Annotated in this window: 53 protein-coding genes and 1 tRNA gene (2 of these 54 cut by a window edge); 28 read left to right on the top strand and 26 right to left on the bottom strand. The window is 52.3% G+C overall.

Annotation, left to right across the window (positions count from 1 at the left end):
* The 9 genes from deoA to AYK82_RS04345 form a co-directional block, all read right to left on the bottom strand.
* Positions 1-724 carry the 5' portion of a thymidine phosphorylase gene (gene deoA, locus AYK82_RS04385; protein ID WP_068311732.1) on the bottom strand. Its footprint begins 599 nt before the window's first position, so the window shows 724 of its 1323 coding nt (coding positions 1-724); it begins with the start codon at positions 722-724; its stop codon lies beyond the left edge, outside the window.
* 1 nt (position 725) lies between these two features.
* Positions 726-1505 carry a deoxyribose-phosphate aldolase gene (gene deoC / locus AYK82_RS04380; protein WP_068311730.1) on the bottom strand — a complete coding sequence of 260 codons (780 nt, stop codon included), beginning with the start codon at positions 1503-1505 and terminating at the stop codon, positions 726-728.
* Between the two features lie 7 nt (positions 1506-1512).
* A complete protein-coding gene (locus tag AYK82_RS04375) occupies positions 1513-2322 on the bottom strand; it encodes a purine-nucleoside phosphorylase (RefSeq protein WP_068311728.1) in 810 nt (269 codons plus the stop codon).
* A gap of 8 nt (positions 2323-2330) precedes the next feature.
* Positions 2331-2726 carry a cytidine deaminase gene (gene cdd, locus AYK82_RS04370; RefSeq protein ID WP_068311726.1) on the bottom strand — a complete coding sequence of 132 codons (396 nt, stop codon included), beginning with the start codon at positions 2724-2726 and terminating at the stop codon, positions 2331-2333.
* A gap of 1 nt (position 2727) precedes the next feature.
* Positions 2728-3696, bottom strand: a complete 969-nt coding sequence (locus tag AYK82_RS04365) for an ABC transporter permease (RefSeq protein ID WP_068311724.1) — start codon at positions 3694-3696, stop codon at positions 2728-2730.
* Positions 3696-4811, bottom strand: coding sequence for an ABC transporter permease (locus tag AYK82_RS04360; RefSeq protein WP_068311722.1), 1116 nt, complete (start codon positions 4809-4811; stop codon positions 3696-3698). Before AYK82_RS04360 ends, AYK82_RS04365 begins: the two co-directional genes overlap by 1 nt.
* A 108-nt stretch (positions 4812-4919) precedes the next feature.
* Positions 4920-6464 carry an ABC transporter ATP-binding protein gene (locus tag AYK82_RS04355; protein ID WP_068311720.1) on the bottom strand — a complete coding sequence of 515 codons (1545 nt, stop codon included), beginning with the start codon at positions 6462-6464 and terminating at the stop codon, positions 4920-4922.
* Positions 6465-6676: 212 nt separating this feature from the next.
* The gene (locus tag AYK82_RS04350) at positions 6677-7630 is read right to left on the bottom strand and encodes a BMP family lipoprotein (protein ID WP_068312039.1); all 954 of its coding nucleotides are present in this window, start codon (positions 7628-7630) and stop codon (positions 6677-6679) included.
* A gap of 109 nt (positions 7631-7739) precedes the next feature.
* Positions 7740-8756: a sugar-binding transcriptional regulator gene (locus AYK82_RS04345; RefSeq protein WP_208976376.1), complete on the bottom strand. Its 1017-nt coding sequence runs from the start codon at positions 8754-8756 to the stop codon at positions 7740-7742.
* Positions 8757-9290: 534 nt separating this feature from the next.
* On the opposite strand from AYK82_RS04345, the gene AYK82_RS04340 reads away from it, so the two are divergent.
* The 4 genes from AYK82_RS04340 to hrpB all read left to right on the top strand — a co-directional run bounded on the left by AYK82_RS04340 (position 9291) and on the right by hrpB (position 14417).
* Positions 9291-10106, top strand: a complete 816-nt coding sequence (locus AYK82_RS04340) for a DUF1194 domain-containing protein (protein ID WP_082733725.1) — start codon at positions 9291-9293, stop codon at positions 10104-10106.
* A gap of 230 nt (positions 10107-10336) precedes the next feature.
* On the top strand, positions 10337-10756 hold the full coding sequence (locus AYK82_RS04335; RefSeq protein ID WP_068311718.1) for a methylglyoxal synthase: 420 nt from the start codon (positions 10337-10339) through the stop codon (positions 10754-10756).
* A 6-nt stretch (positions 10757-10762) separates the two neighbouring features.
* Positions 10763-11800 carry a glucokinase gene (gene glk / locus AYK82_RS04330; protein ID WP_068311716.1) on the top strand — a complete coding sequence of 346 codons (1038 nt, stop codon included), beginning with the start codon at positions 10763-10765 and terminating at the stop codon, positions 11798-11800.
* Between the two features lie 157 nt (positions 11801-11957).
* Positions 11958-14417, top strand: coding sequence for an ATP-dependent helicase HrpB (hrpB, locus tag AYK82_RS04325; protein ID WP_068311714.1), 2460 nt, complete (start codon positions 11958-11960; stop codon positions 14415-14417).
* 78 nt (positions 14418-14495) lie between these two features.
* On the opposite strand, the gene bfr is transcribed toward hrpB, so the two are convergent.
* On the bottom strand, positions 14496-14981 hold the full coding sequence (gene bfr / locus AYK82_RS04320; protein WP_068311712.1) for a bacterioferritin: 486 nt from the start codon (positions 14979-14981) through the stop codon (positions 14496-14498).
* 368 nt (positions 14982-15349) lie between these two features.
* Between bfr and AYK82_RS04310 the strand changes: the two genes are divergently transcribed.
* Together AYK82_RS04310 and AYK82_RS04305 are read left to right on the top strand one after the other, a co-directional pair.
* On the top strand, positions 15350-16111 hold the full coding sequence (locus tag AYK82_RS04310; protein WP_068311708.1) for an SDR family oxidoreductase: 762 nt from the start codon (positions 15350-15352) through the stop codon (positions 16109-16111).
* Between the two features lie 255 nt (positions 16112-16366).
* The gene (locus AYK82_RS04305; RefSeq protein ID WP_068311706.1) at positions 16367-18409 is read left to right on the top strand and encodes a methyl-accepting chemotaxis protein; all 2043 of its coding nucleotides are present in this window, start codon (positions 16367-16369) and stop codon (positions 18407-18409) included.
* Between the two features lie 59 nt (positions 18410-18468).
* Here the strand turns inward: AYK82_RS04305 and AYK82_RS04300 are convergent, their stop codons facing one another.
* The 4 genes from AYK82_RS04300 to AYK82_RS04285 all read right to left on the bottom strand — a co-directional run bounded on the left by AYK82_RS04300 (position 18469) and on the right by AYK82_RS04285 (position 23192).
* Positions 18469-19266: an FAD binding domain-containing protein gene (locus AYK82_RS04300; RefSeq protein WP_068311704.1), complete on the bottom strand. Its 798-nt coding sequence runs from the start codon at positions 19264-19266 to the stop codon at positions 18469-18471.
* A 64-nt stretch (positions 19267-19330) separates the two neighbouring features.
* Entirely contained in the window at positions 19331-21694 is a 2364-nt protein-coding gene (locus AYK82_RS04295; RefSeq protein WP_068311702.1) for a xanthine dehydrogenase family protein molybdopterin-binding subunit, read from the bottom strand.
* A gap of 76 nt (positions 21695-21770) precedes the next feature.
* Complete coding sequence (locus AYK82_RS04290) at positions 21771-22259, bottom strand: (2Fe-2S)-binding protein (RefSeq protein WP_068311695.1); 489 nt, start codon at positions 22257-22259, stop codon at positions 21771-21773.
* 210 nt (positions 22260-22469) lie between these two features.
* Positions 22470-23192 (bottom strand): SRPBCC family protein, encoded by a 723-nt coding sequence (locus AYK82_RS04285; protein WP_068311693.1) that lies wholly within the window; start codon positions 23190-23192, stop codon positions 22470-22472.
* Positions 23193-23574: 382 nt separating this feature from the next.
* Here AYK82_RS04285 and AYK82_RS04280 point away from each other — a divergent pair, with 382 nt between their 5' ends.
* The 4 genes from AYK82_RS04280 (at position 23575) to AYK82_RS04265 (ending at position 26946) form a co-directional block, all read left to right on the top strand.
* The gene (locus AYK82_RS04280) at positions 23575-24450 is read left to right on the top strand and encodes a class I SAM-dependent methyltransferase (protein ID WP_082733753.1); all 876 of its coding nucleotides are present in this window, start codon (positions 23575-23577) and stop codon (positions 24448-24450) included.
* Positions 24447-25289: a TrmH family RNA methyltransferase gene (locus tag AYK82_RS04275; protein WP_068311691.1), complete on the top strand. Its 843-nt coding sequence runs from the start codon at positions 24447-24449 to the stop codon at positions 25287-25289. Before AYK82_RS04280 ends, AYK82_RS04275 begins: the two co-directional genes overlap by 4 nt.
* A gap of 76 nt (positions 25290-25365) precedes the next feature.
* Entirely contained in the window at positions 25366-26226 is an 861-nt protein-coding gene (locus AYK82_RS04270) for an SDR family oxidoreductase (RefSeq protein WP_068311689.1), read from the top strand.
* A gap of 93 nt (positions 26227-26319) precedes the next feature.
* On the top strand, positions 26320-26946 hold the full coding sequence (locus AYK82_RS04265) for a DUF2799 domain-containing protein (protein WP_068311687.1): 627 nt from the start codon (positions 26320-26322) through the stop codon (positions 26944-26946).
* On the opposite strand, the gene AYK82_RS04260 is transcribed toward AYK82_RS04265, so the two are convergent.
* From AYK82_RS04260 to AYK82_RS04240, 5 genes are all read right to left on the bottom strand, one after another.
* Positions 26943-28355, bottom strand: a complete 1413-nt coding sequence (locus AYK82_RS04260; protein WP_068311685.1) for a methyl-accepting chemotaxis protein — start codon at positions 28353-28355, stop codon at positions 26943-26945. The genes AYK82_RS04265 and AYK82_RS04260 overlap by 4 nt on opposite strands.
* Before the next feature lie 172 nt (positions 28356-28527).
* Entirely contained in the window at positions 28528-28884 is a 357-nt protein-coding gene (gene rplT, locus AYK82_RS04255) for a 50S ribosomal protein L20 (RefSeq protein ID WP_068311683.1), read from the bottom strand.
* Between the two features lie 28 nt (positions 28885-28912).
* Positions 28913-29110, bottom strand: coding sequence for a 50S ribosomal protein L35 (rpmI, locus tag AYK82_RS04250; protein ID WP_068083497.1), 198 nt, complete (start codon positions 29108-29110; stop codon positions 28913-28915).
* Positions 29111-29375: 265 nt separating this feature from the next.
* Positions 29376-29918: a translation initiation factor IF-3 gene (gene infC, locus AYK82_RS04245; protein WP_082733722.1), complete on the bottom strand. Its 543-nt coding sequence runs from the start codon at positions 29916-29918 to the stop codon at positions 29376-29378.
* Between the two features lie 191 nt (positions 29919-30109).
* Positions 30110-31336, bottom strand: coding sequence for a glycosyltransferase family 4 protein (locus tag AYK82_RS04240; RefSeq protein ID WP_244265711.1), 1227 nt, complete (start codon positions 31334-31336; stop codon positions 30110-30112).
* Positions 31337-31386: 50 nt separating this feature from the next.
* Here AYK82_RS04240 and AYK82_RS04235 point away from each other — a divergent pair, with 50 nt between their 5' ends.
* From AYK82_RS04235 to AYK82_RS04215, 5 genes are all read left to right on the top strand, one after another.
* Positions 31387-32184: an alpha/beta hydrolase gene (locus AYK82_RS04235; RefSeq protein ID WP_068311679.1), complete on the top strand. Its 798-nt coding sequence runs from the start codon at positions 31387-31389 to the stop codon at positions 32182-32184.
* 13 nt (positions 32185-32197) lie between these two features.
* On the top strand, positions 32198-33220 hold the full coding sequence (gene mepA, locus AYK82_RS04230; protein ID WP_068311677.1) for a penicillin-insensitive murein endopeptidase: 1023 nt from the start codon (positions 32198-32200) through the stop codon (positions 33218-33220).
* A 385-nt stretch (positions 33221-33605) separates the two neighbouring features.
* Complete coding sequence (locus AYK82_RS04225) at positions 33606-34634, top strand: zinc-binding alcohol dehydrogenase family protein (protein WP_068311675.1); 1029 nt, start codon at positions 33606-33608, stop codon at positions 34632-34634.
* Between the two features lie 157 nt (positions 34635-34791).
* Positions 34792-35976: a hypothetical protein gene (locus AYK82_RS04220; protein ID WP_068311673.1), complete on the top strand. Its 1185-nt coding sequence runs from the start codon at positions 34792-34794 to the stop codon at positions 35974-35976.
* A gap of 63 nt (positions 35977-36039) precedes the next feature.
* Positions 36040-36561 (top strand): hypothetical protein, encoded by a 522-nt coding sequence (locus AYK82_RS04215; RefSeq protein ID WP_068311671.1) that lies wholly within the window; start codon positions 36040-36042, stop codon positions 36559-36561.
* 72 nt (positions 36562-36633) lie between these two features.
* On the opposite strand, the gene pheT is transcribed toward AYK82_RS04215, so the two are convergent.
* The gene (gene pheT / locus AYK82_RS04210) at positions 36634-39054 is read right to left on the bottom strand and encodes a phenylalanine--tRNA ligase subunit beta (protein WP_068311669.1); all 2421 of its coding nucleotides are present in this window, start codon (positions 39052-39054) and stop codon (positions 36634-36636) included.
* 38 nt (positions 39055-39092) lie between these two features.
* Positions 39093-40175 carry a phenylalanine--tRNA ligase subunit alpha gene (gene pheS / locus AYK82_RS04205; RefSeq protein WP_068311667.1) on the bottom strand — a complete coding sequence of 361 codons (1083 nt, stop codon included), beginning with the start codon at positions 40173-40175 and terminating at the stop codon, positions 39093-39095.
* A 470-nt stretch (positions 40176-40645) separates the two neighbouring features.
* On the opposite strand from pheS, the gene msrA reads away from it, so the two are divergent.
* Together msrA and AYK82_RS04195 are read left to right on the top strand one after the other, a co-directional pair.
* Positions 40646-41155 (top strand): peptide-methionine (S)-S-oxide reductase MsrA, encoded by a 510-nt coding sequence (msrA, locus tag AYK82_RS04200; RefSeq protein WP_208976375.1) that lies wholly within the window; start codon positions 40646-40648, stop codon positions 41153-41155.
* Between the two features lie 139 nt (positions 41156-41294).
* On the top strand, positions 41295-41672 hold the full coding sequence (locus tag AYK82_RS04195; protein ID WP_068311665.1) for a hypothetical protein: 378 nt from the start codon (positions 41295-41297) through the stop codon (positions 41670-41672).
* A 92-nt stretch (positions 41673-41764) separates the two neighbouring features.
* Here AYK82_RS04195 and AYK82_RS04190 read toward each other — a convergent pair.
* Positions 41765-41854: transfer RNA gene (locus tag AYK82_RS04190), tRNA-Ser, on the bottom strand.
* Positions 41855-42109: 255 nt separating this feature from the next.
* Between AYK82_RS04190 and AYK82_RS04185 the strand changes: the two genes are divergently transcribed.
* From AYK82_RS04185 to pabB, 3 genes are all read left to right on the top strand, one after another.
* On the top strand, positions 42110-42427 hold the full coding sequence (locus tag AYK82_RS04185; RefSeq protein ID WP_068311663.1) for a hypothetical protein: 318 nt from the start codon (positions 42110-42112) through the stop codon (positions 42425-42427).
* 436 nt (positions 42428-42863) lie between these two features.
* Positions 42864-43340, top strand: coding sequence for a MarR family winged helix-turn-helix transcriptional regulator (locus AYK82_RS04180; RefSeq protein WP_156453249.1), 477 nt, complete (start codon positions 42864-42866; stop codon positions 43338-43340).
* A gap of 145 nt (positions 43341-43485) precedes the next feature.
* Complete coding sequence (pabB, locus tag AYK82_RS04175; protein ID WP_068311659.1) at positions 43486-45300, top strand: aminodeoxychorismate synthase component I; 1815 nt, start codon at positions 43486-43488, stop codon at positions 45298-45300.
* Positions 45301-45331: 31 nt separating this feature from the next.
* Here pabB and AYK82_RS04170 read toward each other — a convergent pair whose 3' ends face one another.
* Entirely contained in the window at positions 45332-45850 is a 519-nt protein-coding gene (locus AYK82_RS04170) for a GNAT family N-acetyltransferase (protein ID WP_068311656.1), read from the bottom strand.
* A gap of 251 nt (positions 45851-46101) precedes the next feature.
* Between AYK82_RS04170 and AYK82_RS04165 the strand changes: the two genes are divergently transcribed.
* From AYK82_RS04165 to AYK82_RS18280, 3 genes are all read left to right on the top strand, one after another.
* Positions 46102-46764 carry an outer membrane protein gene (locus tag AYK82_RS04165; RefSeq protein ID WP_068311654.1) on the top strand — a complete coding sequence of 221 codons (663 nt, stop codon included), beginning with the start codon at positions 46102-46104 and terminating at the stop codon, positions 46762-46764.
* Between the two features lie 105 nt (positions 46765-46869).
* Entirely contained in the window at positions 46870-48675 is a 1806-nt protein-coding gene (gene lepA, locus AYK82_RS04160; protein ID WP_068311653.1) for a translation elongation factor 4, read from the top strand.
* An 87-nt stretch (positions 48676-48762) separates the two neighbouring features.
* Positions 48763-49344: a PhnA domain-containing protein gene (locus AYK82_RS18280; protein WP_068311651.1), complete on the top strand. Its 582-nt coding sequence runs from the start codon at positions 48763-48765 to the stop codon at positions 49342-49344.
* A gap of 44 nt (positions 49345-49388) precedes the next feature.
* Here the strand turns inward: AYK82_RS18280 and arsB are convergent, their stop codons facing one another.
* Together arsB and AYK82_RS04145 are read right to left on the bottom strand one after the other, a co-directional pair.
* Positions 49389-50441: an ACR3 family arsenite efflux transporter gene (gene arsB, locus AYK82_RS04150; protein ID WP_068311649.1), complete on the bottom strand. Its 1053-nt coding sequence runs from the start codon at positions 50439-50441 to the stop codon at positions 49389-49391.
* 2 nt (positions 50442-50443) lie between these two features.
* Complete coding sequence (locus AYK82_RS04145) at positions 50444-50821, bottom strand: ArsR/SmtB family transcription factor (RefSeq protein WP_082733721.1); 378 nt, start codon at positions 50819-50821, stop codon at positions 50444-50446.
* Between the two features lie 240 nt (positions 50822-51061).
* Between AYK82_RS04145 and pyrC the strand changes: the two genes are divergently transcribed.
* The 5 genes from pyrC (at position 51062) to AYK82_RS04120 (ending at position 55512) form a co-directional block, all read left to right on the top strand.
* Positions 51062-52126: a dihydroorotase gene (gene pyrC, locus AYK82_RS04140; protein ID WP_068311647.1), complete on the top strand. Its 1065-nt coding sequence runs from the start codon at positions 51062-51064 to the stop codon at positions 52124-52126.
* 15 nt (positions 52127-52141) lie between these two features.
* Entirely contained in the window at positions 52142-52837 is a 696-nt protein-coding gene (locus tag AYK82_RS04135) for an orotate phosphoribosyltransferase (RefSeq protein ID WP_068311645.1), read from the top strand.
* Positions 52838-53037: 200 nt separating this feature from the next.
* Positions 53038-53505 carry a hypothetical protein gene (locus AYK82_RS04130; protein WP_068311643.1) on the top strand — a complete coding sequence of 156 codons (468 nt, stop codon included), beginning with the start codon at positions 53038-53040 and terminating at the stop codon, positions 53503-53505.
* 58 nt (positions 53506-53563) lie between these two features.
* The gene (locus AYK82_RS04125) at positions 53564-54382 is read left to right on the top strand and encodes a methyltransferase (RefSeq protein ID WP_068311641.1); all 819 of its coding nucleotides are present in this window, start codon (positions 53564-53566) and stop codon (positions 54380-54382) included.
* Positions 54383-54537: 155 nt separating this feature from the next.
* Positions 54538-55512 carry a ferredoxin reductase domain-containing protein gene (locus AYK82_RS04120; protein ID WP_068311639.1) on the top strand — a complete coding sequence of 325 codons (975 nt, stop codon included), beginning with the start codon at positions 54538-54540 and terminating at the stop codon, positions 55510-55512.
* Here the strand turns inward: AYK82_RS04120 and AYK82_RS04115 are convergent, their stop codons facing one another.
* On the bottom strand, positions 55513-57022 hold the 3' portion of the coding sequence (locus AYK82_RS04115) for a bifunctional diguanylate cyclase/phosphodiesterase (protein WP_068311637.1). 1364 nt of this gene lie beyond the right edge of the window; 1510 of the gene's 2874 nt are visible here — the last part of the coding sequence; its start codon lies off the right edge, out of view — the gene reads right to left on this strand; its stop codon occupies positions 55513-55515.

The following is a 57022-nucleotide window of genomic DNA, read 5'->3' as shown; positions in this document are numbered from 1 at the left end:
ACTCGTTCATATCGGTGATAAGCGCGCTGGTTTTCACACCGGCGCCATTGGCAACTTTCACAAGGCTTTCGGCTAAGGCTCTCGCATCTTCAAAGGATGCCATGAAAGCGCCTGTGCCCCACTTTACATCCAGCACCAAAGTTTCCAGCCCTGCAGCCAGTTTCTTGGAGAGAATGGAGGCTGTGATCAGGTCGATACTTTCAACCGTGGCGGTTACATCGCGGATGCCATAGAAGCGCTTGTCTGCCGGAGCGAGATTGCCTGTCTGGCCAATGATGGCACAGCCCACTTCTTTCACGACCTTCAAGAAGGTCTCGTTGCTTGGCTTTGCCGAATAGCCGGGAATGGATTCCATTTTGTCCAGCGTGCCGCCTGTATGGCCAAGGCCACGGCCGGAGATCATTGGCACTGCTGCGCCGCAAGCCGCCAAGGCTGGAGCCAGCATCAGGGAGACGTTATCGCCAACTCCGCCCGTAGAGTGCTTGTCAACGATAGGCGCATCGATCGTATCCCAGCGCATGATGTCGCCGGAATTGCGCATTGCCAGTGTCAGGTTGATACGCTCTTCCAATGTCAGTTTTTGGAAGAAGATCGCCATGGCAAGGGATGAGACCTGCGCATCGGTAACACCATTGTTGGTGATGCCATCAACGAAGAATTGAATTTCGTCCTTGTTTAGGGCACCGCCCTCTCGCTTTTTACGAATAATCTCTTGAGGGAGCATCCTAGTAGGTCTCCTTGCTTTCTTCTGTCCGGCCTTCAATACCGGCCAATACCGCATCAAGCAGGCCACTCGCGCCGAAGCGGAAGGTTGCGGCGGAGACCCAGTTTTGGCCCATCAGCTCATCAGCGAGCGCCAGGTATTCGCGTGCATCTTCAACAGTGCGGATGCCGCCGGCAGGTTTAAAGCCAATCTGACGATGGTTTTCCTTTGCGGTTTCCCGAAGGACATTCAGCATGATTTCCGCAGATTTGAGCGTTGCGTTTTCCGCGACTTTACCAGTGGAGGTTTTGATGAAGTCAGCGCCTTCAGCAATGGCAATTTCGGAAGCCAGATGGATCAAGCGCGCGTCTTTTAGTTCACCAGTTTCCAAGATCACCTTTAGCTGCGCCGGGGCCGGGATAGCAGCGCGGACTGCACGAATTTGCTCGGCAGCAACATCGTGGCGCCCTTCAGCAAACGCCCGGTATGGCATGACAAGATCGATCTCGTCGGCGCCATCGGCTACCGCTTGCCGGGTTTCTTCCAGAACTGGCGCTGTGTCTTCACCGCCACCTGGAAAGTTCACCACAGTGGCGATGCGCACCGGGCTATCTTTCAAAAGCTCTGCGGCCTGTTTGATAAAACGCGAGTAGATGCAAATGGCAGCTACATGGCCATGTTCGTTTTGCGAGCGACTTACCAGCGTTTCGATGTCTGCGGGGGTGCAGTCGTCATTCAGGTTGGTAAGATCAATCAGGCCAAGCGTGCGTTTGGCGACGTCTTGCATGGATGTGGTCATCATTCGTCCCTTACTTGTCCAGATTGCGCAGGAAGGTTTTCAAGATCGCTTTGATCTTGGCGGCGCCTTTTGGTGCCATTTCCTTGGTTTCATCGTGCGAGAGATCGTGTGCTTGCAAGCCAGCACCCATGTTGGTGATGGTAGAGAAGGCTGCGACGCGCATACCGAGGAACCGAGCAAGAATAACCTCTGGTACAGTGGACATGCCTACCGCATCCGCGCCCAGCACTTGCGACATACGAATTTCTGCCGGAGTTTCAAATGATGGGCCAGAGAACCACATGTAGACGCCTTCAGGCAGCTCGATGCCTTCTTGCTTTGCCGCTGCCTTGATCTGTTCTCGCAGGGCTGGATCATAAGCTTTGGACATATCCAAGAAGCGGGATTCATCTTCTTCGCCGATGAGCGGGTTTAGGCCAGACCAGTTGATATGGTCGTTGATGAGCATGGCAGAACCCGGAGCAATCTGCTCACGCAGGGAGCCTGCAGCGTTGGTTGCGACAATGATCTCGCAGCCCAACTCTTTCAGAGTTTCCATAGGGGTGCGCATGATAGACGGGTTGCCGCTTTCATAATAGTGCGCACGACCGGAAAGAATCACCACCGGCACACCTTCCAGCATGCCTGCCACCAGTTCACTGGCATGCGCGGTAACAGAGGAAACAGGGAACCCTGCTAGCTGCGCATATGGAATGCGGACAGCATCGTCAATTTCAGTTGCCAGAGAACCGAGGCCCGAGCCAAGAATGATCCCGACCTTATAATCTCCAGCGCGAGCGGCGCGTACAATTCCGGCGCTGTCTTTTGCATAGTTTGCCATGATCGACCTCAGTTCTGTTCTTCGAGTTGAAAACCTGCTGGCAGCAATTCGCCAACAGTAAATGTTTGCTTTAAACCATCGAGATTTGCCACGTGGACCTTCACATCCTCATCGGCGAATTCCCGAAGTTTTTGGCGACATCCGCCACAAGGGGTACAAAGCGCGGCATCGGCAAGCACAACCACTTCTTTGATGGAAGAACTGCCACCACGGATCATGGCAGCAATAGCGCCAGCCTCGGCACAAGTACCTTCAGGATAAGCGGCGTTCTCTACGTTGCAGCCAGAGACAACTTTGTCGTCATTGGTCAGCAGAGCTGCACCTACTTTGAAGCGGGAGTATGGCACATAGGCTGTTTCTCTTGCTGCTTTTGCCTCGGCAAAGAGCTGATCAAAAACACTCATGCTAGGTGCGCTCCTTCACATACGGGATACCAGAGGCTTTTGGCGGAATAGCGCGACCGACAAAACCTGCCAGCAGGACAACGGTGAGGATGTATGGCAGTGCCTGGAAGATCTGTACCGGTACTTCGCCAATGCCCGGAATTTCCTGACCCTGCATACGGATCGCCACAGCATCAAGGAAGCCGAAGAGCAAGCAAGCGTACATGGCGTTTACCGGTTTCCACTTAGCGAAGATTAGCGCTGCCAATGCGATGAAGCCTTTACCTGCGCTCATGTCCTTGATGAAGCCCGCAGATTGGCCGATCGCAAGGTAAGTGCCAGAGAACCCGCAAAGGATGCCACAGATCAGCACAGCGCGATAGCGGAGCCAACCAACCGAGATACCTGCGGTGTCCACCGCAGCTGGGCTTTCACCAACAGCGCGCAGACGCAAGCCAAAGCGGGTGCGGAAGATAATCCACCATGTCAGAGGCACTGCGAGGAACGAAATGTAAACCAGTGCATTGTGACCGGAAATCAACTCGGAATAGAGCAGGCCAATGTAGGGGACGTCCTGAATGCTATCGGCAAACGGCAAGGTGACTTCGCTAAAGCGAGAGGCTTTGTCGAGCTGCGGGGTGCGGCCGCCCTGCCCGAACCATGCTTGACCGAGCAAAATGGTGAGGCCCGCTGCGAGGAAGTTGATTGCCACACCGGCGACAACCTGGTTGCCGCGCTGAGTGATGGAGGCGTAGCCGTGAATGAGCGCCAGCAGGCAAGATACAAGGATGGCCGCTGCAAGGCCGATCCACGGGCTGCCGGAAACATAGGCGGCGGCACCTGCAGCAAAAGCACCGCCAAGCATCTTGCCTTCAAGGCCGATGTCTACAACGCCAGAGCGCTCAGAATAAAGACCCGCCAAACAGGCAAAAAGCAACGGCGTTGAAAGACGAACGGTACTATCGAGAACGAGGATCAGGGTCTCATACATTAGGCTGCCCCCTCTGCTTGCTTGGTCTGTGAGATTTTTGCAAAGAAACTTTCAACTGCCGGGCGGAACATGTGCTCTAAAGCACCCGCAAACAGGATGACCAGTGCTTGAATGACGACAATCATTTCACGGGAGATGGTCGGGATTTCGAAGGCAAGCTCCGCGCCGCCCTGATAAAGCAGACCGAACAACATGGAGGCCAGAATGATACCGATTGGATGGCCACGCCCCATCAACGCAACTGCGATGCCTACGAAGCCATAGCCAGCGGTGAAATCAAGCAGCAACTTGCTTTGGGAACCCATCACCTCGTTCATGCCCATGAGGCCAGCCAGTGCGCCCGAGATCAGCATGGTGACAACAATAATGCGCACAGGCGAGATGCCAGCGTATTGTGCTGCTGTTGGGTTTGCACCGAAGGAGCGGATTTCGAAACCAAGTTTGGTGCGCCAAATCAACAGCCAAACGACGACACATGCAACCAGTGCAATAAAGAATGCGAGGTTAACAGGAGATTGTCCAAGATCCAGAGTCGGCCACATATTGCGAAGCAGTGGCAGTTGGCCGCCGACATCAAAGTTGCGGGTAGATGGCTGCATAGAGCCCTGCGGGATAAGCAGGTTTGCCAATAGGTAGACCATCAAGGAGGAGGCGATGAAGTTGAACATAATCGTTGTGATTACGATATGTGAGCCACGTTTGGCCTGCAACCAAGCGGGAATAAACGCCCATGCTGCACCAAACAGCGCGCCGCCCAATACCGCAAAGATCATGGTTACATACCACGGCATGTAAGCATCCAGCGCCAGACAGGCCAGCGCGATGCCCAAGCCGCCTACATAGGCCTGCCCTTCACCGCCGATGTTAAACAGCCCTGCATGGAATGCGACGGCAACAGCCAGACCTGTAAAAATAAAGTTGGTTGCGTAAAACAGAGTAAAGCCGACGCCTTCGCCATACCCCAGTGCCCCATAGACAATCCACTTTACAGCCTCGAACGGATCTTCGCCGATTACTACGACGACGAGGCCCGAGACAATAAACGCGGCGATCAGATTAAGTGCCGGAAGCAAACCATAGTCCACCCAGCGTGGCAGTTGCCCTTGCTTTGTCATTTCGTGTCCCCTTCACAGTCTGCTTTGCATCGTTGCAAAAGCGCCTGTGCCAGAATTACTTAAACCCATAGTCGCACGCTGTTTTCGGGCGTGCGCTGCTTTATCGCGTTAAGCTGCCTCGGTGTTCTTCACACCGGCCATAAGCAGGCCGAGTTCCTGCTCACTTGCTTCAGGCCCGCGCTCACCCATGATTTCTCCGTCAAACATCACCATGATGCGATCTGAGAGGGAGCGGATCTCGTCCAGCTCTACGGAAACAAGCAATACGGCCTTACCGGCATCTCGCATTTCAATGATGCGCTTGTGGATGTATTCGATTGCGCCGATATCAACGCCGCGGGTGGGTTGACCGATAATCAAAACATCCGGATCACGTTCGATTTCGCGTGCCAGCACAATCTTCTGCTGGTTGCCGCCAGAAAATTTTGCTGCTTTCAGCTCTGTGCTAGGCGGGCGGATATCGTATTTCTCGATGCGTTCCATCGCCTCTTTGCGAATGAACTCTTTATCCAGCAAAAGGCCCTTGGAGTATTTTGGCTCGCGGTGATATCCGAGGATGGAGTTTTCTGCTTCGGAGAACGCGTTAACAAGGCCCATCTTGTGGCGATCTTCCGGCACGTGGCTCATACCGTAGTCGCGCATTGCCGCCGCGTCGCACTCACCTGTGAGGTCGATAACATGGGTACCGATTGTCACTTTGCCTGTTTGCGCTTTTTCAATGCCGGAGATGGCCTTAAGCAACTCCGACTGGCCATTGCCGGACACGCCTGCAATGCCTAGGATTTCGCCTGCGCGCACTTCCAGAGACGCATTTTTTACGCGCATCACGCCGCGCTCGTCCTTGACGTTAAGGTTTTCAACTTTGAGCAGCGGGGCGCCGGGTTTGGCTGGCTGTTTTTCAACTTCAAGCAAGACAGAACGGCCAACCATTAGCTCGGCCAATTCGCTCATGCTGGTTTCAGCAGTTTTGCGGGTGGCCACCATCTCACCGCGGCGCATAACCGATACAGTGTCGGTAATATGCATGATCTCGCGCAGCTTGTGAGTGATCAAAAGAACGGTTTTGCCTTCATTGCGCAACACATCAAGAATGCGGAACAGGTGGTCAGCTTCTGCCGGAGTTAGAACGCCGGTTGGTTCATCGAGAATGAGGATATCTGCACCGCGGTACAACGCTTTCAAGATCTCAACACGCTGTTGCAGCCCCACAGGCAGTTCGCCCACAATCGCATCAGGATCGACATGCATGTCGTATTCTTCGGCGAGGCGCTTGAGCTCCTTGCGTGCATCATCGATACCCTTATCAAGCATGGCACCACCTTCAGCGCCCAACATGATGTTCTCGACGACTGAGAAAGTGTCAACCAGCATGAAGTGCTGGTGCACCATGCCAATGCCGGATTCAATTGCGGCTTTTGAATCTGGAATATGCGCTTTTTTACCAGATATCAGAATTTCGCCAGTATCAGCAGTGTAGAAGCCATAGAGGATCGACATAAGGGTCGATTTCCCGGCGCCGTTCTCTCCGATGATCCCGTGAACCGAGCCCTTGCCGACAACAAGGTCAATATCCTTGTTGGCGACAACCGGACCGAAGCTTTTGCCGATTCCCTTCAGCTCAATTGCTGGTCCTTGATGTGCTTGAGCGTTCATATGCCCTTACGTCCCCTAGTTAATACTCAACTGCCATTTCTTGCGAAACGGTGACCGCCCTGCAGCTCCCTGATTTGCAGGAATTGTCAAATTGCGGAGGTCGATCTCGCCGAGAAGAAAACACTACCCCTAGTGTGCTCGTCTCCAATTAAACCGACCATTCCCAACCGCAGTTGGAGAGTGGCCGAGGTGCCCCGGCCACCTAATCTTGCTTAAAGCGGACAGGAATTGTCCGTCATGTAGTCATGCACCTTGATTTTTCCGCTGATGATATCAGCGCGCGCCTGATCGACTGCCGCTTTCATTTCCGGTGTGATCAAGTCCTTATTGAATTCGTCAAGTGCCCAGTAAACACCATCGCCTTCCAAGCCCAACACCAATACGCCTGGTGTCCATGCGCCGTTCATGGCATCGGTCATTGTTTTGTCGACTGCGGCGTCAACGCCTTTCACCATAGAGGTTAGGATATGACCCGGATGCAAGTGGTTTTGGTTTGAATCTACGCCAATGCCGAGTTTGCCTTGGTCAGCTGCAGCTTGCAAAACGCCGATGCCGGTGCCGCCTGCCGCGTGATAAACAACGTCCGCGCCGCGGGCAAATTGTGAAAGCGCCAACTCACCGCCCTTAACCGGGTCTGTCCATGCGGCTCCGGTGGTGCCGGTCATGTTCATAAACACTTCTGCATCAGGATTTGCGGCTTTGACACCTTGTTTGTAACCGCAAGCGAATTTGCGGATGAGCGGAACATCCATACCGCCAACAAAACCGACTTTGCCGGTTTTAGATGCCATTTCTGCAAGCATGCCGACGAGGTAAGAGCCGTCTTGCTCTTTGAAGACCACAGAGCGCACATTTGGCAGATCAACGACAGTGTCGATGATTGTGAATTGTGTATCCGGAAACTCTTTGGCTACTTTTTCAAGTGCGCCAGCCTGCGCAAAACCGACAGTGATGATCGGATTTAGGCCGCGGCGTGCAAAATTGCGCAAGGCTTGCTCGCGCTGAGACGGGTTTTGGATTTCAAAATCACGAAACTTAACGCCGGTGCGAGCTTTAAATTGCTCGGCACCGCGGTAAGCGGCTTCATTGAACGAGCGGTCATTACGGCCACCGAAATCATAGACGATGCCGGGCTTGATGCTGTCTGCCAAGGCAGCCCCAGCCATAACCGTGGAAAGCACAGCGGTGCAGATGATTGCTTTTGTTTTTTTCACTTTTTCATCCTCGTTATTCCAAAACCCGATTGGGACCGGGCCAATCCCACTTCCCCACGCATTAATCTTGGGAAAGAGAAATCTTTTGTCGCTCTAGGAGCGAAAGCATGTCGCGGGCCAGCGGCTCATCAATCACCAGATCAGTTATTACGCCGGTGCGTAGGGCGGCCAGTGTCGCTTCAGCCTTTTCGGTACCACCGGCAACAGCCACAACGCGCGCGCCACGCACGTCTTCATAGTGTAGGCCGACTGCCTTATCGTTTAGTGACACGCTTGAGATACTGCCGTTTGGATTGACGAAACGCGAAAGCAAATCACAACAGGCACCGGAAGACAGCAGTTCGCTGTGCTCCTGCTCGGTGATCAAACGTCGCTGAACCAAGTGGCTGTCACGGCTGACGGAGCCAATGCCAAGCACAAATAGATCCGATGCACGGGCACGAGCCAGCAATTCCTGAACAGATCTCTGAGAGAGGAACATGTCGCGCTCCTCTTTAGTCTCCGCCATGTACGGGACAGGAAGATAGAAGCCCTCTGCGCCCGTATCCATTTGCAGGCGCTGAACAACATCAAACGGGTTGGCGGACAAACGACGTGTCAACGAACCGGATATCGAAACCACATCAAGCTCTGGCTTGTGCAAATGCGGCATGGCAACAACACTAGCAAGCAGCGTGCGGCCCATACCCATGCCTACACGACGCACTTCAGGCACCGAAATCAAGCGATGAATAAACTGACCCGCAGCAGAGGCGACACCCGAAAACGGATCTTCACTGCCCCCCAGATCCGGGGCAATGATGCAATTGTTAAGATCGAATTCGCTGACGAGGCTTTCTTCCAGCTCCATACACTCGGCAGGACGCGCCTCCACCTGAAACTTGATCAGACCCTCTTTTTGCGCATGGGCGATAAGGCGGTGAACTTTTGCGGCAGAAACCCCAAGGCGCTTGGCAATCTCGCCCTGTGTCGAGCGGCCGATAAAGGACATCCATGCTGCGCGTACTGCTAGAGAATTTGTGCTGTCGCCGGTCTTCAATGTGTTGGTCTCCCAAAGTTGCCTTGCTATTATCGCCATAGACAAACTGCCAGTTCGACAGGAAGGTCATCTTTCAGCGGCTTCCTTAGGGGCGTTTGACCCTCCGCAAAATTCCGAAGAAAAATTCATCGCCTGACAAATATTTCACAAAGACCGTGCCTCAGCTTGGCATTCAGGTCAAGGGCTTTCCGGCTTTCATTCAGCTAATATTTTAGAGTTTGGTATTACTACCTAGCGATAGAAAGCCAGCGATGCATTTTCCCACTGGCATATTGCGGGGAGTGACGTTTGATCTCTTGGCGGATTTCCTTGTGTTCTTAGGCGTCTCAATAAAGAGTGCGGCATACAGAGTCAAACAAGCCACAAGGAAAACACAGTTTCTTGCGATTGGTGGTGAATATTTCACAGCCTATGTTTCTGATCGCTAAAACATACTAATTTATGTCAACTCTTATGACCTAATTCTCTTGCTTCGTTCGCTAAAGCTGTAGTGGCCGTTTTAACGGCCCTCTGGGAATTGCCTGATAGCCTATCTGTTCAAGCCAATAACAATAAGAACAGGCCTTTGACTCAATGACCCCCTCACGTTTGCTTCAGTTCTTTTCCTCTAGGAAATCCCTTGCATTCCTTCGCTTTTGCACCTGTTTCACAGCTCTTTGTTTGCTCGCACCACCCACAACAGCGCAGGCGGAGTTCCCTGTTGACGTTGAGCTGATTCTGGCTGTCGATATTTCGCAATCCATGGATCCGGACGAACAGCGGATTCAGCGAGAGGGCTATGTGGCTGCCCTCACTTCAGATGCATTTATTGATACGATCGAATTTGGGCCATCGGGCCGTATCGCGGCGATGTACTATGAGTGGGGCGGAGAGAATGAGCAGTTTATCGTCGCGGACTGGCAAATAATTTCGGACCGCGCCTCAGCAATTGAATTTGCCAATCGCATAGCCGAATCTCCCCTACGGAAAGTACAGCGTACCTCCCTTTCCGCCAGCATCGATTTTGCGCGGGCACAATTCCAGAGCAACAGCTACAAAGGATTACGCCAAGTCCTCGACGTGTCCGGTGATGGTCCGAACAATCAGGGGAGGAAAGTTGTCGACGCAAGAGATGAAGCGGTTTCAGCTGGTGTGATTATTAATGGCTTGCCATTAATGCTCAAAGACCAAAACTTGGCTTGGCAATCTATATTAAAACTGGACGATTACTATAATGATTGCGTAATTGGCGGTGCGGGTTCTTTTGCAATTCCTGTTCGTGACAAGAATTCTTTCAAAGATGCTATACAAATTAAATTAATTATGGAAGTAGCGGGAATCAAAAAACAATTAAACAACTTACACACAGCCAAGCAACGTAAACCCGTAAATTGCGCGATTTTCAACTAGGCTTTGGGGGTAACGGTCCTTTGGTCGCACCCTATTGAGGCACACCGGACACTTAGCCTATCATATTGTTTATTATAATTATTTTATAATTTTTATGACAAAGCATCACCAAATGCCGCAGGCTTCCAAAGCGCTTTGAAACGTTTTTAGGTCTTTCATTAGCGCGGGCTGCGCGCTACACGTTGTGTGACTAGTACTATTAATAGTTATGAGCAGGGAAGCCCCAGAATATGAGCCCCAAAACTCTCGCTCTTGTCGCGCATGATGCAAAAAAAGACGAAATGGTATCATTCGCGCAACTGCACTACGATAAACTAAAACACTACAAGCTCTATGCAACGGGTACGACAGGCAGTCGCATTTTAGAGGCTTGCCCCGATCTTGATCTAACACCCTTGAAAAGCGGTCCTTTGGGAGGCGACCAACAATTAGGGGCATTGATCTGTGAAGGCGGGCTGGACGGTTTGTTCTTCTTTGTTGATCCGCTATCGCCGATGCCACATGATGTGGACGTTAAGGCGTTAACGCGGCTTTCTGTGCTCTACGATATTCCTTTGGCTCAGAACCGGAGTACAGCAGATATTTTGCTGCGCTCTGCGCGTTTGGCCGGATTGAAGACCTCCTCAGATACTCCAGAAGTTTCAAGGTAAAATATTATGAGCCCGGTAACGAACCTTCCGCAAAACCTGCGGTTTCCGGTGCTGGTAGCAGATATTGGGGGCACTAACGCCCGCTTTGCGATTGTTGAAAATCCTGACAGCGAAACACATTTTTGTGGTCAGGTTTCTACCTCTGCCTTTGCCAGCCTACAAGATGCTATTACTGAATGTGTGATTCCCGAGGTCATTCAAAAACCCCGCTCGGCTATCGTCGCGGTGGCGGGGCCGGTAACGGGTGACAAGATTCCGCTAACAAATGCACCGTGGGTGATTGAACCCCAGCAGGTCATTGCCGCACTTGGCCTGTCCTCGATGATTGTTGTGAATGATTTTGAGGCGCAAGCCTTGGCACTTCCTGTGCTAGATGAGACCAGCTTGATCAAACTTGGCGGTGGCACTGTACAGTCGCAGAGCAGCAAGTTTGTGCTTGGTCCGGGAACAGGCCTAGGCGCGGCAGCAATGCTCTATTCCAATAGCAAATGGATCCCTGTGCCGGGAGAAGGTGGGCATGTGGAGATTGGACCTGTCTCGCCGGAAGAATACGCCGTCTGGTCGTTCATTGAGCGCAAAGGCGGGCGCATTGGGGCAGAGCAAATAATCTGCGGAAGTGGTTTACTACGTCTTTCACGAGCAGTGCTGACGGCTGATCGCATAGAACGAACATTCGCAAAACCTGCGGATGTTGCGGTGGCAGCAGAACAGGGCGATAAGGCAGCCCAGAAAGTGTTGCGACTGTTTGCAAGTGCATTGGGACGCGTTTCCGGTGATTTTGCATTGACGACACTTGCTCGGGGCGGGGTCTATCTGGCAGGGGGGATCGCGCCCAAGCTGGCTGCATGGCTGGACGATGGGCACTTTCGCGCCTCATTTGAGGCAAAAGCACCGCATGAGGCGATTATGCAGTCGATCCCGACCTTTATCGTCAAACATGATAATCCTGCGCTTGAAGGTCTGGCAGCATATGCACGCAACCCGATTGGCTACTTGTTGGAGCTGAACGGACGCCTTTGGCATGCCCCACAATATGCAGATTAGCCAAGACACACGAAACTCGCAGAAAAAGGCAGCTGCTCCGGCAGGTGCCTTTTTTGGTTGGACGCATCTCATTTAGCGGGATTGTGCTTGATCTCATCGCGACAATTTGCTGATAAGGCCTTTCAGTACAGCTCTCTTTCTTTGCAAGGCCCGTTTTATGTCTGCTTTCTCATCCGCGCTTCCTATTGATCGCGTGCTTGGCAAAATCCTACAAGCCCTTGAAGAGCAACAGAATGCGGTGCTGGTAGCGGAACCCGGCGCTGGCAAGACAACGCGAGTGCCTTTGGCTTTGCTGGATGCGAAGTTTGCTCAGGGCCAAAAAATCCTTGTGTTAGAACCCAGACGCTTGGCGGCAAAATCTGCGGCACGGCGCATGGCACAAACGCTGGGGCAGAGTGTGGGCGAGCAAGTAGGATATCGCGTGCGAATGGATAGTCGTGTTGGCCCGAACACGCGCATTGAAGTGATGACAGAGGGCGTGTTCACTCGCCTCATTCAAGAGGACCCTGAACTTACGAATGTGGCCGCTGTGCTGTTTGACGAGTTTCACGAGCGCTCGCTGGAGGGGGATTTGGGCTTGGCTCTGGCGCTCGATGTACAAGGAGCGCTGCGGGAAGATTTGCGGCTGATGCCGATGTCCGCAACAATGGATGGCGCGCACGTGCAGGCACTGCTTGGAGATGCGACCCTCATTCATTGCGAGGGCCGCCAATTCCCTGTTGAGACGCATTACCGCGGCAGAGATGGCAGCAAAAGCTTTGAGGGAGAAGTGGCCAAGGTGGTGCGCGAGGCAATGCAGGCACATGCTGGTTCTGCGCTTGTCTTCCTGCCGGGGCAACGGGAAATTCACGCAGTCGAGCGCCAATTGGGCACATCACTAGGCCCGCTGGTTGATGTTTTGCCGCTTTATGGCGCACTTGATGGCAAAGCGCAGGATGAAGCTATCCGCCCTGCCCGTGATGGACGCCGCAAGGTGGTGCTAACCACGTCTATCGCCCAAACTTCCCTTACCATTGATGGCGTCACTTTGGTGATTGATTGCGGTTTGGCGCGGGTGCCCAAGTATGATCCGGCAAGCGGGTTGACCAGATTGGAAACCTTGCGCGTCTCGCAAGCCAGTGCAGACCAGCGGCGCGGGCGCGCGGGACGAACAGCACCCGGGCATTGCTATCGCCTTTGGGAGCAGGCGCAAACCGGCGCGATGCCCAAAGCAGATACCCCTGAAATTCTCGAGAGCGACTTAAGCAATCTTGTACTGGCGCTTGCCAATTGGGGCGTTCACTCCCCTGATGATCTGCGTTTTCCAAGCCCGCCGCCCAAGGCTGCGTGGGCAGAGGCTTGTTCATTGCTACAAGAGCTGGATGCCCTCGACAAAGACGGGAATTTAACAAGCCATGGCAAGAAACTGGCCAAACTCCCACTTTCACCAAGGTTGGCGCATATGCTTTTGCTCGCAGCCAAGGAGGATGAGCATCCTCTTGCAGCGCTGATGGCTGTTGTTGCCAGTGAGCCAAATTTAGGCGGCAAGTCTGCAGATATTCGTAAAAGATTACAGGGGCTTTTGCGCGCTGATGGCAGCCGCGAAAAGGAAGCACTTGCACAGGCACGGCGCTGGCAAAAAATGGTGAGCAGCGCCAAAGGCAATCGACCAAACTTGGAGATGGCCGGCGAACTGCTTAGTTTGGCCTACCCGGACAGAATAGGGCAACAGCGCGGAGCAACTGGGCGCTTTCGGCTTGCAAATGGGCGCGGCGCTGCACTTGATGATAAGGACGCGTTGGCACGAGAAGCGTTTATTGTTGCAGCAGAAGTGACTGGCAAGGCTGCTCATGCACGCATTATGCTGTGCGCGCCGCTGGCAAGCGCTGATTTACTTGAGCGGCACGGAGCGCACGTGATCACACGCACACAGGTTAATCTGGGTGCAGATGGTGTGGCCAAGGCCGTGGAGCAGCGCTGCCTCGGGGCTTTGGTGCTAGAGGAAAAGCGCATTAATGCGCCAGACCCCGAACTCATCACCGATGCGGTATGTAACGCGTTACAAAAAAAGGGAGCACGGCGCCTACCTTGGAGCAAGGAACAGGGTTTGCAGCGGGCTAGGTTGCAATATCTTCGCGCGCAGCAAGGCACCGCTTGGCCCGATGTGAGTGATGAAGCGCTGAGTGCCGACTTTTCGTGGCTGCGGCCGTTTCTTGCCGGGTTGAGCAGCCCCGAGCAGCTTGATGCCGCTATTATGGGTAATGCCTTAAGCGCATTGGTTCCATATGAGTTACAAGCAGAGATGGAGCGGCTTGCCCCTTCGCATTACACCGCACCTACCGGCACCAAAGCTGCGATAGATTATGGCGGCGCTGTGGGACCGACAGTGCGGCTGCGTGTACAAGAATTATTCGGGCTTGGTGTGCACCCCAGTGTGCTGGGCGGACAATTGCCTTTGGTTCTGGAACTGCTCTCTCCTGCGCAGCGACCCATTCAGATCACACAGGACTTACCAGGGTTCTGGCGCGGTTCATGGCAGGATGTAAAAGCGGATATGCGCGGGCGCTATCCACGTCATCACTGGCCAGACGATCCACTTGATGCTGAGGCAACGCGCCGGGCAAAGCCACGCAAGTAAACTCCCCGGTGAGCTGAGCTCGCATAGAAAAAGCCAGCCCGATAGGCTGGCTTTCTTACTCTGATCAACGAGGGAAACTTATTCCGCTTCGTTGGCTGGCGCTGCCTGTAGCAGGCCATAATTTTCAACGCCGATTTTTTCCAGCAGCTCAATCTGTGTTTCGAGGTAGTCGATATGTCCTTCCTCGTCGCCCAGAAGGTCTTCAAAAAGCTTCATGGTGACATAATCGCCAACTTCGCGGCAGACTTCACGCGCTTCTTTGTAGAGCGCGCGAGCAGAGTACTCGCCAGCGAGGTCTGCTTCCAGCACTTCTTTCAGGTTCTGGCCGATACGCAGCGGATCGAGGGTTTGCAGATTCGGGTGACCTTCAAGGAAGATGATGCGCTCGATAATCTTATCGGCATGTTGCATTTCCTCGATGGATTCTTCGCGCTCTTTCTTTGCAAGCTTGGCAAAACCCCAATCTTCCAGCAGGCGATAATGCAGCCAATACTGATTTACAGCCGTAAGCTCGTGACGCAGCGATTTATTGAGGTATTCAAGGACCTTTGGTTCACCCTTCATGGGATCTCTCCTTTAGCGATTTGCCTCAGTTTAGAATAATTCTACTTTATTGTAAACCACGCTAGGTGGCATCTTTTGAGGCTGCATCGTAGGCTAGATCGATAACATTTTGGAAACAACCGCCACATTGTGGTCTTTTACCCAACTGTTTGAAGATTGAACCGGGTGTCGGCACACTGCGCCCTTGCTTCAACGAGAGCTCACAGGTGGCTTCGCGGATTTCCTTACAGCTGATAACGTTACAGTGGCAAATAATCATCTGGCGGCGCTTATCGGTTTCATTGCTAGCTGTATCCTACTATATATGAGTTTCGCAGGTTTAAACCAGAGTTTTTGTTTCCAGTTTTTTGTTTTAACGGGAGCTTAGGATGAGTGTAGGCGAAAGCACCACGGATACACGCCCAACAATAGTGTTGACAGGGGCAAGCCGAGGCATCGGGCATGCGACCGTAAAGCGTTTCTCCAAGGCCGGATACAGGGTGATAACCTGCTCGCGGCAGCCGTTTTCTGTAAAGTGCCCATGGCCTTCTGGACCAGAGGATCACATAGTGATTGATCTGGCCAACGCGCAAAACATTGAATCTGCCATCCCCCAGATCAAAGAGCGCTTGCAAGCCAATGGCAGTATGCTTCACGCTCTGGTGAACAATGCAGGTATCAGCCCCAAAGATGAACAGGGGCAGCGACTTGATTCCATTTCGACACCGATGGATACATGGCAAAGTGTGTTCCAAGTGAATTTTTTTGCCCCTATTCAGCTGGCCCGCGGCCTACTGGATGAATTGAAGACTGCGCGCGGATCGGTGGTCAATGTGACCAGTATTGCCGGTAGTCGGGTGCACCCTTTCGCTGGCACCGCTTACGCAACATCTAAAGCTGCTCTGGCGTCTTTGACCCGTGAAATGGCAGCCGATTTTGGGCCGCACGGGGTGCGTGTTAACGCAATTGCACCTGGCGAGATTGACACTTCCATTCTATCACCTGGCACAGAGAAGCTGATTGAAACCATTCCTTTGCGAAGGCTTGGCAGCACAGCGGAAGTTGCTGAAGCGATTTACTATCTCTGTTCGGAAAACTCCACCTACCTCAACGGGGCGGAAATCCACGTCAACGGCGGCCAACACGTTTAATCCGCCACAAACCTCCAAGCAAAAATCAGTAAAAACTAGATAAAAATCAATACACTTTTTATCTAAAATAAGCATATTTTCACTCCCTGGTTACGTTTTTACTTTTCTCTTAAATATTTTTACTTATCCCCAACTAAACCATCGGTTGCTGCGTGTTTTCGCATTTACCTTCGCAATACATTCATAGTCACTCTGTATTTCGCCGATTAATGTTCGCTTTTAACGAAGCCTCACCAAAGTTGTATAGAGTTGCGCATGAAAAACCCTGTCCTGAGGTTGTGGCGTTATTGCGCCAGAGAAATCCAATCCATTCAATTTCGCGTTATAGTTGCGCTGTTGTTTATGATGTCGCTAACAGCAACCACGTCAACTATCATCTATATTCAGTCCAACACCATCGACCACCATATCATACAGATAGGTTCGCAACGGAAGGGCGTTGAGAAGCTTGCCTATCTCTCCAGAGTGGTTGCAGAAGTTGAGCCGAAGCTGCTGCGCGCCGAGATTCCGGAAAGTGTCAGTAAACACCCTGTATTGGCAATGCGTATGATGGCGGCCAGTGCAAAAGCTAATGAAAAAGCCGCGGACTGGATGCGCCAGCATGAACTGGGTGGGACCGCCACCTTGATCAAGGAGCGCATTGACGAATTGCGGCCAGCGCTCGTGGCGTATTTCCGCGCCCGCACAGAAAAGGATGTTGCAGTTGCAGGTGTTGGCAACGATAGCATTACGGTTGCTAAATCATCAAATTCTCTTGTTGCCGTATTAAGCGGGATGGGCCCCGATGCCCAAGTGCATGCAGGCAAAATTGGGGCCAGTGCATCAGCAACGCTGGCCGCTGCCATGCAGCTCACCTTGCACACCAGTGAGAGCAATCGTGAAGCCTTTCAAAGCGCTGCGGCGGCCTACGCTACAGTACTTCGCGATGCCAAATCCGCCTTTGCAGGCTTGAGCCGCAGTGAAAAACAGCCACTCAAGTTCGCCGGTAGAGATCGGGACAGGCTCATGCAGAACGCCACGCAATATTACGGCGCCGCCCAAGGAGAGGAACGCGAGCTACGCAAAGTAAAATCGCAATTGACCGCGCTTGCCTACGATGCCAATGCCGTATTGAGCCAGCTCAATCGCAACAACGCCAAGCTGGAGGCGCAAATCGAGGCGGAAAGCGCCACCCTGTTTAACACCGCCATTGCCGCTGGCGCGTTGGCATTGGTTGTTGGGATTACAATGATTGCAGTACTTACACTTGCCTTGGTCAAACCACTGCGCCAGGCAACCGCGCAGTTGCAGCACATGGCGGAAGGTGCGCTAGATTATCGCCAGCCAAAGCGCAAGCTACGCATTTTAGAGCTCAAGCAGATCTACAGCGCGTTGGATACCTTTAAAGAGACCCAGCACGAGCGGCAAGCTTTGGCAGCACAGCAAGCAAAGGAGCATGAAGCGGCTAAAGAGAGAGCGGACTATCTCAACGAGATTATTGCGCAGTTCCGCACACAAGCAAATGCGATGACAAAGGAGATGAGCCGTGATGCCAAGCAGCTTAACGCCGCTGCGGATCAACTCACCTCGATTGCCTCTCAAAGCTCGCAGGGGGCCAATGCAGCCAATGGCAATCTTGGCTCAACAGCTACGCAGATCAGCTCCATTGCCGCAGCCATCCAGTCTTTGAGCGAAACCAGCCAACGGATCAATCACAGCATCGTTTCAACCTCTTCGGCAATGACACAAACATCTCACGCAGCAGAAGAATCAACTCAGTTGATGCATAGTCTTGTGGAGGGCACCAGCCGGATCAACCAAGTCATCGAGTTGATTCAAGAGATTGCCAACCGCACCAATTTGCTTGCGCTAAATGCAACAATTGAGGCCGCGCGTGCGGGAGACGCCGGACGCGGCTTCGCCGTTGTGGCAGGTGAGGTAAAAGATCTTGCCAGCCAGACAAGCCGAGCGACGGAAGAGATTATGCAAGTGACCGAGGAGATCCAGAGCAACACACGCCATGCTGCAACCACGATTGCCGAGATTGTTAAATCAATCGGTGAAATGGATCATTTAACCAGCGCTATCGCGCAGGAAATTAACGAGCAAGTCGAGACCACTGGAGCAATTAGCGAGAGCATCGAATTTGCTGCTCAAAGCACCGAGACCTTGAGTGAGCACTTTTCTAACGTTGCTGGGTCTTCTGACGAAACAAGCAGCCATGCGAGCAGCGTTTACGATGGCGCTGGCCGGGTACGCTCGCAAAGCTGGGCGCTACACGAGGAAATCGACGGTTTCTTGAAGCGGGTGGTTCAGTAAGCGCAACCCCAGCAAAGGCTAAACCGCTCTTCGCTGGAGGTACTTCATGTTTTAAAAAGCTAAGCTGCGGCCACGGCGCGTTTCGCCATCACATTCACAAGATTAGCGCGGTACTCTGCCGAGCCATGAATATCTGCAAGCATATCCTGGGCATCTGGCTGAATGCTCCCCAGGCTGTCCGCCGCCCAATTCTCAGCAAGCGCTGCTTCCATTGCCGGCATGCGGAACACGCCCTCTTGGCCTGCACCCGTCACCGCCACACGCGGGCCTGACGGTGTTTGGGCAACAAACACTCCTGCCATCGCATAGCGAGAAGCGGGATTGGGGAACTTGGCGTAGGCTGTGCGCTGCGCTACCGGGAAAGTCACCGCAGTGACAATTTCGTTTTCTTGCAAAGCGGTTTCAAACATGCCCGTGAAAAACTCTTCGGCGCTGTAACTGCCTTTATTGGTAGTTATCGTAGCACCCAGCGCAAGGGCCGCGGCAGGGTAATCCGCTGCCGGGTCGTTGTTCGCCAGAGAGCCGCCAATGGTTCCCATATAGCGCACATGCGGATCGCCGATATGTCCTGCTAGGCTGGCAAGGCCGGGAAGCTGGGCGCGGACATCCGCATTGGCAGCAACCTCAGCATGAGTGGTGGTTGCACCAATCCGAATGGCTCCATCTGCTTGCATGCTGATACCATGCAGCTCATCAACTTGCCTGATATCGACAAGCTCAGACGGGGCGGCAAGCCGCTGTTTCATGGTAGGGATCAGCGTTTGTCCGCCGGCGAGGATTTTTGGATCGTCTGCAGCGTCTAGCGCTGTTGCCGCCTCGGTCACGGACGACACGCGATTGTAACTGGTCTCGTACATATCATACTCCAAATTCTGTTAGTGGACAGCCGCGGGCAATATGCCGCCTGCTGTCGCACCAAGACTATTCAGCGGCTTGTTTGGGCAGCGCGGCTTGTGCAAGGCGCCAGACTTTTTCCGGTGTTGCAGGCATGGAGACTTCCACGCCGCCAAGCGCATCGCTGATGGCATTCATCACGGCAGGTGGCGCACCAATTGCACCGGCCTCGCCACACCCCTTCATCCCCAAGGGGTTACTTGGGCAAAGGGTGCTGTTGGTTTCCAGCTTGAATGAGGGCACGTTATCGGCTCTTGGCATGGTGTAATCCATGTAAGAAGCGCTGAGCAGCTGCCCGTCGGCATCGTATGCCGCGTTCTCCAGCAGTGCCTGCCCTATCCCCTGCACAAGGCCGCCATGCACCTGCCCTTCAACAATCATCGGATTGATGATCTGACCGAAGTCGTCCGCGGCGACGAATTGCACGATCTCGACTTTCCCGGTTGCCGGGTCAATCTCCACCTCGCAAACGTGCGTGCCGGCAGGGAAGGTAAAGTTTTGCGGATCATAGAACGCGCCTTCTTTTAGGCCGGGCTCCATCCCCTCAGGCAAATTGTGCGCCATGTAGGCGGCAAGCGAGACATCAGTAAAGCTCAGCTTTTTATCTGTGCCGACGATCTTCAGTTCACCATCTTCAATGGTTATGTCTGCCTCATCGGCTTCCAAAAGATGAGCGGCAATACGTTTGGCCTTGACCTCAACTTTATCCAGTGCCTTGGCAAGTGCAGACATGCCCACAGCGCCGGAACGGGAGCCATACGTGCCCATACCAAACTGCACCTTATCTGTGTCGCCGTGAACGATTGTAACATTATCCGTTGGCAAGCCGAAGCGCTCGGCCACCAGCTGCGCAAAGGTTGTTTCGTGGCCCTGCCCGTGTGAATGCGAACCGGTGAGGACCTCAATGGTACCGACAGGGTTTACCCGCACTTCGGCTGATTCCCAAAGGCCGACACCTGCGCCCAGCGAGCCCACAGCTTGAGAGGGGGCGATGCCGCACGCCTCAATATAGCAGGAAAGGCCGATGCCGCGCAGCTTGCCTCGTGCGGCGGCCTCTGCTTTGCGCGTGGCGAAATCTGCATAGTTTGCAGCCTGTTTGGCGGCTGAGAGCGTGGCATCATAATCACCTGCATCATAATTCATGATTACCGGCGTTTGATGCGGGAAGCTGCGAATAAAGTTGTGACTGCGGAAGTCAGCCGGATCTAGGCCCAGTTCGCGGGCGGCTTTATCTACGATGGTTTCCACCAGATATGTGGCTTCCGGCCGCCCGGCACCGCGATAGGCATCTACCGGCGTTGTGTTGGTATAAACGGCTTTTACATTGGCGTAGATGGCCGGAATGTCATACTGGCCAGAAAGCAGCGTTGCATAAAGATATGTGGGCACAGCTGAAGAAAACAGCGACATGTATGCGCCCAAATTTGCCGTGGTTTCTACTCTTAGTGCGGTGATGCGATTATCTGCATCCATAGCCAATTCGGCATGGGAGTGATGATCGCGCCCATGAGCATCTGTGAGAAACGCCTCCGTGCGATCACAATTCCATTTTACTGGACGGCCGACTTTTTTCGAAGCCCAAAGACATACAATTTCTTCCGGATAAATGTAGATTTTGGACCCAAACCCACCGCCGACATCCGGTGCAATCACGCGCAGTTTGTGCTCTGGGGCAACGTTGTAAAACGCGGAGAGCACCAGCCGGGCCACATGCGGGTTTTGCGAGGTGGTGTAGAGCGTGTAATGCTCTTCGGCGCTGTTATAATCTGCCAGCGCCGCGCGTGGCTCCATCGGATTTGGCACAAGGCGATTGTTAGTCAGATCAAGCTTGGTGATGTGCGCGGCATTGGCAAATGCGTCTGCCACCTGCTGTTCCTCTCCCAGCTCCCAATCAAAACTGGTGTTTCTTGGGGCCTCCTCGTGCAGCTGCGGTGCTTCCGTCGCCAGTGCTGCAAGGCTATCAACAACAGCTGGCAACTCTTCATAGGTGACATCCACCACCGCGGCAGCATCTTTGGCTTGTTGCGGAGTATCGGCGATCACAACGGCGATAGCCTGTCCAACAAAGCGGACATGTTCGGGTTCCAAGGCGCGCCAAGCGCCCATATTCATCGGGGAGCCGTCTTTGGAGTGCACCAGCCAGCCGCAAATGATATTGCCAATGCCATCAGCAACCAGCTGATGACCGGTTAGAACGGCATCAACGCCCGGCATGGCCAATGCGGCCTCGGCATTTACTCCCAGTACCTTGGCATGGGCGTGCGGCGAGCGCACAAAGGCGGCATGCCCCATGCGCGGTAACACGACATCATCTGTGTAGTTACCTTTGCCACTGATAAAGCGATTGTCTTCTTTTCTTAGTACGCGTGCACCAATTCCTTCAGCTTTCATTGCGAGTCCCTCCCGGATAACGCAGTTCCCACGCAAAACACAGGGCATCAGGCCCAGCGCTTTGCCCCAGCATTGGCTATTCTGCCGCCTCCAGTTGCGTTGCCATCTGCATCGACGCGGCCTTGATAGCCTTGACGATGTTGTGATAGCCGGTGCAACGACAGATATTGCCTTCCAATTCTTTGCGTATGGTGGGTTCGTCCAGATCTGGTCCAAGTCGCTCGATCATATCGATGGCGGCAATTACCATGCCGGGCGTACAAAACCCGCATTGTAGGCCATGGTTTTCTTTAAACGCCCGCTGAACGGGGTGCAGCTCTGCTCCAGTTGCTATACCTTCAATGGTGATAATAGAGCTGCCGCTGGCCTGCGCGGCCAAGGTGCTGCAGGATTTAATTGCCTTGCCATCCATCAGAACAAGACAAGCGCCACACTGGGATGTGTCACAGCCCACATGCGTACCTGTCAGGCCTTGATGCTCGCGAATGAACTCGACAAGCAAGGTTCGATCATCGGTTTCGGCGCTCACGGCCTTACCGTTAATCGTGAGATTCACATTTGCCATATTTTCCCTCCCTAAACGCCGTCATAGGCCGCGTCTGCCTATGTCTGGCTGTTCCCTGTTGCAGTGCTTTGGCTCAGCACTACTGATAGGTCATCTCACGTTTTCAGTAGTTTATCGCGCACTCCTGCGGTTTTTTAATCTATTCCAGTTAGGGCAAAGGCGGCGAGAGCCTAGATGCTAGGCAATCTGCTTGTGCCACCTATCCGCGATCTATCCAGCATTGCCAAGCAGGAGATAGAGGCCGATACCTGCGGCAAGAGCGATCAGGCCCCAGCCCATCGGACCGCCCCAGACACCACGCGCGGCGGCGATTTCCACCTTCTCCTCGGCGTCTTTCACCGCTTCTTCTACCGAGTGCTCAACGTCGTGTAGCACTTCAACAGCACGAATTTCAGCATCTTCCTCAGCAATTTCCTTGGCTTCTTCGATCAAACCCTCATCTAGCGGCACTTCGGCAAGGTTCTCATCCTCAGTCGTTTCCGTCACCTGAGGCTCCCCCCCCAGATGCCTTGAGAAGTTTGCGAAAAACTCGCCAGCCAGCTTTTGCGCTGTCGAATCAATCAACCGACTCCCCAGTTGAGCCAGTTTGCCGCCAACCTTCGCCTTAACCGCATAGCTTAGGCGGGTGCCATCCCCATCTTCTGCTAGGGTGACATCTGCCGATCCCTTGGCAAAACCTGCAACGCCGCCCTTGCCTTCGCCCACGAGCGTATAACCATTTGGCGCATCAATGTTTTCCAGGTTGACCTCGCCCTTGAACTTGGCTTTGACCGGTCCAACCTTCGCAGTGACAACAGCTGAAAACGAAGTGTCGGACGTTTTTTCAAGGCTTTCGCAACCGGGGATACAGGCGCTCAGCACTTGCGGATCATTCAACGCCGCCCATACATCTGCTTTACTGGCGGGGATTGTCTGTTCACCTGACATTTCCATGGGGCTTGCTTGTCCTCCCTTAGCCACAGAACCCTTCTGCGACATATTATCATGGTGCCTAGCTTGTCGCAGGAGAGACGAGCTGGCAAGCCAAAGAGGCAAAAAAGTTGCCAAAGCTTAAACTAAAGGTTGCCGAAAGGCTGATTTGTTCGCCAGATAATGGATCTGGGTTGTTGACCGGCGCGGCAGTGCGGCGTAATCCCTAAGCCAAGATCTTGCGCAGTACAGCTGGAGGTGCGGGGCAGCTTTGTCCTTGTCCCCAAGCTCATCGACTGGCGCGGCAAACCACTTGAGGCATGTCTTGAACAACAATGAAACAAGCCGGGGCTACCCGAAGGGTGGTGTGAACACACCTAAGAGCGTCCTTCCTGTCCTTTTGGAAATGGATGGCTGGAAAGACTACCAATTGCTGGACATGGGCAATGGGCAAAAGCTGGAACGTTATGGCCGCTACACGGTGGTGCGCCCCGAGGCGCAGGCCATGGGCGCCCCAGCGCTACCACAAGCGCAATGGGAACGAGCGGACGCGGTTTTCTCCGGTGATGTGGATGAAGAAGGCGCTGGCCGCTGGCGCTATAAAAAGCAGCTGCCAGAAACATGGCACATGAAGTATGGACCCGCAACATACAATGGCCGGTTTATGTCCTTTCGCCATCTTGGCGTTTTTCCAGAACAGGCCGCTCACTGGGATTGGGTTCAACAGCAAATCAAAGCCTCGAAACGGCAACTGAATGTGCTCAATCTGTTTGGCTACACCGGCCTAGCCTCTTTATTGCCTGCTGCTGCAGGGGCAAAAGTAACCCATGTGGACGCCTCGAAAAAAGCCATCGGCTGGGCACGTGAAAACCAAGCGCTCTCAGGCATGGAGGATTTGCCGATCCGTTGGATTTGTGATGACGCCATGAAATTTGTGCAGCGGGAAGTTCGGCGCGGCAACACTTATGACGGCATTATTCTTGATCCGCCCAAATATGGCCGCGGGCCGAAAGGCGAAGTCTGGGATTTCTTTGAAAGCATGCCAGAGATGATGGCGGCACTGCGGCAGATTCTATCGCCAAATGCGCGCTTTATGATCCTGACGAGCTATGCAATCCGCGCCTCTTTTCTTGCCTCGCATGCGTTGATGCAAGAATACTTGGCCGGGCTGCCGGGGCAAATTGAGTCCGGCGAGCTGGCTATTCGTGAGAAAGCCGGTGGGCGCTTGCTTTCAACGTCACTGTTTAGCCGCTGGAGCGCACCTGAGGAGGGCAAAGAATGAGCTTTCAAGGCAAAGAAAGACAGGGCGGCGTTAAGCAAATCTCCTCCCATTCCAATCCGATCATTAAAGAGATTAAAGGGCTGGTCACACAGCGTAAACACCGACGCGATAGCGGCTTGTTTGTTGCCGAGGGGCTAAAGCTTGCCTCTGATGCAATGGATGCGGGCTGGGGCGTGCGCTATCTGGCGCTGGGGCCAGAAGCGCGGGAAAACCAAGTTGCACTTGAGATAGCAGCCAAGGTCAAAGCACGCGGCGCGCTCATTCTGGAGGTTACCACAGCGGTACTTGCCAATATTACCCGCCGGGATAATCCGCAGATGGTGGTTGGCGTCTATGAACAGAATGTGCTGCCGCTTTCAGCCGTTGATCCTGCAACGGCAAAGACATGGATTTGCCTAGACCGGGTGCGGGATCCGGGCAACCTTGGCACAATTATTCGTACCGGCGATGCGGTGGGTGCCTCGGGAGTAATTCTGATTGGAGACACGACCGACCCGTTTGCGGTGGAGGCCGTGCGCGCTACCATGGGCTCGCTCTTTCATATGCCGTTGGTTCGTTGCCGCGAAGACGAGTTTATCGATTGGCGGCAAAAGTGGCCTGGACCAGTGGTGGGCACGCATCTGCGCGGAACGATGGACTACCGAGAGCCAAGTTATGACGAGCCGGTGCTGCTGGTGATGGGCAACGAACAATCCGGACTTTCAGATAACCTAGCGGATACCTGCAACACCTTGGTGAAAATTCCGCAGGAAGGGCAGGCGGACAGCCTCAATCTTGCTGTGGCGACGGCAATCATGTTGTTTGAGGTGCGCCGAGAGCAGCTGCAACTTGCAAAATAAATGTGTTTTACGGGCGCGACATACGCCGCGCTCCAGTTTGCTTTGATGTGACCTGATACGATCGTTTGGAGTGGCTATGCGCCTGTTTATTTTCGGCTGCGGTTTTTCCGCTAAAGCCTTTGTACAGGAATATTCCGACAGGTTTGATCACATCAGCGGCACCAGCCGAAGCCTTGAGAAATGCGAGGCTCTACGGGAATTGGGCATCGATGCGCACCAGTTTAACGGCGCGCTAGATGCTGCTGGCGAGGCGGCGCTGCACGATGCAACGCATGTTTTGATCTCCATTGCACCTGACGAGACTGGCGATCCGGTATTGAAGGCACATGGCGCGCTCATTGCGGCCTCCAAACCAGAATGGATTGGTTACCTTTCCACCGTCGGTGTTTATGGTGATCATCAGGGCGCTTGGGTTTATGAAGATACGCCTTGCTATCCAGTCTCCGAGCGTTCCCACCAAAGGCTGATTGCCGAGCAGGCTTGGCAACGGCTTGCCAAAAGCATTGATGCGCCTTTGGCCATCCTTCGCCTCTCTGGTATCTATGGCCCCGGACGCAACGCCTTTGTCAATCTGGAGCGCGGAACCGCCAAGCGCATTATTAAAAAGGGTCAGGTTTTTAATCGCATTCACTGCGAAGATATTGCCGGCGTGCTTGCCGCTGCAAGCGCCAAGCGCTACGCGGGAGTTTTAAACGTGAGCGATCACGAACCTGCGCCCCCACAGGATGTCGTAGAATTGGCCTCGCAAATGATGGGCGTTGAACCACCACCTGCTGTCGACTTCGAGAGCGCTGACATGAGCCCAATGGCGCGCTCGTTTTATGGTGAGGTCAAACGGATTAATAGCGAAAAAGTGCGACGCGAGTTGCAATATAGCTTCCGTTATCCCACCTATCGCGAAGCGCTAGCCCATATGTGGGCGCATGGCTGGAAGTAATGCTTCAGCTCGTCTAATGTTCAGACCCTGTTCATAATGCCATTGCTAAAAATGCAAATACTTAGGGCAATGGTCACGTATATGGGGCAAAGTATGATTAGAAATGCTGTAATCTCTAGTTTGCTGGGGCTAGCCCTTTGCTCGTGCGCCTCGCTGAGCAAACAAGATTGTATCGACGGAGATTGGCAGCAGATCGGTCTGCGTGATGGACAAAGCGGGCAGGCAATGTCCCGGCTGAAGGATCACACCAAAGCCTGCAGCAAGTATGGCATTTCTCCAGATACCACTGCCTACGAGGCTGGCCGAAAAATCGGGCTGGTGAGTTACTGCAAAGTGGATAGTGGTTTTGCGCAGGGCGACAAAGGCAAGAGCTATGCCGGAGTGTGCCAAGGCAAAGCAGAACAACGCTTTTTGTCAGGATACAGACTTGGCAAAGAGCTGCACCTCGCACGCAGCAACTTAGAAGAAGATCAAGAGCGTATGGAACGTATCGACAGACGACTGCGCTCTGTGCGTAGCGAGATCAGAGCCTTGCACTGCAAGAGCGGTGAAGAAGGCAAAAGCTGTCGGAAGAAAAAAGCGTCTCTACGCGATGAGCGCGATGACCTCGAATTTGATCGACTTAGCGCCACGGCCCAATACTTTGCATCGCAGGCACATTATGATCAGACGCGCCGCGATGTATACGCACGCCTTGGTATTGTTAGCGGCGGCTCTTAATCCGATCGATAGGCTATACGTAAATTGCCCCAGTGTTGCCCCTGCACCCAGATCGGTGCGGATACATCTTTCAGCATAATGTGCTCGCCGCCCCCCATCTCTCGGCGGTAGGTCTGCATGATGTAGGGCTCTTTGTTGCCACCGCTGGCAAGACCGACGTTATCTGTGTAAAGCAGCCGATTTCGGGCGTAGCGCATGTTCCAATCCGGATCATCTCCTTGAGGCTGTGAGTAGGCCAGATTGTGAGTTGGAATGTAACCAGAGGGGTCGATTGCACAGCACAGCATAATGCGCTCGTTATCATCCACCACGGGTTCTTGAAATTGCGGCAAAACCCTATCAAAAAACAGTGTCGCTTTGGTCATGTACTGCTGCGGATTGCTCCCGGAAACTGGCTGATACTCGCGGTCAAACAGATCTTCTAGGGTGATATCCCCCTCCGCAACAGCTTCTTCCAAGCACGCCATGATTTTGCCTGCGGTCTCTTTTGCTGTCGCTATTACCTTGGCATTGTCGCTTTCCGTATCTTGAAGGCTTAGTTCACCGAGCAGTCGGTCGGACTTTAGTGCCGTATTCGTCATCCCTTGCGAGACAGCGTGCAACTGCTCGCTGTTTGATTGCACTGCCATACCCATCGCATGGGCTTCTTGGGCTAGTTGAGTGACGCTTTGTTGTGCGTTGTGGTTTTCCTCTTCGATAGCACGGGCGTTTTGTTCGATTGAATGCACCGCTGCGCCGAGAGACTGGAAAACGCTGGTGGCGATCTCGGAGTTTTGTTCTACCTTGTCCGTCAAGGTTATAGCTTCGGAACCCGCGGCAACGAGCCGCGCAACCTCTTCTCCAAGACTTTGCAGCGTAGTGTTTATTTGCTCGGTTACCCCTGTTGTTGAGGTAGCAAGCTGTTTCACCTCACTGGCAACGACGGCAAAACCACGACCGGCCTCACCGGCCCTTGCAGCTTCGATGGTGGCGTTAAGTGCTAACAAATTGGTTTGCTTTGCAATCTTCTCGATGGTCTCGGAGAACGCATGGACATGTTGCAGTGTACTTTGCATCAAATGCAACTGATTGCTCATATCGGTGACGACTTGCGTTAAGCCAGTAGCCGAATTGATTGCCTGTCCTACGGCTGCATCGGCCTGATCCATTGCAGTGGCAAGTTCGCCGGTGCGATGCGTTGTTTCCTCTACTGCGGTGCTAACAGACATGTGAGCATCGTTTACTTGCGTTAAAGATGTCTCAAGGGACTGCATTGCGGTGGCCAGTGTATTGGCGCTTTGCTGAACATCATCAACCTGTGCTTTGTTTTCGGCGATATCCATTCCGAGTTGATCAAGGCGATGCAAAACCGAGGCCGAAGTTTCATCCAGTTTTTCTGCATGCGCGTGCGATAGAGAAGAAACGGCCATGTCTCGGGTAGTCCTTAAAGCTGCATTGCAATGAAATGTGGCAGATATTTCTACTGCATAGGGAATTAGCCGACTATTGTCCTTTCGCAGTAGTTGACGGTGCGCGGGCAAATAAAAAAGGCATGCCCGAGTGGACATGCCTTTCAAAATACTCTCAGTATCCGCAAATAGCTTATGCGATAGCTGCCTGAGCTTTTTCTACCAGCGCTTTGAACGCTACTGGCTGGTTGATTGCAAGGTCGGAAAGAACCTTACGGTCAACTTCGATACCAGCTTTGTTCAGGCCATCGATAAAACGGCCGTAGGTCATGCCGTGCTCGCGGGTAGCAGCGTTGATACGCTGGATCCACAGAGCGCGGAAGTTGCGCTTGCGTGCCTTACGGTCGCGGTAAGCGTACTGTGCCGCTTTCTCAACCGCCTGTTTGGCAACGCGAATGGTATTCTTACGACGACCGTAGTAACCTTTGGCAGCCTTCAGAACTTTTTTGTGACGAGCGTGGGCGGTAACGCCTCTTTTTACACGTGACATGGAGGTCTCCTAAATCCGGTTTTCAGGCTTAGCCGTAAGGCAGATATTTTTTCACGATACGTGCATCTGCTTCACACAAAGTGGTGGTACCACGTGCGTTACGGATGAACTTGGTCGTGCGTTTGATCATGCCGTGGCGTTTACCAGCCTGACCGCATTTAACCTTGCCAGTCGCGGTGAGTTTGAAGCGCTTTTTTGCTCCAGACTTCGTCTTCAACTTGGGCATTTTTGCGTCCTTTCTTTTATTTGGTCCTTCAAGTGGACCAAGTGATGTTGGGATGCATCATGAGCCGCCACGGCATGCCCTTTTTCATCTGCCTACTCCTGAATCAGGTTTGGCAGATACAGCCGGGCGACTCTGAACCGGCGCGTTATAGGAAAAGCGCCGTGTAAATGCAAGAGGAAAGGCAGCGATCCGGCTAAGAAACACAAAAACGCCCAGAACCTGACGGCCCGGGCGTTTTCAAAACACTCAAGATGGTGCTTTTCGCTTATTTGCTAAGCGGTGCAAGTACCATCATCATCTGGCGGCCTTCCAGCTTTGGCTGCAGCTCCACCTTGGCGTATTCTACGGTTTCCTCTTTCACCCGGTTGAGCAATTTCATGCCCAAGTCCTGGTGGGCCATTTCACGGCCGCGGAAACGGAGGGTTACTTTAACCTTGTCACCATCGTTGAAGAAGCGCTGCATGTTCTTCATCTTCACCTCATAATCATGGGTGTCGATGTTCGGGCGCATCTTGATCTCTTTGATCTCGACGACCTTCTGCTTCTTGCGTGCTTCAGCTGCTTTCTTCTGGGCTTGGTATTTGTAACGACCATAATCCAGAATTTTACAGACAGGAGGCTGGGAGTTTGGCGCGATCTCTACCAGATCAAGACCTTGCTCCTGCGCCATTTCTAGCGCTTGCTCTGTCGGTGTCGGACCGAGATTGTCCCCTTCCGCGTTGATCAGCTGAACTTCACGGACACGAATTTCTTTGTTGGTGCGCGGCCCTTCCTTAGTGGGGGGTGGTGCGCGAAACGGACGGCGAATGGTCGAGTTCTCCTCTATAGTTGCCGATGGTGGTTGAAAACCTGAGCCTGTTCAATGACAAGATTGTTCGCACTCGTCAAGACAAGATTGCTCTTGGCCGCTTTTCTATAGCAGCATTCAAGCGCCCCAAGCTTGCTGGCCAATATATTTAGCCAATATATCTCTAGATATGGCGAGTCTGCCTAAAATAATCAAGTGGTTTGATTAAGCAGTTTCTCGTAGATAGCGAGGGTTTGCGCGCACATTTGCGACTTTGTGAAGCTACTACGCACATGTTGATATGCTCTTTCGGCCAATGCCTGCCTCTCTTTCGGCATCATCGCGAGCGCGGTGGAGATGCACGCCGCTAGATTTGAAGAATCACCTACTGGAAAGTGCCAGCCTGTGCGCGCGCCCTCTGTCACCTGAGGCGGCACCAATACTGTTTCAGGTACGGCACCAATATCAGATACAATAACCGGCACGCCTGCGGCCTGAGCCTCCACAGCTGCGCGGCCAAACGCCTCTGGTTCGATGGAGGCAACGACAGACAGCTCTGCAAGGCATAGCGCTGCGGGGACATCTGCACAGTGCCCTACCAATTTGATATTCTCGCTCAAACCCTCTGCCTTGATCAGCGCCTCCAACTCTTCAAGGTAGGCGTCACGGCCCTGCGCATCTCCAGCAAACACAAACGTGAGTTCTTTAGGCGCGCCTTTGGCAAACAGCTCTTTTGCAGCCTCGATGATGCATTTGTGCCCCTTCCAGCCCGTGATACGAGCGATGGTGAGGATAACACGCGCGTTTTCATCAAGACCCCAACGTTCTCGCAGGCGTGCAGCGCGTTCCTTTGATACATTCTGGCGTGCGAACGCATCAACATCTGTGCCGCGATAAACCACTTGGGTTTTGCCGGTTGCGCTGTGATCACGCTGTAAAATCAAACTTTCCGTATAGAGTGAATTGGCGATAACGCAGTCTGCGCGAGTCATGACAGAATTGTACCATGCCTTCAGCGCATTAGTCTGTTTGTAGATGCCATGATAGGTCGTGACGAAAGGCAGACCGAGTTTGTTTGCAGTGATGCGCGCAGACCATGCTGGCGCACGAGAGCGGGCATGAATAAGGTCAACACTCTCCCGCTTACATATTTCCCGCAGTCGCTTGGCATTTTGAAGGATCACCCAAGGCTTTTTCGATTTTGCCGGCAAGGTGATGTGCTGAGCCCCCAACGCTTCGAGCTCTGGCACCATCCGGCCGCCTTGCGAGACAACCAGCGCCCGCCAGCCTTTGGCTATGATCGCTTCGGCCATGTCAACGGTGGTGCGCTCGGCACCACCTGTTTGCAGGTCGGGGACAATTTGCAAAATGGTGCGGCTGTGCCCTTTGCCTTGTGCGGCAGGCGAATTAAGCTGTGCTAATGTTGGGGAGTTGGGCAAGGCTCTGACCTCTTTATATACTATGAAAAAACGGCCGGGAGCCTTTAGGGATGGAAGCTGGAATACCGCAATTTATCGAGGTTGGCAAAGGGGAAGACGCCCGCAAAATTGCAGTGCGTCATGACGCCCGCGGGGCGCAAGGGGTGTTATGGCTGTCTGGCTTCAAATCCGACATGCTGGGAAGCAAGGCAGAAGTGCTGGCACAGTGGGCTGAAGAGCACGAGCTGACTTGCACGCGCATGGATTACTCTGGCCATGGCGAATCCGAGGGGGCTTTTACTGACGGCACCATTTCGCGCTGGCTAGAGGAAGTAAAAACTGTTTTTGCGCAGTTTTGCAAAGGGCCGACTGTGGTGATCGGCTCTTCTATGGGTGGCTGGATGGCATTGCTGCTGGCCAAGGCGTTGCAGGAGGCCACACTAGGTAGCGGCCACCTCAACGGAATAGTTCTGGTCGCTCCGGCACCGGACTTCACGGAAGAACTTATGTGGAAGCACGAGTTCTCTGAGGCCGTGAAACAGCAGATCATGGAAACTGGTCGTTATGAACGCCCTTCCGATTACGACGAGCCCTACATTATCACGCGGGCACTAATTGAGGATGGGCGGCGTAACCTGTTGCTTGATGCCCCCATTGCCACTGGCTGCCCTATTACCATTTTGCAAGGACAACGGGACGAGGCCGTTCCTTGGAAGCATGCGTTGCGGATCGTCGAAGGTGCAATGAGTGAGGACGTTTTGCTGACGCTGGTTAAAGATGGGGATCACCGTTTATCGCGGCCAGAAGATTTGGAGCGCATGTGCGATGCTGTGGCTGCGCTGTGTGTTAAGAGCAAAGCCGGCGACTAGGAGGGAATGAGGCATGGTCATGTTGCGAGATGTTTCCAACGCCGGGTTTGCGCTCGGGCTTGCAGCACTGCTTGCTTTGTGCGGCGGGGGGTATGGCTTGGCAGCCTCAGCGCCGCAACCTGATCGCGCTCCTCTTCCTGATAGTAAGCCCGCGCTAACCGCTGTTGAGGCCGCCGCAGCTGAAAAAGCAAGGCGGGAGACTGTCGCCGCCAAACAGCTGTTTGGCAGTGTCTCCAAAGCCGCGAACATGCCGCCGCGGTCATTCGGCGGATATGCCGGGGGCTGTCTTGCCGGAGCGGCGGAGTTGCCCGTTGATGGCCCCTCATGGCAAGCGATGCGTTTGTCTCGCAATCGCAATTGGGGACATCCGGTTCTTGTGGATTTTTTACAAGATTTGGCGAAAGATGCGCCGGGCCTCGGCTGGAACGGGTTGCTGATCGGTGATATGGCGCAGCCACGGGGCGGGCCAATGCTATCCGGACATGCCAGCCACCAGATTGGCTTAGATGCCGATATTTGGTTGCGACCAATGCCGAAAAAGCGGTTTAACTCTGCAGAGAGAGAAACAGTTAGCGCGATTTCCATGCTCAAAGGCCCGCTAAACATAAAGGGTGCAGATCGGCGAGTGCATCCTCAGCGCTGGAGCGACGCCCATGCACGTTTGATCCGCCGCTCTGCACAGGAACCGCAAGTGGCGCGGATTTTTGTTAATCCGGTGATCAAACGCGCCCTTTGCAAATTTGAAACCGGGAACAGAGACTGGCTGCGTAAAGTGCGGCCATGGTGGGGGCATCACTACCACTTCCACGTTCGCATGGCATGCCCCGCCGATAGTCCGCAATGCAAAGACCAAGCGCCACCTCCAGCGGGAGATGGATGTGGCACTGAACTTAGCAACTGGCTGAGTGATGCAAAGTGGGTTCCGCAAAAGCCAAAGCCCGGGGCAAAACCGAAGCCGCGTAAACGCAAACCGCAAATGCGACTGGCGAATCTTCCAAGCGCCTGTGCCATGGTGCTGAACGCGCCGGTGAAATAGGGTACGGATTGCATTTCTGCAAATATGGTTAGCGCGACAATTCAACCCAGATTTGTGGCAGATTATCCCCTGCAAGTTATGTGATCGTGCATGAATGTTTTTTATGCATAAAAGACGGTTGACTTTGCGCGTATAGAAAGTTTTTTATTGAAAATATACAACGACGCAGATCTCTCCCCTTTATTACTGGTCTTCGTTGTTTCCTCTTTCGCAAGCGGCAGCTCTCAGCTTTTTTCGTTGTTGCTCAAACCCTTCGAAGGACAGCAGGCTTTAAGCCCGCTGGTATTAATGACAGGAAGCGCTCAAGTTTTGAGCTTTATTGCATGTTTTGCCGGGCCTTTGACTTTGGGATGGCTTGGTCTGGCACAAGAATGGGAAGTTCGCCATGGAAGCATTGATGATTACCGAGGTTGGCAAAGCCGAACTCAAGCAAATTGCCGAACCTGAAGCAGGCGCTGGTCAAGTTAAGATCAAAGTTGGTTATGGCGGCCTATGCGGCAGTGACCTGAATACCTTTAAGGGCTTGAATCCGCTTGCCGCACTCCCCCGCATTCCCGGCCATGAAATCGGCGGCACTATCGTTTGTAGTGGTGCTGATGTTCCTGAAGAATTTGCTGAGGGCAAAAGCGTTATCGTGGTGCCCTACACCGAATGCGGCGACTGTACAGCTTGCCGTGCAGGGCGCAAAAACGCTTGTCGCTACAACAAGACGCTGGGTGTGCAGCAAGATGGCGGCCTTTCAAACTATATGGTTGCCCATCACGAGCGCCTGATTCTAAACGACACCTTGAGCGATGTTCAGTTGGCGCTGGTGGAGCCTCTTTCTGTTGGTTTCCATGCGATTGACCGGGCGAGTGTGCGCGAGGGCGAAACTGTCGTTGTGCTTGGCGCTGGCATGATTGGCGTTGGCGCGATGGTTGGCGCAATTTCTCGTGGCGCACGCGTTATTGCCGTTGAGGTGAGTGAAGAGAAGCGCGAAACTCTTTTAAACCTTGGTGTTAGCGAAGTGCTCAACCCGACGAAAGTTGATGTGGCAGCAGAAGTTGACCGGCTGACCGATGGTGATGGCGCCAATGTAACGGTTGAAGCTGTTGGCCTACCGATTACTTTCCGCCAAGCTGTTGACTTTGCCTGCTTCGCAGGACGTGTTGTCTATGTGGGCTACGCAAAAGAAGAAGTTTCTTATGAAACCAAATTCTTCAACATGAAAGAGCTGAACATATTCGGCTCACGCAATGCCATTCGCCAAGACTTCTTGGATGTGATCGCCTACCTTGAAAAAGCAGGTGATAAGACTGATGCGCTGGTTTCAAAGGTCTTCAAGTGGAAAGACGCCGCGCAAGCCTTTGACTACTGGGACAGTGTTCGCTCCAGCACATTCAAAGTTTTGATTGATATGACAGACACTGAATAAACTTTGCAAAACCATTAGTTTAAAGGGCGCGGCTTGGTCGCGCCTTTTTTATGTCAAATAGTGACTTATTAAACTGCCAGATTTCAGATACTGCAATTTCTTTAGAAATCACAGTTATCCTTCGCCTCGTTCATCTTGGTTTATTGGTACATTTGTCATGAGACTTTTCTGGTTAACTCTCTTTTTTATATCCGCCCATGTTCTTTCTGCCAGTGCTGCTTCTCTCAGCCTCGAGAGCGGGAAGAAATGGGTTGTTCTGGCCAGCGAAGAAACATTGGTAGCAGCACGCATGCGCGCTTGGTGGCTGATGGATGGGCGGAACAGCGCGCCGCTACGGATCGTGAAAAGCCAGAACGGATACTACGCCGTGGTGATGGGCCCGCTCGCTGTACGCAACATGGACGAAGTTAAGAAGCAAGTTGGTCTTTACCTGCCGCAGGATGCCTTTTTGAGCGATGGAAGCCGGTTCGTTACAACACATTGGAAGGCGCCTGAGAGGGTACATGCGGAGCTGCGCGGCAGTGCAACAGCTAAGCTGCAGCTTGGTGATGTGCGCGCGGAGGCCAAGCTTGTGTGTGGTGAGGCCGGTTGTAATCTGGATGACTATAGCAACTCCTCAATACACTTGATGCTTTGGCTTAAAGGCAGCCCACTTCTGGAGACAACGACGCCAGCCGGCGAATTTGCCGCTCACGGCCAGTCTATCGATTTGATTAGGCTGGATCCAACAAGCCCTTACCCCCAAGTGGTGCTAAAGCGGTTCACGGGCGGGGCGCATTGCTGCGTAGAGCAAACAATCTACAGTTTCCAAAACGGCGTTTGGCTAGAATTTGACCTTGGCGCTCGCGATGGCTTTGGCGGAACGAGTTTTGACGATATTGATGGCGATAACAGCTTTCTTTATCTGTTCGCCCCATATGCTGGCAGCGTTGCCCCCTTACAATTTTGGCAGCTCAAAGAAGCGCAACTAAAGAATCTAATGGGGAGCAAAGCAACTCTGCCATTTGTTAGGTTTGACCTTAAGCGCCTAGAGCTGCGGGCAAAGCGCATGCCTGAGCAGTGGCGAGATGCTGGTTTTTTAGCGGGCTGGGCAGCAAGTAAAGCACTACTTGGGCAAGGTGGCGTAGCCCTAAAGCGAATTCTCGCAACCGATGTTGAAGAGAGTGATTTCGGCCTACGGGTATGCCCTGACTTTTCGCCGCAACGCAATTGCGATTTTGAGGATGGACTGCAGCTGCCCTTTGTGACCGGCTTGACCATGCATTTAATCGAGCAGGGTTATTTGCCAAGAGCGCTCACGCCAACTCCTTTGCATATCCAAGGTTCTGCGCTCCCCCACTAGCTTCCCGCAAGCTGCACTGGTTAGTTTTCACGCAGGATCCTAACTAGTCGCGCGGTTTAAGCCATGAAGACACCTTTTTTCCGTTTGGCAGCTATTGTGCTGTCACTGTTTGTTGTTGCTGCATGTAAGCCGCGGGGCGAGGCTAATATATTCACACCGCCTTTACGTATGGGCAACATGGTCTCCTCCAGCAATTTCTACCTGCGTGGGCAGTATATGGAGGAAGTGCGCGTCAGGGCGGTGTTTAGCGAACAACGTGGCTACGGCTTGTTGATGGAAATGACCTCACGTGATTTCCCGCTGACGTTCAACTCCTATGTGATTGCAAACGGTCAGAAAATGCCTTTTCAAGCCTTGTGGAAGGAACGCGTAGGAATTGGCCCCTACCTCTACAAGTTGACAGGCTTTGTCCCGCTGGCACGCTCGACATTCTATTCCGCAGCGAATGGTGGAATTTACCTTGGTATCTCTGGCTACTATGACAACAAGAGCCTTGGCACCAAGACCCATGCTTATGTTAATGGCCATGTCCGCCGCGAGGCGTTCCAAGAAGCGCTTGAGCTACAAAGAAATCGGGGGCTCTGAGCAAATTTTAAAACATACAAAAAGGGCGCCGGAGTTATACTCCTGCGCCCTTTTTGCACCTCAAACAACTACTTATCTGCGCAGCGTGCCGCCAGTTGCTTTGGCAACAGATTTGACAATCTTGTCGCTCACCGCCTCGATATCCTCATCACTCAAGGTTTTCTTTATCGGTTGCAGCATGACGTCAATGGCGAGCGATCGCTGGCCTTCCGGCACGCCCTGTCCCTCATAAATATCGAAGAGGTTGACGCCGGCAATCAGAGCCTTATCAGCACCTTTGGCCGCCTTAAGAAGTTTTTCTGCTGGGACATCCGCATCCACCAAGAATGCAAAGTCACGGCGGACCGGCATCAAGTTGGTGGCGTTCATAGCGCCTTTAGAGCGGGTTGCCTTTTTCTTTGGTGCTGGCGGTGCATCGACAAACACTTCAAAGGCAACAATCGGGCCTTCAATGTCGAGCTGTTCCAACACTTTCGGGTGAATTTCACCAAAATATGCCAATGTGTTTTTCGGGCCCAACTTCAATGCACCTGAACGACCAGGATGGTAGTAGCTCGGCGCGTCAGTGAACACCATCAAACGGTCAGAGGGCGTACCAATGGCTGCCAAAACGGCTTCGGCATCTGCCTTTGCGTCAAACACGTCCACATCTGCTGCGTTGCCCTGCCAATGGCGGGCGGCGCCGGTGAGTTTGGCTGTGCCACGGCGCAAGCCAGCCGCGACCATTTTCTGGCCCTTTTCGCTGTCATCGGCGAATGTCTGCCCTACTTCAAACAGCGCCACATCGGCAAAGCCCCGGTCGGCATTGCGCTGGCTGGCGGACATCAAGCCCGGCAGAAGTGATGGACGCATCTCGGACATATCGGAGGAAATCGGGTTGGCGAGCGACAGGTCTGCCCCGCCACCACCGAAGATCTCCGCTTGGTCCTTGGCAATGAACGACCATGTGACCGCTTCCAGCATGCCACGGGTAGCCAGTGCGCGGCGGGCTTTACCACGGCGGATTTGGCCCAAGGTCAGTACTTTTTCACTAACCGGATGAATGCGCGGCAGTGCCTCGGACTTGAGCTTGTCAAGGCCGACAATACGCACCACTTCTTCCACCAGATCGGACTTACCATGCACATCAGGGCGCCAGCTTGGCGTTGCCACTTTAACAACCGCCCCATTTCCGGAAACCCAGAAGCCAAGCAGTGTCAAAGTCGCTTTGATTTCAGCTTCAGAAACATCAAGGCCGGTGAGACGCTTCACTTCTGCAAGCGGGAAATCGATGATGTGCTCTGGCTGTGGCACTTCACCGGCAATACGTGCATCTGTCGGCTCACCGCCACACATGTCCAACACCATCTGCGTGGCCACATCCAGCCCTTCAGCAAGGTATGCAGGGTCAACACCGCGCTCGAAACGGTAGCGGGCATCAGAGTTTACCCCGAGTTTGCGGCCAGTGCGCGCAACCATTAACGGATCCCATAACGCGGCCTCGATGATCACATTTGCCGTCTCATCCGAACAACCAGAGGCTTCACCGCCAAGCATACCTGCAAGAGATTCAACCCCGTTATCATCGCGGATTACCAGTGTACCGGCTTCAACCTTGTAGCTCTTGTCGTCCAGCCCCTTGAACTCGACAGCCTCGCCCTGATGATGGGTCACCACCAGATCACCAGCAACCTTATCAGCATCAAACACATGCAACGGGCGGCCCTGATCAAAGGTCATGTAGTTGGTGATATCAACGAGGATGTTGATCGGGCGCAGGCCAATAGATGTGAGCCGATCTTGCAGCCACTTCGGCGATGGACCGTTTTTGACATTACGCACAAGGCGGTAGCCAAATGCCGGGCAATCCTGCGGCTTATCGCCAAGCTCAAGTTTCACTTCAAACGGCAATTCACCTTGAGCGGCAATTTGCGGGCGGTCTTTAGCTTTGAGCGTACCAAGGCCAGCTGCTGCCAGATCACGGGCAATACCGTGGATAGAGGCACAGTCCGGGCGGTTCGGCGTCAGGCCAATTTCGATAACCGGATCGTCCAGACCGGCATATTCCACAAAGGGCACACCAATCGGTGCATCTTCCGGCAGATCAATGATGCCATCATGATCGTCAGAAAGCTGCAATTCGCTTTCCGAAGCCATCATGCCATAGCTTTCTACATCGCGGATTTTGCCAATTGCCAGTGTAATGTCCAAACCCGGGACATAATCGCCTGGTTTACCCAACACACCTTTCAGGCCTTTACGAGCATTTGGCGCACCACAAACAACTTGCAGCGGCTCGCCTTCACCGGTGTCCACCTTCAACACCTGCAAGCGGTCTGCGTTCGGGTGTGGCTGGGCATCGAGCACATGAACGATTTTGAAAACGCCCAGTTTGTCGGCAGGATTGTTAACCTCTTCAACCTCAAGGCCGATCATGGTCAGCTTTTCGAGGATTTCGTCAAGGCTGGCTGTTGTATCCAGATGGTCTTTCAGCCAGGAGAGAGTGAATTTCATTGCGCTTCTCTTTTAAATTCTGTTTGCTTCAAGACCACTTAGTCGGACAAGCCGCCAAGTAGAGTGGGCATATCAAGCGGGCGGAACCCATAGTGCTTCAGCCAGCGGACATCCGCATCGAAGAAGGCGCGCAGATCGTTCATGCCGTATTTCAACATGGCCAGACGATCAATGCCGATACCCCATGCGAAGCCTTGGTATTCATCGGGATCAAGGCCGCAATTGCGCAGCACGTTCGGGTGCACCATGCCGCAACCGAGGATTTCCATCCAATCGCGACCTTCACCGATTTTCACTTCCGCGCCAGAGCGGTCGCACTGCACATCCACTTCCATGGAAGGCTCGGTGAACGGGAAGAAGCTAGGACGGAACCGCAGCACAACGTTATCTACCTCGAAGAACGCCTTGAGGAACTCTTCCAATGTGCCTTTCAAGTGGCCCATATGCGCGGACTTATCAATCACCAAGCCTTCCAGCTGGTGGAACATCGGCGTATGGGTCTGATCACTGTCACAGCGGTAGGTACGGCCCGGCATGATTACGCGCAGTGGTGGCTGCTGAGAACGCATGGTGCGGATTTGCACTGGTGAAGTGTGCGTACGCAGCAGCTTGCGCTCGCCATCTTCTTTCTCGTTAAAGAAGAAAGTGTCGTGCATTTCGCGAGCTGGATGGCCTTCCGGGAAGTTCAGTGCGGTGAAGTTCAGCTCATCGCTTTCCACGTCTGGGCCTTCAGCCACGGCAAAGCCCATATCGGCAAAAATGGCAGTCAGCTCGTCCACCACTTGCGAAACCGGGTGAATACGACCCTCATCGGCAGGGTTCAAGCGCAGTGGCTGAGTGACATCCACTTTCTCGCTGGCAAGGCGGGCTTCCAGCGCAGCTTCTTTCAGCACACCCTTGCGCGCGTTAATGGCGTCAGCCACGCGATTTTTCAGACCGTTCAGCGCAGGACCCATTTCCTTGCGCTCTTCGGGGGACATTTTGCCCAGTGTCTTCATTTTTTCAGAGACACTGCCCTTTTTCCCAAGGGCGGCGACACGCACATCTTCCAGTGCTGCCTCGGTTTCAGCGCCGGCAATAGCGGCGCTGATCTCAGCTTCTAAGGTATTGAGGTCGGACATGATCTCATTTCATCGGTTTTGGTGACTTCTTGACAAAAGCCTGCCAAATGCAGCGTCATCGCCTTAGCCAAGGTTCACCTGTCGGAATTCGTGGAGTTGTTTTAGCAGAAATGCCAGCGCAATAAAGAGGCAGCTGCGGCTTCAAACGCAATTAATGTGCGCAGAAGGAGCGCTGTTGATCACCAAATATTTGAAGGGAAGCGTGCTGCTTAGCGCATGGCGCGCGGCTCTACCTAGCCGCGGCGATAAATCGCCCGCAGGCCGGGCCATGATGGCCAGCATAGAAAGATTGAGCGGTCCTATTTGACAACTGTTTCATTCTCGCGCTCTTGGCGGTTGGCGTTCGCGCAGAGATTAGCGCGCCAAGGCGTTTGGTGCAAGAGACTTGCGGCGGTGCGCAAGGTATAGACGCTGATGAAACTCTCACTATATTAAATGTCGTGCGACTATTAGCGTGGGAGATTATGCAAATGCAAGAGAAGGCTATTCTGGCAGGCGGCTGCTTTTGGGGAATGCAAGAGCTGGTGCGCCATATGCCGGGCGTGATCTCCACGCGCGTTGGCTACAGCGGCGGCGACATAGAAAACGCAACCTACCGCAACCACGGTAGCCATGCAGAAGCGTTAGAGGTGGTGTTTGACAACACAACGCTTAGCTATCGCCAATTGCTTGAGTTCTTTTTTCAAATCCATGATCCGACAACAGTTGACCGTCAGGGAAATGATCTTGGCGCCTCTTACCGCTCCGCAATCTACTACTGCTCACTTGCGCAAGCACAAACCGCCAAAGAGACTATTGCGGATGTTGAAGCAAGTGGGTTGTGGCCAGGTGAAATTGTCACGCAGCTAGAGCCTGCAGGAGACTTCTGGGAAGCAGAACCGGAGCATCAGAACTATCTGCAGCGGATTCCGAATGGGTACACTTGCCATTTCCCTAGGCCGGGGTGGGTTTTACCACATTCTACCAACAAGGCACCGTAGCATGTAAAATAAATGGATATCTTTACAAGAAAGCGCCATTTAGATTGAGATTGTCCTCTTTGACATTATTGCCTAGGTTACGCATAGGCTAATTGGTTTTCGCAACTAATTAGAGAATAGTCGGTGCGGGGGCTTGCAAATGCAATCACAAAACAAAATGATTGTTATCAGCTTACTTTCAGGCCTTGCCTGCTTAAATTCTGGAAATGCTAGCGTGCTCGAATGCTCGATTAACGATAAGAATGCATGCCTTCCAGATAAAGGCTGCAAATCAATCTCTGCCTCTGTATACAATGTTGTTGATTGGGACAATCAGAAGTATGCGCGGTGTGACCGTTATGGGTGCGATCACTATGACTACACATCTTTTAAGTCCGGTATTTTTGAAAATATAGTAATTCAGGGAAAGAGCGTAGTTGCTAGGATTGATATGCGCTCAAAGCAATTCTCTGAAATAGCCTCGCTTGGGTTAACCACATACGTGAGCTTTGGAACATGTAAAGAAATCGCGCAATAAGTAGCTAGATTCGCAAAAAACGAGAACTGAATGGGGAAAATCCCTACAGCGAAAAGTTTATAACTTAATCCCTGCAAGCAAACCAAAAATTATGGCGGAGAGACAGGGATTCGAACCCTGGAGACGGTTGCCCGCCTACACGCGTTCCAGGCGTGCGCCTTCGACCACTCGGCCACCTCTCCGCTTGCCCAAGCTGTGCTGCTCGGTGCGTGAGAGGGGGTATATACAAATCAGGGGGCATGGCGCAAGTGCTTAATTTCATTATTTTTGTGCATATCCCCAATCTGTGATGGCTGCGGCGATTATTCCCGCCTTATTGGGCTGTTAATCGGGCTCTCGCTCCCTAAGCATCTGCGGATTGCCGAGGAAATGCAATTGACATAAGCTGTTGCTCGGAAGAATTTGCGGGAAACAACTATAAAAACGGATTTCCAGAGATGCTCGGTTTCATCTGTCGCTTCTTCGGGCTTTGGTTAAGCGCCAGTGCTCTTGTCGCCCTTATCATTGACTGCACACGTTCGCTCGCGGCCTCGAACTGGACGACCAGCTCAGCTGGCGAGATGTGGTATAAATTTGCTCCTCAAAGCCTCAATGCTCTTCAAGCTGCCACACAAAGAAACGTCTCACCTTTTCTTTGGGATCCGGTGATGCAGCAATTTCTACAATTACCACCCTGGGCAACCCTTGGCCCGATCGGGCTGCTGCTTTTATGGCTTGGTGATCGTAACCGCTACAGAACTGGTCGGCTGCTCTAGATATTTCCGCCTAAATCCAAAAGAAAAGAGTCGCCTGCACATTTCCACAACCCTAGATGGTTTATATTTTTTAATTCAATCTTCTGGATAGAAGTATAGCAACTTTTATTTAAATGAATTTGAAATTTCGAATTTTATAGCACGACAAACAGTTATCATATCGTAGTTGCGCGGATATATGATCTTTTCAAATGCGCAAAGCACATATAGTACTGAAAAATCTTCATTCTTTTTTGTATATTGATGCATTTATGCCAAGAAGTATTGAATTGCGTTTCAGTTGATCTAATATGCACGCCGAATGCTAATGCTGATTCAGGTTAAAACCCCGAAATGTTACGACTGAAAACTATTAATTTTATAAGTCCTGCATTTTCTCTATTATGTACTTGGGAGACCAGCTCTCTAATTCCTTTAAATGAGCGGTGTTATTTTGATGAAAACAGATTTTATTGCAGATCAACTTTCTGCTATTTCGACGGCACTTGAAGACGCCAGCATTAACTCTTATGGAGATCTTTCCTCCAGTGCTGTTGCTGCCATGCTTGCTATGCGTAAAACCCCCGGCATTTCCATTGGCACTGTCGCCAAGGAAGTGCAGCTCAGTCACTCCGCCACTGTGCGCCTTATTGACCGCCTTGAAAAGGATTGGCTTGTGCGACGCCTGCGCCGACGCGGTCGTGAGGTTATGGTTGAGCTTACAGTTCGCGGCCAGAGAAAGGCGGAGGAACTCGCGGAAGCGCGCAACAATGCGGCGGCAAGCATGCTTGCCGGGTTGGATGAAGATGGCATGCAGCAGCTTTCCGCATTGATGGCTCGTGTACTTTTGCTCGCACAGACACCTGGGTGTGGCCGCTTTTGTAAGGGCGATCCAATGAACCCATCTGTTAGTGAACAGTTAGAGCCAGCCTAAGCGGCATCAGTGCTCTCAGGGCTGAGGGCCCTCCTTGCCAACTTTCATTGCAGGTCATTGGGGATTTTCTCCTTTGGCCTGTACCCTGTCTGCGATTTCCTGATATGCACAGCAATCGGTACTTCGTTAGCCTAGGGGCGACTTCGTGTTTGAAGATGGCACAATCCTTCTTGTTTCTGCAAAACACAAAAATGGTGGGCGGCTTTACAAGGCACCACAGCATGTTTTAACGCCACAGACAGTTGCGGACGTGCCATCGTTTTTGCAAGAACTCGAGACAAAGCGCAAAGCTGGTGCTCATCTTGCCGGATATCTGAGCTACGAACTCGGCTATGCATTCGAACCTAAACTCGCTCCGCTGCAAAAACCTCGTTCTGTGGCTCCCCTTGCTTGGTTCGGAGTTTACACTGACTACTTGAACTTGAATTCAACGGACCTTGCGGCGCTTCTTGCTAAGGCCGAACGCGGTGAAGCAAACCCAGCAGATTTGGCCCTAGGCGCGTTCGATTTGGAGGCTGATGCGTATGGCGACGCTTTCACTCGCACTCAGCGACATCTGGCCGAAGGTGACTTCTATCAGATAAACCTGACCATGCGCGCTGCGATAAAGCGCGCGCGCAGCCCCGTAGCTTTATTTAGGAGGCTGCTCGCAGCCCAGCCTGTAGACTACGCCGCACTGCTCTTTGTTGGGGGCAAGGCAATCATCTCACTTTCACCTGAGCTTTTTTTAGAGCGCAAAGGGCAGCAGATCTGCTCGAAGCCAATGAAGGGAACAGTGGCTCGTGGTCGCACCTATGTTGAGGATCTGCAACAGGCTGAATGGCTCGCAAAGGACCCGAAATCCCGCGCTGAGAACACGATGATCCTAGATCTCATGCGCAATGACCTCTCGCGCGTGTGCAAAGCTGGCAGCGTGCAAGCGCAGGATGTTTGCCAAACTGAAGCGTTTCGGAGCTTGCACCAGATGACATCTACTGTTGTTGGGGAGCTTGAGGATAACATTGAGTTTCCGCGAATTATCGAGGAACTGTTTCCCTGTGGCTCGATTACAGGTGCGCCAAAACTAAGCGCTATGCAAACAATTGATCGCCTTGAGGCCTGCCCTCGCGGCGTTTACACCGGCTCGATCGGGTTTATTGAGCCAAATGGCGATTTCGGATTCAATGTGGCAATTCGTACATTGGAACTGGATCAAACCGACTTACCGGGCACCTACCGCGGAGTGGTTGGCACCGGTTCGGGGGTTGTGTTTGATAGCGGAACTACTGCTGAGTATGACGAGTGCAAGCTAAAACTGCGCTTTCTAAAAGGTGATGCCAAGCCATTTACCCTTTTTGAAACACTGAAATACACCGAAGATGATGGCTATTTACTGCTTTATAGGCACTTGGAGCGCCTGAAGGAATCTGCGGCGTACTTTGGCTGGTCGTTTAATCCGAATGATATCGAACGCGCACTATTTGGCGCTGTCTCTAATTGCGGCGACGATTATCGTGTACGCATAGATTTGGCAGAGGATGGCACTATTGCTGTCACTAAAACGGCACTGCCTAAGCAAGCGACTCCTCAGGCAAACTGGCTCTTGCACATAGCTGACCAACGGGTCGATCCAGCTGACCCGATGCTTTACCATAAAACGTCGCAGCGGGACCTCTATGACAATGCGCGTGCTGAGGCTTTGGCGCGCGGGGCGGATGAAGCTATTTTCTTTAATGAAAACGGCTATCTGACAGAGGGCACCATTACCAATATTATGATAAAGACCGGCGACGGGCTTGTTACACCCGCCTGGCATCACGGCCTGTTACCCGGCACTCTTCGCGCAGGGTTGCTGGAGCTGCGCATGATAAGGGAGGCAGATGTATCGCTTAGCGACCTGCAAAATGCGGAGGCGATATTTGTAATGAACTCCTTGCGGGGTATCATCAAGGCGGAGCTACTCGGCAGCACATCTGACTAGCAATAGTGAGGTCTTTATTATGGATGGAGCACTAAGGATGTGGCGGCGCTTTTGCGTCGCTGAGCTTTAGTGTCATCAAACACAAAGACAGCCACCGCCCATACTTATGACCGACTTCCGGCAGCGTGCCCACAATCTCAAAGCCCAGCTTCTCATGTAGGGCAATTGAATGCGTGTTACCGCTCTCTATAGCACCGATCATCACATGAAAGCCTGCGGACTGTGCATGCTGGATGAGTTGCTGCATAAGAGCACGGCCAATACCTTTGCCCTGTGCGGTTTCTTTGAGATATACGGAATGCTCGACTGTTAAATCATAGCCGGATTTCCCGCGAAACGTGCCGTAACTACCAAAACCAAGGATGTTTCCCTCATCATCATCAGCGATGAGAATGGGAAAGCCTTTTACGGTTCGCTCCTCCAGCCATGCCAGCCGATCCTCAAGCGTATCGAGTTTAGTTGTCCAGATTGCACTTAGATTTCTAACGGCGTCATTATGGATTTCTAGAATGCTGGGCAGGTCGGCGGCAATTGCTTGGCGAAAATTCATCTAATTCCCCTTATGTCTCAGCAAGAATACCGCCAAGACCACCTCAAAGAAAGCAAACAACCTACGGCATCTCTTGAGAAAATTGCTCTAGTCGATTGCCATCAACTCATGCGAACGAACTAGAAGAATGCAATACAACTCCTCATCATTATGTTTATTAATTGTTAATTATAACTACTGAATATTTACTTGTATTTCAAAGCTTCCCATGGGGATTTAACGTGCATATTACACGAATAATACTTGCGACAATGTTTACAACATTATTTTTCAACCCAGCAAAAGCGCAGGACCGGCTGGAAGATCCGAATTTCGGCTTTGGAGCAAGTGGCTCGGGGACATATCTTGTTGGCGCTGCGGGCTATCACCTTGGGCAAGATGCAAAAGCGCAAAACCCAGAGACCGGCTTTCGCCTACGAAATGCCATGCACTTCGACAGTGGTGCTGTTGTCCAAATTGGCTACGGGCGGAAGTTCGCGCATTCTAATTTCCGTATGCAATTGGACCTAACCTATTTCCAGTCCAAACTGAGTGACAATGCTTGGAAAGCCAGCGGCACAACACATAATTTTTTTACCGCCGTCACTGCCTATTACGACTTTATGCCCGAGGCGACCATTACTCCTTTCCTTGGGGTTGGGGTTGGCGTCTTGACCCCGATTACAAACGGTACTCTTGACGATACTGCCACAAGCACAAAGCTTTCGACGCAGGATATCGCTGTGATGGGTGCCAAAGCAGTTGCCGGAGTTAGCGCCAAGCTCTCTGAAAAAATCGATGTTTCTCTTGAGTACGCTTATTTATATTCCAGTGATTACCACATCAGAGTGACAGTTGAGGGCCTAGGTGAACGCTTTACCAAAACCAATCTTGAAGACCACATTTTCACTGCTGGCATGCGCTATAGTTTTTAAAGGAGGAGGCAAACAGGGTTTCAAAAGGGTCCTTGCTGGAAAAACTGCTTGAAGCCCCGCAAAAGGGGCTTTGCCTTGGCTCAAAGCAATGCTATTTGAGCCATCATGACGACCAAGACCCTTTCAAATATCCGCAACTTCTCCATTGTTGCCCACATTGACCACGGCAAGTCGACGCTTGCTGATCGCCTGATCCAGTCAACAGGCACCATGACCGACCGGGAGATGTCGGATCAGGTGCTTGATTCCATGGATATCGAGCGCGAGCGCGGCATTACAATTAAGGCGCAAACAGTGCGCCTGATCTACAAAGCCGAGGACGGTCAGGAATACATCCTGAACCTGATTGATACGCCGGGCCACGTGGATTTTGCCTATGAGGTCTCCCGTTCGCTGGCGGCTGTTGAAGGCTCTTTGCTGGTTGTTGATGCGTCCCAGGGGGTTGAGGCGCAAACGCTGGCAAACGTTTACCAAGCCATCGACAACAATCACGAAATCGTCTCCGTATTAAACAAGGTGGACCTGCCAGCGGCCGAGCCGGAGCGCATCCAAGAGCAGATTGAGGACGTCATTGGCCTTGATGCCTCTGAAGCGGTGATGATCTCTGCAAAGACCGGCCTTGGCATTCCCGATGTTTTGGAAGCGATTGTTAAGCGCCTGCCTGCGCCTGAGGGAGATATTGATGCTCCGCTGAAGGCGATGCTGGTGGATAGCTGGTACGACACTTATCTTGGGGTGATGGTGCTCATTCGCGTGATTGATGGCGAGATCAAGAAGGGTGATCGCATCAAAATGATGGGGACCGGCGCAACCTACGATCTTGATCGGGTTGGCGTGATGACACCCAAATTCCTTAATGTGGATCGCTTGGGACCGGGCGAAATTGGCGTGTTTACTGCTTCTATCAAGGAAGTGGCTGATACTCGGGTTGGTGATACCATCACCCACGATAAAAAACCGTGCGCAGAAGTTTTGCCGGGCTTTAAGCCGGCGCAGCCGGTGGTTTTTTGTGGCCTCTTCCCTGTTGATGCAAATGACTTTGAAGACTTGCGCTCCGCCATGGGCAAGTTGCGCCTCAACGATGCTTCCTTCTCGTTTGAAATGGAGACATCGGCAGCACTTGGCTTTGGCTTCCGCTGTGGGTTCCTTGGGCTCTTGCACCTTGAAATTATTCAGGAACGCCTGTCTCGCGAGTTTGATCTTGATCTGATCGCGACCGCGCCTTCTGTTGTCTATGAAATGGGCATGACAGATGGCAGCCAGATCGAGATGCACAACCCGGCGGACATGCCTGATGTGGTCAAGATCAACGAAATCCGCGAGCCATGGATCCGCGCGAATATCATGACGCCAGATGAGTATCTCGGCCCAATCCTGAAGCTTTGTCAGGAGCGTCGCGGCTTGCAGATTGACCTGTCTTACGTTGGCAGCCGTGCCATGGTCACCTATGACCTGCCTCTCAACGAAGTGGTTTTCGACTTTTATGACCGCTTGAAATCGATCTCCAAAGGCTACGCTTCCTTTGACTATGCGATTAGCGATTACCGGGCCGGCGATCTTGTGAAAATGTCGATCCTTGTTAACGAGGAGCCCGTGGATGCGCTTTCCGTTCTGGTGCACCGCTCGCAAGCTGAACGCCGCGGCCGCGCCATGTGTGAAAAGCTGAAGGACCTGATCCCGCGGCATATGTTTAAGATCCCAATTCAGGCCGCGATTGGCGGGCGTGTGATTGCGCGTGAGACAATTGCCGCGCTGCGTAAGGACGTAACGGCCAAGTGTTATGGCGGTGATGCGACCCGTAAGCGTAAGCTTCTGGAGAAGCAGAAAGCCGGTAAAAAGAAGATGCGTCAGTTTGGCAAGGTGGAAATCCCGCAGGAAGCCTTTATTCAAGCCCTGAAGATGGACGACTAAACCCTGCATCTTTGCAAGAGTGAGTTTATGAAAGGCGGCCGTTGGTCGCCTTTTCTGCGAGGAATGTAATCAAGGAGGCGGCAGCTTATGTCACTGGAAGCAGATTTGAACGCCCGTGCGGGCAGTGCCTGCGAGTTTTGCGGATCAACCAACGATCTGGCCGCAATGGCAGTGGGGCCAGATGCCGATGGTACGGCGGCTCAGACTGTGCTGTCATGTCAGGTATGTGAGGCACAGATTGACGGTCGGCAAGATCTTGATACTAATCATTGGCGCTGCCTAAACGAGGCTGCATGGAGCAGTGAGCCAGCCGTGCAAGTGGTGGCATGGCGGCTGCTCAATCGGCTGAGCGCAGAGGCGTGGGCACGTGATCTGCTCGATATGCTATACTTGGATGAAGAGACAGCTGCGTGGGCGCAGGCTGGCCTTGCTAATGCGGGTGGGGATGAAGCTCTGGTAGTGCATAAAGACACCCATGGCGCGGTCTTGAGTGCGGGGGACACCGTGACGCTAATCAAGGATCTCAAGGTAAAAGGTGCTGGCTTTACTGCAAAACGCGGCACAGCAGTTCGCAATATTGCGCTTGTGCCCGACAATGCCTTGCATATTGAAGGCCGAGTGAACGACCAGCGCATTGTTATTCTGACGGAGTTTGTCAAAAAGAACTAGGAGAGGCCTGCCTTTGAAGTTGCTCAAAGGCAGGCACCACGAGCTTAGGCTGGGAAGTACTTTCTTGTGCGGTTGGCAATTGCAACGAGTGACAACATCACAGGTACCTCAACCAGCACGCCAACAACGGTTGCCAGTGCAGCACCAGAATGCAGGCCAAACAGGCTGATGGCCACTGCAACTGCAAGCTCGAAGAAATTCGACGTGCCGATGAGCGCTGCGGGGGCTGCAACATTGAATGGCAAGCGCCACAAGTAAGACCAGCCATAGGCGACGATAAAGATGCCATAGCTTTGCAATATCAGCGGGATAGCTATCAGCGCAATAACCAGCGGATCCCCCAGAATTGTATTGGCCTGCAACCCAAACAGCAAAACAACCGTTCCCAGTAGCCCCATGATGGACCAAGGTTTGATTTTGTGTGTGAACTCCGCAAGGCGCGCCTCTGCATCCTCTTTTGCGCCCCGCAGCAGCGCTTGCCTTGTCAGGTACCCTGCTACCAAGGGAATGATCACATAAAGCACGACGGAGAGCAGAAGTGTTTGCCATGGCACCACGATCTCAGTTACGCCCAACAAAAAAGCCGCGATAGGCGCAAAGGCAAACACCATGATGATGTCGTTAATTGACACTTGCACAAGCGTATAATTTGCATCGCCCTTTACCAGCTGGCTCCAGACAAACACCATCGCTGTACAAGGGGCAACGCCTAGCAAAATCATGCCTGCGATGTATTCTTTCGCATCACTAGGGCTAACAAGCGAGGCAAAGAACACTTCAAAAAACAGGATTGCAAGGAGCGCCATTGTGAATGGCTTAACCAGCCAGTTTACCACCAACGTGACGCACAGGCCCTTAGGCCGTCGCCCTACATCTTTGATACTTGCAAAGTCTACCCCGATCATCATTGGGTAAATCATGACCCAGATCAGAAGAGCAACAACGAAGTTTACCGATGCATATTCAAGCGCTGCGATAGTCTCAAACACCCCCGGCAAGAACGCCCCAGCAGAAACGCCAATGACAATGGCCAGAGCCACCCAGATTGATAGATAGTTTTCAAATAGCCCCATAGGCGATTTGCTTTCGGCAGCCATGATTAAGCTCCTGAGTTTTGTGTAGCTGACAGAGCAGCGAGCAGCTCGGGTAACGCGCCAACAACGCAATTCTGCAATGCTTCGTCGCCATTCACCTGCGGCGAGCAGCAATCTTGGAGTAGGAACAAAATAAGAGCGTTCACCTGCTCAAAGTCAGCACTATAAATTATAGAACGCCCTCGCTTGGTCGCTTTGATAATGCCAGCTCGCTTTAAATGACCAAGATGGAACGAGAGGGTATTGTGGGGGATTGCAAGGGCAGAGCTGATCTCGCCCGCTGGCATGCCCTGTGGCCCGGCTTTAACAAGCTTTCGAAACACAACAAGGCGCGTTTCTTGCGCAAATGCCGAGAAGATTGTTAGCGCTGAATTTATGTCCATTTGTCCAGTATACTGGACTTATATCTAAAAGGCAACCTTATGATTATTAAGCGCTTGGAGGCGATACAAACAGCATAGTTTTTCGGCACTTGTAGTATATTACGCTGCACCTGCGGTAAATGCGTGTTCTCGCCCCCATTCCCATGCCCTTTCATCCTTTTTGTGCTTTTTGCGCTTGAGTTTCTTAGATTTTCGGCTTTAAAGGTCTATCCACAATCAAAAAACACGACGAGTTCATCTATGACGACGCAGCTAACCATCCGTCGCCCTGACGACTGGCACCTTCACCTGCGAGACGGTGAAATGCTCAAGGGAATACTTCCGAGCACGTCTGCGCATTTTGGCCGGGCAATCATCATGCCAAACCTTGTGCCACCTGTTGTGACGAAAGCCGATGCAGAGGCTTATCACGATCGAATTCGTGCTGCGATACCCGCAGATCATACTTTTGAGCCGCTTATGACCCTCTATCTCACGGAGGACACAAACCCCGATGATCTGCAAGCTGCGGCTGATAGCGGGTTGATCAAGGCGGTCAAGCTCTACCCAGCTGGCGCAACCACCAACTCACAAAGTGGTGTGCGTAACTTTTCCAAAATTGCGCCCGTACTGGAACGCATGGCCGAGATTGGCTTACCACTATGCGTGCATGGAGAAGTAACGGATAGCGACGTCGATATATTCGATAGGGAAGCCGTGTTCATCGACAGGGTTTTAGAACCACTTCGCAATCACCACAAAGACCTGCGCGTGATAATGGAGCATATCACAACGAAGGACGGTGTGGACTATGCGAAACAAGGTGGTGAAAATCTCGCGGCGACGATCACCACCCACCACCTGATTATCAACCGCAACGACATTCTTGCAGGTGGCATCAAACCACACTTCTACTGCCTCCCTGTAGCGAAACGTGAAGAGCACCGACTGGCACTAAGGGCAGCCGCTGTCAGCGGAAGTGATCGTTTCTTCCTTGGGACAGATTCCGCCCCTCATAACGATGATAACAAACTATGTGCCTGCGGTTGTGCAGGCATCTTCACTGCGATCAATACAATGAGTTGCCTTGCCCACGTCTTTGAAGAGGAAGCCGCGCTGGATAAGCTGGAGGCCTTTACTTCACTAAACGGCCCGAAGTTTTACAACTTGCCAGCAAACTCGGAGCGCATGACGCTGATCAAGCGCGATAAACCGACTATATTCCCCAAACAGATCATTACTGGCGCGGGCAATGTAACCGTGTTTGATCCAGGCTTTAAATCACACTGGGATGCCACCCTTACTGCCGACTGCCGTAACAATTAGACGGAGAAACACACCATGTTTGCAAACTCCTTTCCAGAAAGAGAGCTGATCGCCGAATTAACAGCAAAAATGCTTATGGAGATTGGCGCTGTTCACTTCCGTCCGGAAGAGCCTTACAAACTTACCTCAGGGCTAGCGAGCCCTGTTTACATCGACTGTCGAAAGCTCATTTCCTATCCGCGTATACGTAGTGCATTAATGGACTTTGCTGTTGCCACTTTATACCGCGATGTTGGCTTTGAACAATTTGATGCGATTGCCGGTGGAGAAACGGCCGGAATTCCGTTTGCCGCGTGGATTGCAGATAAAACCGCGCTTCCCATGCAATATGTCCGTAAGAAGCCAAAGGGCTTTGGCCGTGATGCACAAATCGAGGGCGACCTTGAAGAGGGAAGCCGGGTGCTATTAGTGGAAGACTTAACAACAGATGGCGGCTCGAAGGTCAAGTTTTGTGAAGCTCTACGGAAAGCCGGAGCGAAAGTAGAACATACGCTTGTTGTCTTCTATTATGATATATTTCCTGATACAAAAGAAGGCCTCGCGAAGCATGGAGTGAACCTCCATTATCTTGCGACATGGCACGATATCCTTAAAGTCTGTCGAAAGAATGAGTACTTCACCCCAGAAACACTGAATGAGGTAGAGGCATTCTTGCAAAACCCATTGGAATGGTCGGGAAGACATGGCGGCGTAACAACTCTCTCTGTCTAAACACTGTATTAGCAAGTTTGATAAAGGGGACGCAATACGCGTTCCCTTTTTGTTTATATCAAAAGTGAAAACCTATAAACTCTGTTTTCTTGCCCCCACGATGTTGCCACTCGTATCGCCTAGCCGAAAATTCGGGAATTGGGAAAAGCAGGTAAGCGCATTAATCTTTGGCACAAACACGGTGCAAATGGAGAACAGGCATGTTTATTGCCAGTCGAATCGCTTGCTTTATAGCCTTCTGTCTTTTGCTTTGGAGTGGGCCTAGTGCAGCACAACAACCTGAGGTACCGAACCTTGAGGGTGTGTGGCTTGTCAAAAAGAAAGACGCGATCCTGTGGCATCGAGACCGTACCAATGAAAATAACTCTAGCGCAAAACTAGAAATTAAAAAGCAAGAAGGCCCTACATTGGAAGCCATCTACCATTGGGCACATGCAGCTCATGCCGGGCAAGACCACAATGGAGCAACACAAGCCCGCTCCGGCCATGATCAGCTGATAGGCCTCATTGGATGGAACAACGAACAGATTAGCTTCGTGCAACACCCAAACCGGGGAATTCTATCGGGTCGCTTAATCAATGACCATCTAATGGAGTTGACCAGAGTTGAATCTGGAGGATATGCGGTAGTTGAGAGGCTAATACTGATACGGCATAGAAGCGAATGACAAATAGAACTTGGCGTGTTAATCAGCCATCTCAAGTGACAAAGACGCAGGGAAAAGAATGGAAGATCTAGCGCGATTTGAAGAGCTTGAGCAGGCATACAATGCGGCGCTTGATCAGGAAAAAAATGGAAAAACTGATGCAGCTGTTTCCCTCTATCAGAAAGTGCTAGAGCTCGATCCGGCGGATCATGCTGGCGCGTCCGTTAGATTGGCCAGCCTTGGCGCAATTGGCGCACCAGCTAAAGCTCCAGATGCCTATGTTAAAACACTATTTAATCAACACGCAGAGGTATTCGATCTTGTTCTAGTCGAGCAGCTTGGCTACGCTGTTCCTCTAATGCTTCGAGATGCGATTAATAAACTCGGGCTTTCGACTTTTAGCAGAATGCTGGATCTGGGTTGCGGGACCGGGCTTACGGCAGAGGCATTTGAAGACGCGACAGAATTTCGATGTGGCGTTGACCTGTCAGATACAATGATCGAAGTGTGTGACGACAAAGAGTTATTTGACGAGCTCTATGTCAGCGAAGTCGTGAACTTTTTGAAACACAAAAAGGCTGAGGGCTGGGATTTGATTACCGCCACAGACGTTTTACCTTACATGGGTGAATTGGAAGAATTCTTTTCTCTAGCAGAGACTAGTTTGAAACCTGGCGGGCACTTTTGTTTTTCGTCCGAAACACTTTTTGACGTGCACCACCAGAGCCCCGACTACTCTGTTGGTCAGTATCACCGTTTTGCACATTCAACTCCTTACATTACTTCTCTTCTAAGTAAACTAAGGCTCGAAACTCTTTACTGCGAACCAATCACTGTTCGCTATGAGCAGGGGCAGCCTGTACCCGGACATATGTTTATTTACCAGAAAAAGCCATAGGCCGATATTTTGCCTTAATCATTACGGCAAACCGATGAAACAACTTAATCAATCGAAGCGATTAGTAAAAACATAAAGTAATAAGCGCAGTTTTGTCTTTTGCATTCCTTGTAAGGGCTGTAGTCTACCTCCACTTTTTGCGAGGGTGATTTCAGATGGTTACCGATGACCTAAAACTCATTGTAAATGGAACAAGCATTACCGCAGAAGCTGATGAACTTATTGCAAACGTAATCCAACGATCGAAGGCACCTTTTGAGCCTGATTGCCTGGGAGCGTTTTGCGAAGGATGCCGCGTACAGTTAGTGCATGGCCGTGTGAATTCACAGGCACCAATTCATCGCGGAAGAGTGCTTGCTTGCGCTGCTACGCTTGAATGTGATAGCGAAATTTATATTGAACCTGCGCCTAAGGTTGGTTCGATCCGAGGACATGTGGACTCCGCCATTTCCCTGCATAGTGAGCTTTCCCAGATACAACTGGTTTTTGAAAGACCTTTGGCTTGGATCCCTGGTCAATATTTTAAGCTATTGCCGCGCGGGCTCGCTCCGCTACGTCTCTACCCCAGCTTTACGCTGGATGGAGGAACGGAGTTCAGTAGCCTAATTTTTTTATTGGAACGGGGGAATAATCCTTCTTTCGAGACGGCCTTGGAACGCGGGCGTTTTGCAGAGGGAAAACCAATGCGATTGGAAGGACCATTTGGCACATCCTTTTTGCGCCGAGAAGAAGAGCGATTGGTGACAATTTGCGGGCGCGGAGGTTTTTCTGCTGCTTGGGCGATCGCTGTAAACAGTGCATACGGACTAAGAGAACGCCCGAAAACTTTTATTTTCGACCAATTGTACCAAGCGCCAAGTTTTGCGCGCGCCTTTTCTTGGCTCGCCGAGCATGATGTTGCGTACCGCTTTGCTAATTTATCAAGCCGATGCAGTGCGAGTTTCGCGCAAAACCTCCTTGCTGCGGAAGGTGATCTAAATGAGTTTGATTGTGTACATGCAACTGGTTCCTTTGATTTTTTTGAGAAATTGCGCTCTGCTTTGGCAACAATCAAACCCGTTCTATATCTTATACCTTCAGATCAAGCGCTGGCAGAGGCGGAACAACTATCCAATATGGAGAGTGTTTGACTATCTCGCATAAGGATCCTTAAGCAATTCAAGGGCTTTATCGGCGGAAACCGGCTTTGAAAAATAGTAGCCTTGTGCCTCTACGCAACCAGCGGTCCACAAGGCCTGTTTGGTTTGTTCATTTTCAACACCCTCGGCAATGACGCGGATACTCATTGTCAACGCCAGTTTAATGATTGCCTCAACAATAAAGCGCGAGTCATCATCAGTAAGCATGGCGCCAACAAAGGAGCGGTCAATTTTGATCTTGTCGACACGAAACCGTGTGAGGATACTCAAAGAAGAGTAGCCGGTACCAAAATCATCGAGCGCAACAAGAATCCCGCGCTTCCTAAGTTTCTTTATTGTCCTGCAGTTGTTTTCATTATCTTGCAAAAGAGATGTTTCTGTAATTTCGAGCTCAAGCCGGTTGGTGGGTAATCCGGTTTGCGCCAATATCCTATCAACATTTCCTATGAGTTCCGGCGATTGGATTTGCTTCGCTGAGAGGTTTACCGCAATCGTTAGGTTGGCTGGCCACTTAGCGGCCTGTTCGCAGGCCTGCGTTAGCACCCATAAACCTATATCGACAATTGCCCCGGTATCCTCTGCAAGAGGGATAAAATCTGCTGGAGAAACGCGGCCATGCTTTGGACTATCCCACCTGAGAAGCGCCTCAAAACCGACAATCTGCGCGGTCTTCAAATCGATTTGCGGTTGATAAGCAACCCACATCTCTCCTTTCGCAATTGCATGATGCAAATCGGTAGAAAGTTCTTGCCGTGACCGGATGTTTGCTTCCATGCTCTCCTCAAAGAAGCGCAATGTGTTGCGCCCGCTTTCCTTTGCTTTGTAAAGCGCAAGATCTGCGAAGCGCAGCAGGCGCCCTACTCTATCCTGCGGTTTATCAACCAAGACAACGCCGATTGAAGCGGAAACAATGACCTCGTGCCCTTGCAGTACACAAGGGGAATTGATCGCATTAAGAATGCGCTTCGCTTTTGCCTCTAAAAACTCGCGGGAGATCGGCGCAGAGGTAACAATTGCAAATTCATCGCCGCCCAGCCGCGCAACCAATTCACCCTCACCGATATTCGCGCGCAACGTATCTGCAACATGACAAAGCAAACGATCACCAAACGCATGTCCGAGAGAGTCGTTGATGGTCTTAAACTCGTCCAAATCCAACCAGACAATGCCGAATGCGTCGTTCGTTTCTTTCAGCTTTTGCATTTGAGTGGTGAGATGGCGATGCATCAGCAGCCGGTTTGGCAAACGTGTCAGGTTGTCGTGCGTGGCGAGGTAAGCCAGATGATCGCTGGCTCGCTTTCTTTCTGTCGTATCTTCGAACGTAGACAACCACATGCCACTTTCCATTGGTACAACCGACATTTCAATGGTTCTGCCGTTTGCCAGTGTTAAGACTGCCTGAGTTTCTTGTGCAGTGCGCCAAAGCTGACTGAGGCTGATCTTTTGCCCCTGATGAGTTTTGGTGGTGTTAATTGCAAGTTGACTGGCAACAGCTTCCCAC

The sequence above is a fragment of the Polycladidibacter hongkongensis genome, assembly GCF_001561995.1.
GTDB classification, from domain to species: domain Bacteria; phylum Pseudomonadota; class Alphaproteobacteria; order Rhizobiales; family Stappiaceae; genus Pseudovibrio; species Pseudovibrio hongkongensis.
This window is presented reverse-complemented; position numbering and strand designations above follow the sequence as displayed.

Excerpts from the sequence above, each read along its gene's own strand:
- AYK82_RS04265 (WP_068311687.1), top strand. The coding sequence starts at position 26,320 with ATGATTAGAAATGCTGTAATCTCTAGTTTGCTGGGGCTAGCCCTTTGC.
- AYK82_RS04355 (WP_068311720.1), bottom strand. The coding sequence starts at position 6,464 with ATGAACGCTCAAGCACATCAAGGACCAGCAATTGAGCTGAAGGGAATC.
- AYK82_RS04170 (WP_068311656.1), bottom strand. The coding sequence starts at position 45,850 with ATGAATTTTCGCCAAGCAATTGCCGCCGACCTGCCCAGCATTCTAGAA.
- AYK82_RS04335 (WP_068311718.1), top strand. The coding sequence starts at position 10,337 with ATGAGCCCCAAAACTCTCGCTCTTGTCGCGCATGATGCAAAAAAAGAC.
- AYK82_RS18280 (WP_068311651.1), top strand. The coding sequence starts at position 48,763 with ATGTCACTGGAAGCAGATTTGAACGCCCGTGCGGGCAGTGCCTGCGAG.
- bfr (WP_068311712.1), bottom strand. The coding sequence starts at position 14,981 with ATGAAGGGTGAACCAAAGGTCCTTGAATACCTCAATAAATCGCTGCGT.
- cdd (WP_068311726.1), bottom strand. The coding sequence starts at position 2,726 with ATGAGTGTTTTTGATCAGCTCTTTGCCGAGGCAAAAGCAGCAAGAGAA.
- arsB (WP_068311649.1), bottom strand. The coding sequence starts at position 50,441 with ATGGCTGCCGAAAGCAAATCGCCTATGGGGCTATTTGAAAACTATCTA.
- AYK82_RS04260 (WP_068311685.1), bottom strand. The coding sequence starts at position 28,355 with ATGGCCGTTTCTTCTCTATCGCACGCGCATGCAGAAAAACTGGATGAA.
- AYK82_RS04350 (WP_068312039.1), bottom strand. The coding sequence starts at position 7,630 with ATGGCTGGGGCTGCCTTGGCAGACAGCATCAAGCCCGGCATCGTCTAT.
- AYK82_RS04225 (WP_068311675.1), top strand. The coding sequence starts at position 33,606 with ATGGAAGCATTGATGATTACCGAGGTTGGCAAAGCCGAACTCAAGCAA.
- lepA (WP_068311653.1), top strand. The coding sequence starts at position 46,870 with ATGACGACCAAGACCCTTTCAAATATCCGCAACTTCTCCATTGTTGCC.
- pyrC (WP_068311647.1), top strand. The coding sequence starts at position 51,062 with ATGACGACGCAGCTAACCATCCGTCGCCCTGACGACTGGCACCTTCAC.
- rplT (WP_068311683.1), bottom strand. The coding sequence starts at position 28,884 with ATGTCACGTGTAAAAAGAGGCGTTACCGCCCACGCTCGTCACAAAAAA.
- glk (WP_068311716.1), top strand. The coding sequence starts at position 10,763 with ATGAGCCCGGTAACGAACCTTCCGCAAAACCTGCGGTTTCCGGTGCTG.
- mepA (WP_068311677.1), top strand. The coding sequence starts at position 32,198 with ATGGTCATGTTGCGAGATGTTTCCAACGCCGGGTTTGCGCTCGGGCTT.
- AYK82_RS04270 (WP_068311689.1), top strand. The coding sequence starts at position 25,366 with ATGCGCCTGTTTATTTTCGGCTGCGGTTTTTCCGCTAAAGCCTTTGTA.
- AYK82_RS04130 (WP_068311643.1), top strand. The coding sequence starts at position 53,038 with ATGTTTATTGCCAGTCGAATCGCTTGCTTTATAGCCTTCTGTCTTTTG.
- AYK82_RS04290 (WP_068311695.1), bottom strand. The coding sequence starts at position 22,259 with ATGGCAAATGTGAATCTCACGATTAACGGTAAGGCCGTGAGCGCCGAA.
- AYK82_RS04345 (WP_208976376.1), bottom strand. The coding sequence starts at position 8,756 with ATGGCGATAATAGCAAGGCAACTTTGGGAGACCAACACATTGAAGACC.
- hrpB (WP_068311714.1), top strand. The coding sequence starts at position 11,958 with ATGTCTGCTTTCTCATCCGCGCTTCCTATTGATCGCGTGCTTGGCAAA.
- AYK82_RS04305 (WP_068311706.1), top strand. The coding sequence starts at position 16,367 with ATGAAAAACCCTGTCCTGAGGTTGTGGCGTTATTGCGCCAGAGAAATC.
- AYK82_RS04375 (WP_068311728.1), bottom strand. The coding sequence starts at position 2,322 with ATGGCAAACTATGCAAAAGACAGCGCCGGAATTGTACGCGCCGCTCGC.
- AYK82_RS04125 (WP_068311641.1), top strand. The coding sequence starts at position 53,564 with ATGGAAGATCTAGCGCGATTTGAAGAGCTTGAGCAGGCATACAATGCG.
- AYK82_RS04310 (WP_068311708.1), top strand. The coding sequence starts at position 15,350 with ATGAGTGTAGGCGAAAGCACCACGGATACACGCCCAACAATAGTGTTG.
- AYK82_RS04285 (WP_068311693.1), bottom strand. The coding sequence starts at position 23,192 with ATGGAAATGTCAGGTGAACAGACAATCCCCGCCAGTAAAGCAGATGTA.
- AYK82_RS04295 (WP_068311702.1), bottom strand. The coding sequence starts at position 21,694 with ATGAAAGCTGAAGGAATTGGTGCACGCGTACTAAGAAAAGAAGACAAT.
- msrA (WP_208976375.1), top strand. The coding sequence starts at position 40,646 with ATGCAAGAGAAGGCTATTCTGGCAGGCGGCTGCTTTTGGGGAATGCAA.
- AYK82_RS04235 (WP_068311679.1), top strand. The coding sequence starts at position 31,387 with ATGGAAGCTGGAATACCGCAATTTATCGAGGTTGGCAAAGGGGAAGAC.
- AYK82_RS04340 (WP_082733725.1), top strand. The coding sequence starts at position 9,291 with ATGACCCCCTCACGTTTGCTTCAGTTCTTTTCCTCTAGGAAATCCCTT.
- AYK82_RS04120 (WP_068311639.1), top strand. The coding sequence starts at position 54,538 with ATGGTTACCGATGACCTAAAACTCATTGTAAATGGAACAAGCATTACC.
- AYK82_RS04275 (WP_068311691.1), top strand. The coding sequence starts at position 24,447 with ATGAGCTTTCAAGGCAAAGAAAGACAGGGCGGCGTTAAGCAAATCTCC.
- AYK82_RS04195 (WP_068311665.1), top strand. The coding sequence starts at position 41,295 with ATGCAATCACAAAACAAAATGATTGTTATCAGCTTACTTTCAGGCCTT.
- AYK82_RS04360 (WP_068311722.1), bottom strand. The coding sequence starts at position 4,811 with ATGACAAAGCAAGGGCAACTGCCACGCTGGGTGGACTATGGTTTGCTT.
- pheS (WP_068311667.1), bottom strand. The coding sequence starts at position 40,175 with ATGTCCGACCTCAATACCTTAGAAGCTGAGATCAGCGCCGCTATTGCC.
- AYK82_RS04165 (WP_068311654.1), top strand. The coding sequence starts at position 46,102 with ATGTTTACAACATTATTTTTCAACCCAGCAAAAGCGCAGGACCGGCTG.
- AYK82_RS04215 (WP_068311671.1), top strand. The coding sequence starts at position 36,040 with ATGAAGACACCTTTTTTCCGTTTGGCAGCTATTGTGCTGTCACTGTTT.
- AYK82_RS04145 (WP_082733721.1), bottom strand. The coding sequence starts at position 50,821 with ATGGACATAAATTCAGCGCTAACAATCTTCTCGGCATTTGCGCAAGAA.
- AYK82_RS04135 (WP_068311645.1), top strand. The coding sequence starts at position 52,142 with ATGTTTGCAAACTCCTTTCCAGAAAGAGAGCTGATCGCCGAATTAACA.
- AYK82_RS04365 (WP_068311724.1), bottom strand. The coding sequence starts at position 3,696 with ATGTATGAGACCCTGATCCTCGTTCTCGATAGTACCGTTCGTCTTTCA.
- AYK82_RS04185 (WP_068311663.1), top strand. The coding sequence starts at position 42,110 with ATGCTCGGTTTCATCTGTCGCTTCTTCGGGCTTTGGTTAAGCGCCAGT.
- AYK82_RS04300 (WP_068311704.1), bottom strand. The coding sequence starts at position 19,266 with ATGTACGAGACCAGTTACAATCGCGTGTCGTCCGTGACCGAGGCGGCA.
- deoC (WP_068311730.1), bottom strand. The coding sequence starts at position 1,505 with ATGATGACCACATCCATGCAAGACGTCGCCAAACGCACGCTTGGCCTG.
- AYK82_RS04280 (WP_082733753.1), top strand. The coding sequence starts at position 23,575 with ATGGATGGCTGGAAAGACTACCAATTGCTGGACATGGGCAATGGGCAA.
- rpmI (WP_068083497.1), bottom strand. The coding sequence starts at position 29,110 with ATGCCCAAGTTGAAGACGAAGTCTGGAGCAAAAAAGCGCTTCAAACTC.
- pheT (WP_068311669.1), bottom strand. The coding sequence starts at position 39,054 with ATGAAATTCACTCTCTCCTGGCTGAAAGACCATCTGGATACAACAGCC.
- AYK82_RS04220 (WP_068311673.1), top strand. The coding sequence starts at position 34,792 with ATGAGACTTTTCTGGTTAACTCTCTTTTTTATATCCGCCCATGTTCTT.
- AYK82_RS04180 (WP_156453249.1), top strand. The coding sequence starts at position 42,864 with ATGAAAACAGATTTTATTGCAGATCAACTTTCTGCTATTTCGACGGCA.